This window comes from Janthinobacterium sp. SUN206 (assembly GCF_030587305.1).
Taxonomy (GTDB): domain Bacteria; phylum Pseudomonadota; class Gammaproteobacteria; order Burkholderiales; family Burkholderiaceae_D; genus Janthinobacterium; species Janthinobacterium kumbetense.
This window is the reverse complement of sequence record NZ_JAPWIB010000004.1, coordinates 228730-285597: the sequence shown is the minus strand read 5'-3', so window position 1 is coordinate 285597 and position 56868 is coordinate 228730. Positions and strand designations below refer to the sequence as shown.

General features: G+C 62.3%; 52 protein-coding genes, 1 tRNA gene and 1 pseudogene (2 of these 54 cut by a window edge). 24 read left to right on the top strand and 30 right to left on the bottom strand.

The features are described from left to right. Nucleotides 1–274, top strand: the final stretch of a protein-coding gene (locus O3300_RS21920; RefSeq protein ID WP_305054106.1) for an NnrU family protein. Its footprint begins 305 nt before the window's first position; the window shows 274 of its 579 coding nt (coding positions 306–579); its start codon lies off the left edge, out of view; its stop codon occupies nt 272–274. Nucleotides 275–365: 91 nt separating this feature from the next. Here O3300_RS21920 and O3300_RS21915 read toward each other — a convergent pair whose 3' ends face one another. From O3300_RS21915 to O3300_RS21890, 6 genes are all read right to left on the bottom strand, one after another. Next, nucleotides 366–1421, bottom strand: a complete 1056-nt coding sequence (locus O3300_RS21915) for a hypothetical protein (RefSeq protein WP_305054105.1) — start codon at nt 1419–1421, stop codon at nt 366–368. Next, nucleotides 1408–2838 carry an MBOAT family protein gene (locus O3300_RS21910; RefSeq protein ID WP_305054104.1) on the bottom strand — a complete coding sequence of 477 codons (1431 nt, stop codon included), beginning with the start codon at nt 2836–2838 and terminating at the stop codon, nt 1408–1410. The genes O3300_RS21915 and O3300_RS21910 overlap by 14 nt, the downstream gene beginning before the upstream one ends. 4 nt (nt 2839–2842) lie before the next feature. Beyond that, nucleotides 2843–3904 carry a radical SAM protein gene (locus O3300_RS21905; RefSeq protein ID WP_305054103.1) on the bottom strand — a complete coding sequence of 354 codons (1062 nt, stop codon included), beginning with the start codon at nt 3902–3904 and terminating at the stop codon, nt 2843–2845. A 401-nt stretch (nt 3905–4305) separates the two neighbouring features. Next, nucleotides 4306–4392 (bottom strand) — tRNA-Leu (locus O3300_RS21900). Nucleotides 4393–4546: 154 nt separating this feature from the next. After that, nucleotides 4547–5863 (bottom strand): hypothetical protein, encoded by a 1317-nt coding sequence (locus O3300_RS21895; RefSeq protein WP_077408635.1) that lies wholly within the window; start codon nt 5861–5863, stop codon nt 4547–4549. Between the two features lie 274 nt (nt 5864–6137). Then, nucleotides 6138–8501: a DNA polymerase II gene (locus O3300_RS21890; RefSeq protein ID WP_305054102.1), complete on the bottom strand. Its 2364-nt coding sequence runs from the start codon at nt 8499–8501 to the stop codon at nt 6138–6140. A 132-nt stretch (nt 8502–8633) separates the two neighbouring features. Between O3300_RS21890 and O3300_RS21885 the strand changes: the two genes are divergently transcribed. Continuing rightward, nucleotides 8634–10313: an AMP-binding protein gene (locus O3300_RS21885; RefSeq protein ID WP_305054101.1), complete on the top strand. Its 1680-nt coding sequence runs from the start codon at nt 8634–8636 to the stop codon at nt 10311–10313. A 74-nt stretch (nt 10314–10387) separates the two neighbouring features. Here the strand turns inward: O3300_RS21885 and O3300_RS21880 are convergent, their stop codons facing one another. The 8 genes from O3300_RS21880 to hutC all read right to left on the bottom strand — a co-directional run bounded on the left by O3300_RS21880 (nt 10388) and on the right by hutC (nt 20840). Continuing rightward, entirely contained in the window at nt 10388–11368 is a 981-nt protein-coding gene (locus tag O3300_RS21880; RefSeq protein WP_099666403.1) for a choice-of-anchor A family protein, read from the bottom strand. 197 nt (nt 11369–11565) lie between these two features. Next, nucleotides 11566–13290: a glycosyltransferase family 39 protein gene (locus O3300_RS21875; RefSeq protein ID WP_305054100.1), complete on the bottom strand. Its 1725-nt coding sequence runs from the start codon at nt 13288–13290 to the stop codon at nt 11566–11568. A 152-nt stretch (nt 13291–13442) separates the two neighbouring features. Further along, a complete protein-coding gene (locus O3300_RS21870) occupies nt 13443–13712 on the bottom strand; it encodes a type B 50S ribosomal protein L31 (RefSeq protein ID WP_034746247.1) in 270 nt (89 codons plus the stop codon). Between the two features lie 178 nt (nt 13713–13890). Then, nucleotides 13891–15153, bottom strand: a complete 1263-nt coding sequence (gene rho, locus O3300_RS21865; protein WP_034746249.1) for a transcription termination factor Rho — start codon at nt 15151–15153, stop codon at nt 13891–13893. Nucleotides 15154–15309: 156 nt separating this feature from the next. Next, nucleotides 15310–15636 (bottom strand): thioredoxin TrxA, encoded by a 327-nt coding sequence (trxA, locus tag O3300_RS21860; protein ID WP_077408631.1) that lies wholly within the window; start codon nt 15634–15636, stop codon nt 15310–15312. Nucleotides 15637–15938: 302 nt separating this feature from the next. Continuing rightward, nucleotides 15939–16397 carry a response regulator gene (locus tag O3300_RS21855; RefSeq protein ID WP_251350167.1) on the bottom strand — a complete coding sequence of 153 codons (459 nt, stop codon included), beginning with the start codon at nt 16395–16397 and terminating at the stop codon, nt 15939–15941. 70 nt (nt 16398–16467) lie between these two features. After that, nucleotides 16468–19791 carry a PAS domain-containing hybrid sensor histidine kinase/response regulator gene (locus O3300_RS21850; RefSeq protein ID WP_305054099.1) on the bottom strand — a complete coding sequence of 1108 codons (3324 nt, stop codon included), beginning with the start codon at nt 19789–19791 and terminating at the stop codon, nt 16468–16470. A 329-nt stretch (nt 19792–20120) separates the two neighbouring features. Then, nucleotides 20121–20840, bottom strand: a complete 720-nt coding sequence (hutC, locus tag O3300_RS21845) for a histidine utilization repressor (RefSeq protein ID WP_070254615.1) — start codon at nt 20838–20840, stop codon at nt 20121–20123. Between the two features lie 180 nt (nt 20841–21020). Here hutC and ada point away from each other — a divergent pair, with 180 nt between their 5' ends. The 3 genes from ada (at nt 21021) to O3300_RS21830 (ending at nt 24493) form a co-directional block, all read left to right on the top strand. After that, the gene (ada, locus tag O3300_RS21840; RefSeq protein WP_305054098.1) at nt 21021–22076 is read left to right on the top strand and encodes a bifunctional DNA-binding transcriptional regulator/O6-methylguanine-DNA methyltransferase Ada; all 1056 of its coding nucleotides are present in this window, start codon (nt 21021–21023) and stop codon (nt 22074–22076) included. Continuing rightward, nucleotides 22073–22762, top strand: a complete 690-nt coding sequence (locus O3300_RS21835) for a 2OG-Fe(II) oxygenase (RefSeq protein WP_328573810.1) — start codon at nt 22073–22075, stop codon at nt 22760–22762. The genes ada and O3300_RS21835 overlap by 4 nt, the downstream gene beginning before the upstream one ends. Nucleotides 22763–22837: 75 nt before the next feature. Then, nucleotides 22838–24493, top strand: coding sequence for a mechanosensitive ion channel family protein (locus O3300_RS21830; protein ID WP_305054097.1), 1656 nt, complete (start codon nt 22838–22840; stop codon nt 24491–24493). Between the two features lie 7 nt (nt 24494–24500). On the opposite strand, the gene O3300_RS21825 is transcribed toward O3300_RS21830, so the two are convergent. Together O3300_RS21825 and O3300_RS21820 are read right to left on the bottom strand one after the other, a co-directional pair. After that, entirely contained in the window at nt 24501–24980 is a 480-nt protein-coding gene (locus tag O3300_RS21825; protein ID WP_305054096.1) for a hypothetical protein, read from the bottom strand. After that, the gene (locus O3300_RS21820; protein WP_305054095.1) at nt 24955–25986 is read right to left on the bottom strand and encodes a hypothetical protein; all 1032 of its coding nucleotides are present in this window, start codon (nt 25984–25986) and stop codon (nt 24955–24957) included. The genes O3300_RS21825 and O3300_RS21820 overlap by 26 nt, the downstream gene beginning before the upstream one ends. 159 nt (nt 25987–26145) lie before the next feature. Between O3300_RS21820 and O3300_RS21815 the strand changes: the two genes are divergently transcribed. From O3300_RS21815 to O3300_RS21775, 9 genes are all read left to right on the top strand, one after another. Next, nucleotides 26146–26760 carry a GNAT family N-acetyltransferase gene (locus tag O3300_RS21815; RefSeq protein WP_305054094.1) on the top strand — a complete coding sequence of 205 codons (615 nt, stop codon included), beginning with the start codon at nt 26146–26148 and terminating at the stop codon, nt 26758–26760. A 66-nt stretch (nt 26761–26826) separates the two neighbouring features. Then, nucleotides 26827–28500 carry an amidohydrolase gene (locus O3300_RS21810; RefSeq protein WP_305054093.1) on the top strand — a complete coding sequence of 558 codons (1674 nt, stop codon included), beginning with the start codon at nt 26827–26829 and terminating at the stop codon, nt 28498–28500. Nucleotides 28501–28606: 106 nt separating this feature from the next. After that, on the top strand, nt 28607–30310 hold the full coding sequence (gene hutU / locus O3300_RS21805) for a urocanate hydratase (protein ID WP_305054092.1): 1704 nt from the start codon (nt 28607–28609) through the stop codon (nt 30308–30310). A gap of 19 nt (nt 30311–30329) precedes the next feature. Continuing rightward, nucleotides 30330–31889 carry a histidine ammonia-lyase gene (gene hutH / locus O3300_RS21800; protein WP_289900202.1) on the top strand — a complete coding sequence of 520 codons (1560 nt, stop codon included), beginning with the start codon at nt 30330–30332 and terminating at the stop codon, nt 31887–31889. A gap of 20 nt (nt 31890–31909) precedes the next feature. Next, the gene (hutG, locus tag O3300_RS21795; RefSeq protein ID WP_305054091.1) at nt 31910–32698 is read left to right on the top strand and encodes an N-formylglutamate deformylase; all 789 of its coding nucleotides are present in this window, start codon (nt 31910–31912) and stop codon (nt 32696–32698) included. Continuing rightward, nucleotides 32683–34059, top strand: coding sequence for a formimidoylglutamate deiminase (locus O3300_RS21790; protein ID WP_305054090.1), 1377 nt, complete (start codon nt 32683–32685; stop codon nt 34057–34059). Before hutG ends, O3300_RS21790 begins: the two co-directional genes overlap by 16 nt. Then, nucleotides 34059–34634, top strand: a complete 576-nt coding sequence (locus tag O3300_RS21785) for a HutD family protein (RefSeq protein ID WP_305054089.1) — start codon at nt 34059–34061, stop codon at nt 34632–34634. Before O3300_RS21790 ends, O3300_RS21785 begins: the two co-directional genes overlap by 1 nt. Nucleotides 34635–34646: 12 nt before the next feature. After that, nucleotides 34647–35873 carry an imidazolonepropionase gene (hutI, locus tag O3300_RS21780; protein ID WP_305054088.1) on the top strand — a complete coding sequence of 409 codons (1227 nt, stop codon included), beginning with the start codon at nt 34647–34649 and terminating at the stop codon, nt 35871–35873. Between the two features lie 84 nt (nt 35874–35957). After that, entirely contained in the window at nt 35958–37388 is a 1431-nt protein-coding gene (locus O3300_RS21775; protein WP_305054258.1) for a glycine betaine ABC transporter substrate-binding protein, read from the top strand. 11 nt (nt 37389–37399) lie between these two features. On the opposite strand, the gene O3300_RS21770 is transcribed toward O3300_RS21775, so the two are convergent. Beyond that, nucleotides 37400–37579, bottom strand: coding sequence for a hypothetical protein (locus O3300_RS21770; protein WP_034746290.1), 180 nt, complete (start codon nt 37577–37579; stop codon nt 37400–37402). 14 nt (nt 37580–37593) lie between these two features. Here O3300_RS21770 and O3300_RS21765 point away from each other — a divergent pair, with 14 nt between their 5' ends. Continuing rightward, nucleotides 37594–37935: a hypothetical protein gene (locus O3300_RS21765; RefSeq protein WP_305054087.1), complete on the top strand. Its 342-nt coding sequence runs from the start codon at nt 37594–37596 to the stop codon at nt 37933–37935. Between the two features lie 233 nt (nt 37936–38168). Here the strand turns inward: O3300_RS21765 and O3300_RS21760 are convergent, their stop codons facing one another. Together O3300_RS21760 and O3300_RS21755 are read right to left on the bottom strand one after the other, a co-directional pair. Continuing rightward, nucleotides 38169–38675 carry a GNAT family N-acetyltransferase gene (locus O3300_RS21760; protein WP_289913048.1) on the bottom strand — a complete coding sequence of 169 codons (507 nt, stop codon included), beginning with the start codon at nt 38673–38675 and terminating at the stop codon, nt 38169–38171. Further along, nucleotides 38672–39616: a DMT family transporter gene (locus O3300_RS21755; protein ID WP_305054086.1), complete on the bottom strand. Its 945-nt coding sequence runs from the start codon at nt 39614–39616 to the stop codon at nt 38672–38674. Before O3300_RS21755 ends, O3300_RS21760 begins: the two co-directional genes overlap by 4 nt. Before the next feature lie 182 nt (nt 39617–39798). Here O3300_RS21755 and O3300_RS21750 point away from each other — a divergent pair, with 182 nt between their 5' ends. Next, the gene (locus O3300_RS21750; RefSeq protein ID WP_257218848.1) at nt 39799–39930 is read left to right on the top strand and encodes a hypothetical protein; all 132 of its coding nucleotides are present in this window, start codon (nt 39799–39801) and stop codon (nt 39928–39930) included. A gap of 22 nt (nt 39931–39952) precedes the next feature. On the opposite strand, the gene O3300_RS21745 is transcribed toward O3300_RS21750, so the two are convergent. Further along, nucleotides 39953–40402 carry a glycine zipper 2TM domain-containing protein gene (locus O3300_RS21745; protein ID WP_034780449.1) on the bottom strand — a complete coding sequence of 150 codons (450 nt, stop codon included), beginning with the start codon at nt 40400–40402 and terminating at the stop codon, nt 39953–39955. 143 nt (nt 40403–40545) lie between these two features. Continuing rightward, nucleotides 40546–40974 (bottom strand): DUF962 domain-containing protein, encoded by a 429-nt coding sequence (locus O3300_RS21740; RefSeq protein WP_305054085.1) that lies wholly within the window; start codon nt 40972–40974, stop codon nt 40546–40548. 95 nt (nt 40975–41069) lie between these two features. Here O3300_RS21740 and O3300_RS21735 point away from each other — a divergent pair, with 95 nt between their 5' ends. Continuing rightward, nucleotides 41070–41609, top strand: a complete 540-nt coding sequence (locus tag O3300_RS21735; protein ID WP_305054084.1) for a DNA-deoxyinosine glycosylase — start codon at nt 41070–41072, stop codon at nt 41607–41609. A gap of 167 nt (nt 41610–41776) precedes the next feature. On the opposite strand, the gene O3300_RS21730 is transcribed toward O3300_RS21735, so the two are convergent. Both O3300_RS21730 and O3300_RS21725 read right to left on the bottom strand, forming a co-directional pair. Next, entirely contained in the window at nt 41777–41953 is a 177-nt protein-coding gene (locus O3300_RS21730) for a hypothetical protein (protein ID WP_305054083.1), read from the bottom strand. Between the two features lie 60 nt (nt 41954–42013). After that, nucleotides 42014–43099: a DUF6516 family protein gene (locus tag O3300_RS21725; RefSeq protein ID WP_305054082.1), complete on the bottom strand. Its 1086-nt coding sequence runs from the start codon at nt 43097–43099 to the stop codon at nt 42014–42016. Nucleotides 43100–43394: 295 nt separating this feature from the next. On the opposite strand from O3300_RS21725, the pseudogene O3300_RS21720 reads away from it, so the two are divergent. Next, a pseudogene (locus tag O3300_RS21720) lies at nt 43395–43739 on the top strand (DNA-deoxyinosine glycosylase); the annotation flags it as partial. A gap of 9 nt (nt 43740–43748) precedes the next feature. On the opposite strand, the gene O3300_RS21715 reads toward O3300_RS21720, so the two are convergent. The 3 genes from O3300_RS21715 to O3300_RS21705 all read right to left on the bottom strand — a co-directional run bounded on the left by O3300_RS21715 (nt 43749) and on the right by O3300_RS21705 (nt 46697). Further along, nucleotides 43749–44411, bottom strand: a complete 663-nt coding sequence (locus O3300_RS21715) for a hypothetical protein (RefSeq protein WP_305054081.1) — start codon at nt 44409–44411, stop codon at nt 43749–43751. Between the two features lie 103 nt (nt 44412–44514). Beyond that, nucleotides 44515–45723 carry a hypothetical protein gene (locus O3300_RS21710; RefSeq protein WP_305054080.1) on the bottom strand — a complete coding sequence of 403 codons (1209 nt, stop codon included), beginning with the start codon at nt 45721–45723 and terminating at the stop codon, nt 44515–44517. A 107-nt stretch (nt 45724–45830) separates the two neighbouring features. Beyond that, on the bottom strand, nt 45831–46697 hold the full coding sequence (locus O3300_RS21705; protein ID WP_099666424.1) for an HDOD domain-containing protein: 867 nt from the start codon (nt 46695–46697) through the stop codon (nt 45831–45833). 290 nt (nt 46698–46987) lie between these two features. Here O3300_RS21705 and O3300_RS21700 point away from each other — a divergent pair, with 290 nt between their 5' ends. Next, nucleotides 46988–47551, top strand: a complete 564-nt coding sequence (locus O3300_RS21700; protein WP_305054079.1) for a DNA-3-methyladenine glycosylase — start codon at nt 46988–46990, stop codon at nt 47549–47551. 175 nt (nt 47552–47726) lie between these two features. Here O3300_RS21700 and O3300_RS21695 read toward each other — a convergent pair whose 3' ends face one another. Then, entirely contained in the window at nt 47727–49424 is a 1698-nt protein-coding gene (locus tag O3300_RS21695; RefSeq protein WP_305054078.1) for a methyl-accepting chemotaxis protein, read from the bottom strand. 68 nt (nt 49425–49492) lie between these two features. Then, nucleotides 49493–49951 (bottom strand): cache domain-containing protein, encoded by a 459-nt coding sequence (locus O3300_RS21690; RefSeq protein ID WP_099666427.1) that lies wholly within the window; start codon nt 49949–49951, stop codon nt 49493–49495. A 282-nt stretch (nt 49952–50233) separates the two neighbouring features. Between O3300_RS21690 and O3300_RS21685 the strand changes: the two genes are divergently transcribed. From O3300_RS21685 to O3300_RS21665, 5 genes are all read left to right on the top strand, one after another. Next, a complete protein-coding gene (locus tag O3300_RS21685) occupies nt 50234–51598 on the top strand; it encodes a KamA family radical SAM protein (RefSeq protein ID WP_305054077.1) in 1365 nt (454 codons plus the stop codon). A gap of 2 nt (nt 51599–51600) precedes the next feature. Continuing rightward, the gene (locus O3300_RS21680) at nt 51601–52941 is read left to right on the top strand and encodes an MFS transporter (protein ID WP_305054076.1); all 1341 of its coding nucleotides are present in this window, start codon (nt 51601–51603) and stop codon (nt 52939–52941) included. Beyond that, nucleotides 52886–53734 carry a fumarylacetoacetate hydrolase family protein gene (locus O3300_RS21675; RefSeq protein ID WP_099666429.1) on the top strand — a complete coding sequence of 283 codons (849 nt, stop codon included), beginning with the start codon at nt 52886–52888 and terminating at the stop codon, nt 53732–53734. The genes O3300_RS21680 and O3300_RS21675 overlap by 56 nt, the downstream gene beginning before the upstream one ends. Further along, complete coding sequence (locus O3300_RS21670) at nt 53734–54300, top strand: carboxymuconolactone decarboxylase family protein (protein WP_289900216.1); 567 nt, start codon at nt 53734–53736, stop codon at nt 54298–54300. Before O3300_RS21675 ends, O3300_RS21670 begins: the two co-directional genes overlap by 1 nt. A gap of 95 nt (nt 54301–54395) precedes the next feature. Beyond that, nucleotides 54396–55955 carry a S1C family serine protease gene (locus O3300_RS21665; protein WP_289903398.1) on the top strand — a complete coding sequence of 520 codons (1560 nt, stop codon included), beginning with the start codon at nt 54396–54398 and terminating at the stop codon, nt 55953–55955. A 56-nt stretch (nt 55956–56011) separates the two neighbouring features. Here the strand turns inward: O3300_RS21665 and O3300_RS21660 are convergent, their stop codons facing one another. Together O3300_RS21660 and mog are read right to left on the bottom strand one after the other, a co-directional pair. Beyond that, nucleotides 56012–56680: an alpha/beta hydrolase gene (locus O3300_RS21660; RefSeq protein ID WP_251350193.1), complete on the bottom strand. Its 669-nt coding sequence runs from the start codon at nt 56678–56680 to the stop codon at nt 56012–56014. Then, nucleotides 56677–56868 carry the end of a molybdopterin adenylyltransferase gene (mog, locus tag O3300_RS21655; RefSeq protein WP_099666433.1) on the bottom strand. 441 nt of this gene lie beyond the right edge of the window, so the window shows 192 of its 633 coding nt (coding positions 442–633); its start codon lies beyond the right edge, outside the window; the stop codon is at nt 56677–56679. The genes O3300_RS21660 and mog overlap by 4 nt, the downstream gene beginning before the upstream one ends.

Genomic DNA, 56868 nt, shown 5'->3' with positions numbered 1-56868 from the left:
GCACCACCCCATGCTGCTGGGCACGCAATTCTGGGCCGTGGCGCATCTGCTGGCCAACGGCAACGTGGCCGATGTGCTGCTGTTCGGCGGCTTTCTCGTCTGGTCGTCAATCGATCTGTATTCCGCCGTGCAACGCGACCGCGCGGCCGGCGTGGCGTACGAGGGCGGCACCATGGCAGGCACCCTGATCGCGGTCGGCGCGGGCTGTGCGCTGTGGCTGCTGCTGGCGTTCTGGCTGCACGGCGTGCTGTTTGGCGTACGGCCGTTTGGATAGCCGGACGGGCGCAAACGCAATTTCGGCGTTTCAGCATTATCGATACGGGGTGGGCGGCGGTGAAGGCGGGCCTGGAGGGCAGGCTGCGGTGTCAGGGGATTTTTGGCCGGATGGAAGAGCGGCCGCTGGCGTCCAGCATAGCGCGTAACAGCTGGTCGCCCAGGCGGTTTGAGAAGTGCGTCTCATCCCAAAACATGGGCATGGAAGGAGAGAAATTGTCAGAATGATCACTTTCACCGTTGCGCAGCTCATAGTCAAGCAAAGGCACATGGAATTGCGATGCGAGCAAGGTGACCTCCCTTTTCCACTGCGCGGCTTGAGGCACGAGTCCGGCCTGGCGGATACGTGTTTGCCATTTTTCGCTAACAGGCAAAATCAGCAAAATAACTTCTATCTGCCTGGTTTGCGCGAGATGGAAGATGGCCGTCAAATCCCTGATATCGGCGGCATTGTTTGCATGATTTTGACAAGCGCTTGCAATCGTCTTGAAGAGCTGCTTAAAGCGCGACTCATGTGCTTGCGCTCCCCCTGCACGTGTCGCCCCTTTAGCCTGATCGTCATAGTAACGTCCTTGTTTGTCAAAATAGCTGTCGAAGGAGCGCGGAGGGAACAGATTTATTTTCAGCGTTCTTAGGCTGTATATGACGGCATTTTCGGGCGACAGATAATGAAACGGCAAGTCGAGCTCATTTTTTGTCACCGCATTTTCATTTTTCGTTTCGCAGGCATTGGATGTGAGGTAATTGACTTCCAAATACAGCCTTCGAATGCGTGCCCCTTGGCTCAGGGTGAAAAACAGATCCCTGGCTGTTGATAGCGGCAGGGCATCGATGCCAGCCACTTGAACGTTGCCGCCGTATAAGCTGGAGGCGAGTGTTTCGTTGAAACCACGCCGTACCCGGGAAGAACCAAGAATCAGCACGTCAGGCGGGTTCAGCGTGCTGCGCAATACAGCCGCGCTTGTCTGGCTACTGTTAGGAATCTCCAGTCTGATGGTATTGATCTTATGGCTCGACTGGTGCCGCCAGATGGCATAGGGATCGACGATAAAAACGAGTCCGGCAACAAGGAGCGCGAATCCGAGCGCAATGAAAAAAACGCAGGCGAAAAAGCGCGCGATGGGGATGTCTTGATTAAAACCCTGCATATTTGAACTCTTTGACAGCGGACAAATTGATGAGTGCCAGGCACAGCGCGACGGCGACTGCTACCGCCCACGCCAGGCTGGGTTTCCAGGCCAGCGAGCTGGTCGTGGACTTTTTCAGCTGCACGCTCCAGGCGGGGAGCTCTTTCGCCATCAGGTCGATCAGGGAAGGGGCGAACCAGTTAAATGCCACGGCGGCGAGGATGGCGGTGATGCCGAAAAAACCTCCAGGCCAGGCGCTTGCCTGCCCGGCACCCAGCAAGCCGAGCATGACGTGCCTGGCCTCCTGCCAGTCGGGCGTGGCCCACAGGCTGACGGAAAAGCCGATGGCCGCCAGCGTGAAGGTCCTGCCGGCCCAGTGCTGCAGCTTGCCGCCTTTGCGCGACACCAGATTCCAGCGCCGCAAGGCGTGGTTGCCCGTGACGAGCAGCCCTTGATAAATGCCAAAGATCAGCAGCGGAATGGTGGCGCCATGCCAGATGGCGACAGCCATCATCACCACGAACAGGGCTGCGTAATGCCGCCATACCTGGCGTTTTTTTGTCAGGGGCCGATACAGGTAGTCGCGCATGAAGGCACCCAGGGTCACATGCCAGCGGGTCCAGAATTCGACCGGGCTGGACGACTTGAACGGTGCATGGAAATTGACTGGCAAGTGGATGCCGAACATGCGGCTGATGCCCATGGCCATTTCCGAATAGCCGCAAAAATCATAGTACGTTTCAAACAGGAAACCCAGGCAGGCGATCCAGGTCTCGACGAGGCCGATGGGGTCGCCTTGTCCCGCGCGCAGGAAAACGTCGCCTTGCGCGTACAGGAAAATGGGGGAAATGCAGGATTTCTTGAACAGGCCCATGGCAAACAGGGTGAGGCCGACGGCATAGTCGCGCGGCGCCGGATGCAAGGCCGACGACGTGCCCGGCGCGCCAAGGAATTGCGGCAGCATGTCCTTGTGCGACAGCAGGGGGCCGGCAGGCAAGTGGGGAAACCAGGCCACGAAGAGCGCGTATTCGAGCGGATTGGTGCTGCGGGCCTGTCCCCGCGCCGTATCGACCAGGAAGGCGATTTGCGTAAACGTGAAGTACGAGATGCCCAGCGGTAAGGCTGGGATCGCCATCCCGGGCACGACAAAGAATTTCGCATACTTGTACGCGGCAAGAAAACATAAATTTCCCGCAATGGCCAGCGCCAGGTAGCGGGTTTTCCCGCGGTTCCTGCCTATCAGGCCGGCGAGCAGCCAGTTGGCGCCCATCGACGCACAAAACAGCAGCAGGTTGTGCGCATCGTTGAGGTAATAAAAAGCCAGCGAAATCAGCAGCGGCAGCAGCAGCTTGACATGGCTTGTCGACAGCAAGTGGCGATAGCCATACGCGGACAGGGGCAGGAAGGCGAGGGCAAACCAGTACGAGGTAAAACTCATCGTATTACAGGCGTGCCTTGGCCGAGTTGTTGGCGTTCAAAAACAGCTTGGCCCAGATTTCCCGCACTTCCAGCCATTTGGCGAGTTCTTCCGGTTTTCTGACGGCTTCACGGATACGCGACAGATAGGTCGATTGTCCCATCGCATAAGCGCGGCAGTTGCTGCAATCGATATTCGAACTGCAGCACTTGCCCTTGCCCGGTTGATGATCGACATGCACATGCACTTGCTTGGTGACGCGAAAACCGCAGTTCCTGGCGATCTTGGTGACGGGATCGATGTCATACAGCTTGTCGCCCGTGACCCAGTCGTCATAGTGCAGGGAGTATTGCACCGTTTCCGGATAGGCCAGCATGGCGCGCACAATTTCCGCGCGTGCATGGGCAAAGTCGGCTTGCGTCAGGGCCAGGCTTTGCGTGGCACTGCTGATGCGGAAATACGCCTTGTCGTTATCGGCCTTGTTTTCCAGCTTGTCCAGATAGCGGGTGGTGGGACTGAAATAGCTGAAGGTGAGCGGCAAGCCGTGACTGTTGGCAAGCTCTGCCATGATCATGATCTGATTGATATTCAGGGAGGTAATGGTAAACACGCAAACGGCACGCGGGTCGTCGCGGTAATTGTTCATCGCCTTGGTCAGCACGTCGCCGGCGCGCAATGAACTGCCGATTTCATCGACACCCCAGGAAGAGATATGGATGCGATAAAAGATATCGTCGGGCAAGCGTATCGTGCCATTGGTAAACACAATGCCATGCGGGATGTATTTTTGGGCCGCACGCAGCCGGTCGGGCACCAGGCTCGGTTCCGCGCCCGCCATGTAGGCCAGCGTGACGCCACGCGCCGCATCGGCGGCAAACAGGGCATCCCATTCGGCAAGCGAACGGCTGTCTTCGTGTCCTTCGTTCTCCTCGCCTTCGAAGAACAGGCAGCCCTCGCAACGCAAATTGCATTTTGACGCCACATCATAGTTGGCCGCCTTGAGGGTTCCCAGCCGCGCATTGAGTTCACGAAAATAGGCGAAGTCATTTTGCTTCGTGGCGGACGCAAGTTCAGAGAGGGAGTTCATAGGCACCGGAAGGTAGGATCGAAAAATTTATGGACATTGAGCATCCCGTACGGCGAGGCATGACGGCAGCTTGCATGCCCAGACGTGAGCCGTAAAGTGGGCGAGGGCCTGAGGCTTTAGTATGCCGCTTGCTCCGGCAAAATGAAATATTGGCTATAAATTAATTTACTTTTGAGCCACATCTTTTTATTGCAATGCAAGATTTTCTTGACAGCATGAAATACTCCATTTTTACCGTTTGCAGGGCGCGCGCGGCCGGTGCTGCGGCGCGTGACTAGCAAGTTGGGTGCACAGGGTGCGCATTTGACACGGAGGGGGCGGCGAAAGCGTGGAAAATCAGGCGAAAAAAAACCACCCGATCCTGAGAATGAGTGGTTGTTTTCTGGTACTGCAATGTCTGGTGGTGCCGGGAGCCGGAATCGAACCGGCACGCTGTTTCCAGCGCGGGATTTTGAGTCCCGTGCGTCTACCTATTCCGCCATCCCGGCAACGCGAGACGCATTATCACTGATTTATCGTGATCCGGCAAGTTTTTCGCTTGGCATACGGTTTAGCCCATTAATCGGGCGCTGCCCTTGCATGAAAAACGCCGTCCCGGGCGCGAACCGGGGACGGCGTGGTCAGACTGCGGCGATGCTGGAATCAGTTATGCACGGAGTTCAGCTGGCGCGCGATGATGTCGTGGTTGAGCCAGACGACGGGCGCTTGCGGCTCCGACATGGCGTGGAACATCAGCGGGCCCGTGCCTTCCAGGACCAGCGAGCTCAGGTGGTCGGTGATCAGTTCCTTGCGGTCCTTGTGCAGCTTGGTGATGTCGTCCGAGGTACCGATCATGACGTCGGCCAGCTCTGGCGTGTTGTCCATCGGCCAGGCGGCGAAGTTGCGGAATTGCACGCTGGTGGCGTCGCCGTTGTAGGCGGCGATACGGTCGAGCAAGTCTTGCAGCGAAACGCCGTCTTCCAGCAAGCCCTGGCAGATTTTCCATTGCTCTTCGGCCCAGGCTGCGCCGCCTTCTTTCTTCAGCGCGTCGAGCAGGGGGAACAGCGACAGTTCCACGCCGACGAAAATGTCGGACGAATTCGTGCGGATTTCCGGGCAATTGAAGACGGTCGCCTTGATGCCTTTTTCCCACGCGGCCTTGGCCACGTTTTCCAGGCGCATCTTGGCCAGGCCTTGCGTGTAGTTGCTGTACGTTTGCCACTGGTACTTGCCGTCGATCAAGATCTCCGTGCCGTGGTAGCCGTAGGCGCTGTAGCGCACCTGGCCGCCTGCTTGCTCGATGCGGGCGCGGATGGCGGCGCTGCCGTCGATCAGGTGTTGCAGCGTATTGGCCGTGACTTCGTCGAAGTTCATCAGGATCAGCTTGCCCAGGTCGCTGTCGAGCAGGGCGCGCGAGGACATGAAGCGCTCGCCGCGGCCTTTGTAGATGCGGTTGGCGATGGCCAGGAAGACTTTGACTTTCGGAATGCCGCCGGCCATGGTGTGGGCGAAATACACATTGCTGCCGTCAGGAATCAGGCTGTCCAGCTCGGCCATGGCTTTCGCCACGGAAGCGCTGAAGCGGGCGATGCCGGCTTCGCGGCAGCGCTCGATCTGCGCCCAGTCCAGCTTGTCTTCTTGCCAGCTTTTCAGGGTCATGTCGGCCAGCAGGGCCGTCGGGGTCGGTTCGCCGGCAGGCGCGTCGAGGTCGAAACCGGCCATCAGCGGCACATTGATGATGCGGCCGCCCAGGTTGGCTTCGGCTTCGGCAAGCTCTTCCGCGTTCAGCGGGCGCAGCGCCATGTTTTCATCGCGGCGGCCCACCGTCATGCCGACGATATTCATGCCCGCCTTGCGTGCTTCGTCCAGCAAGCCATTCACATAGCCGCGGCCGAACAGCTCGCCGAACAGCACAAAGGTGTCGCCCTTGCGGAAGATATTTTTTTGCGGGATGTCTCTTAAAGACGTGATCTCGGTCATGGTATCAATTCATTCAAAAATTAGCGGGGCAGACGGCTAAACGCGCTGCCCGCTGGTTCAACATAGTGTGAAATTATGCGCCATTGCAGCGTGGAAAATCCTGTTGCGAACGATTCTCGTCTGGAATGGCATCTTCTTCTTCGTGCAGTTCTTATTCTTTCGCCATGGCGTATTTTACGCTGCCGCGGCGCACAGCGCCTGTTGGGCAGGGGCAGATAAGCCCGGCAGGCGCCGATATTACCTCAGCTTTGTCATGCTGGTCAGTAAAATTGATCTAAAACAAATCCTGCTGCCCGGACACGAGGCGCGAAAAATCGTCGCCCAGGAAGGGCAATATCGCGTCGGCCACCGGCTGCAGCTGGCGCGTCAGGTAATGGTGGTAGTCGATGGGCGAGCGCTGCGTTTCCAGCGGTTCCGGCCCCGCCACCGTGATGACATAGCTGATCCAGCCGCCGTTCTGGTACTGCAGCGGCCGGCCCTGCGCCAGGTTGTAGGCGTCGGCCGTGCGCGCCGCGCGCACGTGGGGCGGCACGTTGCGCTGGTAATCGTCGAGCGGGCGGCGCAGGCGCTTGCGGTAGACCAATAAAGCGTCGAATTCGCCGCGCACCGTGCGCGCCACGTAGTCGCGCACATAGTCCTGGTAGGCGTCGCGCTGGAAGATGCGCAGGTACAAGGCTTGCTGGAATTGCTGCGCCAGCGGCGTCCAGTCGCTGCGCACCGTTTCCAGGCCCTTGTAGACCATCTGCTCGCTGCCGTCGGGCTTGCCCACCAGGCCCGCGTAGCGCTTCTTGCTGCCTTCCTCCGAGCCGCGGATGGTGGGCATCAGGAAACGCCGGTAATGCGTCTCGAATTCCAGTTCCAGCGCATTTTCCAGGCCGAATTCCTCGCGCAGATGCTGGTCCCACCAGGCGTTCACATGCGTCACCAGGGCGCGGCCGATCTTGCCCGCCTCTTCATCCGTATGTGCCGTTTTCAGCCACACGAAGGTGGAATCCGTGTCGCCGTAGATGACTTGATATCCTTGTTCCGTGATCAGTTCGCGCGTGCGGTGCATGATGTCGTGGCCGCGCAGGGTGATCGACGAAGCGAGGCGCGGGTCGAAGAAGCGGCAGCCGCTGGAGCCCAGCACGCCGTAAAACGCGTTCATGATGATTTTCAAGGCTTGCGACAGCGGCGCGTTGCGCTCGCGCTTGGCTATCTCGCGGCCCTGCCACACCTGTTTCACGATAGCCGGCAGGCAATGTTTCACACGCGAAAACTGCGCGCCCCGGTAGCCGGGCACGGTATCGGCTTCATCGCCGCTGGTGCCCACCACCAGGCCGACGGGGTCGATGAGGAAAGTGCGGATGATGGACGGGTACAGGCTTTTGTAGTCGAGCACGAGCACGGAATCGTACAGGCCCGACTGCGAATCCATGACGAAGCCGCCGGGGCTGTTTTCGCCGGACACATCGCCCAGGTTGGGCGCCACGTAACCCTGCCGGTGCATCAGCGGCAAGTACAAATGTTCGAAGGCGGCCACGGAGCCGCCGCTGCGGTCGGCCGCCAGGCCCGTCACGCTGGCCCGTTCCAGCAAGAAGGTCAGCAGCTCGGTCTTGGCGAAGATGCGCGTGACCAGCTCGCAATCCTTGAGGTTGTAGCGGGCTAGCGCCGGCTTGTCTTCGCGGAAACGCCGGTCGATCTCGGCCATGCGCTGGTAGGGATTGTCGATGGACTTGCCTTCGCCCAACAAGGTCTGCGCCACGTTTTCCAGGCTGAACGAGGAAAAGTTCCACGTCGCCGATTTTAACGCTTCGATGCCGTCGATGATCAGCCGCCCCGCGGCGGCCGCAAAATAGTGTTCCTGCTTGCCGCCATGTTCGCGCCATTCCATCACGGCGCCGCCCCGTCCCAGCCTCAACGGGACTTGATAACGCTCAGCATGTTGCTTGAGCACGCGCAAGTCGAACTGCACCAGGTTCCAGCCGATGATGGCGTCCGGATCGTGGCGCTCCATCCACGTGTTCAGGCGTTCGAGGATCTGTGCGCGCGAGTCGCAGTATTCGAGGTCGAAGTCGCGTTCCCCGTCGACGCCGTTTGGCTGGCCCAGCATGTAGACCTGGCGCTGGCCGCAGCCCTCCAGGGCCAGCGAATACAGCTCGCCATGGGCCGTCGTCTCGATATCGAGCGACACCAGTTTTAATGCGGGGCGGTAGCCGGGCGCCGGTTTCAGCTGCACTTCCTGCAGTGTTTCTCCGCTGAATGTCACCGGCGCCGTAATAAAACGCTCCATCAGATAGCGCTCGGGCGGGCGGATGTCCGCTTCATACACATCGATGCCGTGCGCGCGCAGCTGCTTTTCCAGCTTCAGCAAATGTCGGTATTGCTTGCAGTACAGTCCCAGCACGGGGCGATGGTGGAAATCGCACAGCGACAGGGGACGCAGCTCCGCATGGCGTTCGCCGCGCAGCAACTGTTGCGCCTGTTCCTGTTGCTCCATGGGAAGGAAGGCGACGGCCGTCTGCACGGGCAGGCGCACGTGGCGGGGCCCGGCATCCGTTGCCAGCCAGAAATCGACCTCCGTGCCGGCGGGCGTGTCGCGCCAGTGGCGGGTCAGGATGAAGCCCTGTTCGGGCGGGTGCTGCGTGTTGCCTGTCATGGTGCCGTGAATGTCGGGTGTGCTGGCCTGCACATTACAGCAAGCCGGTGCAGGGCGGGGGCGGTTGCGGCTATAATTTTTGTAGTCGATGACCATAAGAAGAGCGCGTCGCGCCATTACCCTGGAGACAGCATGCAAGCAATGAGTTATGTACATGGCGCCCACGAGACGCCGTTGATCGGCGAAACGATAGGCGCTTACCTCGATGGCATCGCCGCCCGCTACGGCCAGCACGACGCCCTGATCGTGGCGCACCAGAACGTGCGCTGGACGTATCTGGAATTCCAGCAGCGCGTGCGCCGCCTGGCCGCCGGCTTGCTGAAGCTGGGCTTGCAGCCGGGCGACCGGGTCGGCATCTGGTCGCAGAACTGCGCCGAATGGGTGCTGACGCAGTTTGCCACGGCGAAAGCCGGCTTGATCATGGTCAACATCAACCCCGCCTACCGGCGTTCGGAACTCGAATACGTGCTCGACAAGGTGCAATGCAGCGCGCTGATCCTGTCACCCAGCTTCAAGTCCAGCGATTACCTGGCCATCGTGCAAGACGTGGTGCCGGAAATCGCCCGTTCGCGCGCCGGCGCCCTGCAGTCGCCGCGCTTGCCGCAATTGCGCCATGTCATCCGCCTGGGCGCGGCCGCCACCCCCGGCATGCACAACTTCGATGCCTTGATGGACGGCATTACCGACGCCGACCTGGCGCACCTGGAAGAAGTGAGCGCGACCTTGCAGTTTGACGACGCCGTCAACATTCAGTTCACGTCCGGCACCACGGGCGCGCCGAAGGGTGCCACCTTGACGCATCACAATATCCTGAACAACGGTTTCTTCATCGGCGAAGCCATGCGCCTGACGCAACAGGACCGCTTGTGCATTCCCGTGCCCCTGTACCATTGCTTCGGCATGGTGCTGGGCAACCTGGCCTGCGTCACGCATGGCGCAGCCATGGTGTTTCCCGGCGAAGGTTTCGACCCGAAAGCCGTGCTGGAAACCGTGCAGGCCGAACGCTGCACGGGCCTGCATGGCGTGCCGACCATGTTCATCGCCATCCTCGACCATCCTGATTTCAAGCAATATGACCTGTCTAACTTGCGCACCGGCATCATGGCCGGCTCGCCGTGCCCGATGGAAGTCATGACGCGGGTCATCGAGCTGATGCACATGGCGGAAATCACGATCGCGTATGGCATGACGGAAACGTCGCCCGTCAGTTTCCAGACTGCGATCGAGGATCCGCGCGAAATGCGCGTGTCGTCCATCGGCAGGGTCCATCCGCACCTGGAAGTGAAAATCGTCGATGCGGAGGGGCGCATCGTGCCGCGCGGCGAAAAGGGCGAATTGCTCACGCGCGGCTATTCCGTGATGCAGGGTTACTGGGGCGATCCAGAAAAAACCAGCGTGGCCATCGATGCGGCGCGCTGGATGCACACGGGCGACCTGGCCGTGATCGACGCCAACGGCTTTTGCAGCATCGTCGGCCGCTCGAAGGACATGGTCATCCGCGGCGGCGAAAACATCTATCCGCGCGAAGTCGAGGAATTCCTGTACCGCCACCCGAGCGTGCTCGACGTGCAATGCGTGGGCGTGCCGGATGCCAAGTATGGTGAAGAGTTGTGTGCCTGCATCATCTTGCGTCCGGGCACGCAGGCCACCAGCGACGACATCCGCGCCTTTTGCGACGGGCAGATCGCCTATTACAAGATTCCCCGCTACGTGCGCTTCGTCGAGGAATTCCCCATGACGGTGACGGGCAAGATCCAGAAATACCTGTTGCGCAAGCAGGTGGCGACGGATCTGGGGCTGAGCGGGGACTAAGTCTTTCGCCAGCGCATAAAAAAACACCGGGACGCTCGCGCGGCCCGGTGTTTTTTATGGATTCAGCGTAAAGCTCAGGCCATCGCGGCTTGCGGTGCGCGCGCTGGCGTGCGGCGGCGCACGAAGGCCAGCAAGCCCAGGCCGGCCAGCAGCATGGCGTAGGTGCCTGGTTCCGGCACGGCCGAGACGTTCACCGTGTTGAAGCCGGCGCCGTTCATCGAGACGTGGCCATAATTGATCGAGCTGACCGAATTGGCGACCAGGGTGCCGTTCATGCTGCCCGAACCGGAAAACGCGGCGTTCGGCGCCAGGATGCTGCCGTTGATGCCAACGTTGTTCAGGCTGGTGGTGGTGGCATTGGCGAAGTTCAGCAGCGTGCGGTCGGCGAAGCTGCCGAAATTGTCGAAGCCGCCGCTCATGGTGATGTTGGTGGCGGTGCCGTTGATGATGATGCTGGCCGTGCTTTTCAGCGACGAGACGTCCAGGCTCAGGTTATGCAGGTCGTTTGCATTGATGGTGAAGACGTTGACGTCGGCGTTGATGTCGCCTACCAGCTTGAAGCCGCCGTATTGCGAAATCACGGTGCCGTTCGATTGCAGCTTGGCCACATCGCCCGACAGGGTCGTCAGTTGCTGCTGGGCAGCTGCAAAGTCCAGGGTGGAAGCATTGCCCTTGCTGAAGGTGCCCGTTGGGTACCACGATGGCGCCGTCACGGTGCCGTTGGCATTGCTCACGCCATATACGCCCGTACCGTTGATGCTGCCGCCGCCGATGTTCAGGTTGTTACCGGCGACCAGCGTGTTGGCGGCGCTGCCCGGCTTCTTGTTCGTGCCGACGCTGTAGCCTTCCAGATAGATATTGCCGCCGGCGGCCAGGCTGCCGCTGACGCTGGTAAAGCCGCTGGCGTTGCTGCTGCCGATGTTGCCGAAGATGAAGGCCGAGTAGCCGTTGGCGACGCCGAGGTCAATCACGGTGGCCTGGGCCGAGGCGCTGAAGGAGAAGGCGAACAGGGCGGCGCTGATGAGCGGCAAGGTACGTGTGGCAAATTTTTTCATGGACAGCCTTATGGTGAATTGGGGGACGAATAGGGCGGGAAAGCAAGACACCGCCATCGCGCAAGCCATCATTATAATATAAAAAGCAATTCTAGTTCAATTTAGGTAATTAACTATATTTAAAAGCAACACTTTTGCTGACGGCAGTGTTTGTCTTGCGGACATAAAAAAACCGGGCCTGGCCCGGTTTTTTCTGCTTACCTGACGCGCTGGTACAGGCGGAAGCGTTCCACGTCATCCGTGGGGCGGCGCCCTTCCCACAGCTTGATCCAGTCCGCGCCATGGTGTTCGGGCAATTGTTCCTTGCTGTCAGGAACCTTGATGCTGTCTTGCAACAGGAACACATCGCATTCCTGCTGCCCCACGCTGGCAAACGGCAAGTGGCCGAAGTAGGCGAACGAGGCGCGCTGGGCAGCGCCGACGTTGCTGTTGATGCACTTGCTGCCCGGCGGCAGGTGGATGGAAATCTGGTGCGCCACGCTGGCGTAGCTCTTGCTGTAGTTCAGCGGCGGCAGGAACAGGGTCATGATCAGCACCCAGATCAGGATCAGGCCGCCGGACGACAGCACCACGGCGCGCCACAGCACGGCCGGCTGGCGCGAGATGCGCCAGTGCACCAGCGCCACCCAGCCCGCGCTGACGCAGGCGGCCACGAAAAAGGCCAGCAAGTCCAGCTCGGGCTTGAAGCCTGGCATGAGTTTCAGGGCGTTATGCGCCAGTTTTGGCGGCCAGCCGGTCAGGATGGCGAACCAGAACAGCCACAGCGCGAGGGCGCAGATGGTCAGCACCATCACGGAGAACCAGTCGATGGCGTTGATGGCGCCCCGCTTCATGGTCAGCAAGCCAAACGCGGCCATGACGGCCAGCGGCGGCAGCAGGGGCAGCAACTGGCTCGGGTCGGGATCGGGATGGCACAGGCCCAATATTGCCAGCATGGCAACAAAAGTCAGCGGCACGACGATGTGCAGCACGTGGTGCTGGCGGCGCCAGGCGTACACGGCCCAGGCGGCGAAAGGCCATGCGGGCCAGAAGAACCAGATGCCGACACGCAGGAAATACTGCACGCTTTTCAGGCTCGGAGCGCTGAACTGGCGGCAATTCCACTCCATCCATGCGTGCAGCGGCGAATGGCCGTACGGCAGCATCCATTCGCCCGGCAGCAGCCAGACGAGGGTCAGCGCGATGCCGATCAGGATGGCCAGCGCCAGGTGGCGTATGCTGCGCAGCAACGGCAGGCGCAGGAAGATAGTGCACAGCAGCAAGGCGATGCTCAGCGCCGCCGGCGTGATCCAGCCGCGCGCCAGGGTCAGGCCGCCCATCGCCAGGCCCAGCAGGGCCGCATTGCGCACGGACGGGCCTTCCATGTAGCGCACGGCGCGGTACAGCAAATAGGCCATCAGGGACACGTACAGCGCTTCGGCCGTGATGTCGTGGCTGTGCTGCAGCAGGCCCAGGCAACCCAGGTAGATGAGCACGGCGGCATCGGCCAGGGTGCGGCCGAAGTCGTCCGGCTCGGGCTGGCCGCCGAAGGCCAGGCGCAGCGGCTGGGCATCGCTGCGGCGTCCCAGGTTGAAGGCGGTGTACCAGACGGACAGGGTGCTGACGACGAAGATGCCGATGGTCGACATGCGCGCGCCAAAGACGTCGCCGTCGATCCAGCCGAACAGCTTGATGAAAATGGCGCCCAGCCAGAAGGCCAGCGGACCTTCATCGGGCAGCGACAGGCCGGCCACGTTGGGCCACAGCCAGTCGTTCAGGCCGCCATGCGCCATGGTCCACATGATGCCGAAACTGGCGGCATCATCGTTCTTCCACGGTTCGCGGCCAATCAGGCCAGGCAGGATGTACAGCAGGCCGAGCGCAAACAAGGCCCATCGTGGCAGCGCGAGTGTGGCGGCGGCGGGAAGGCGGACTGGCTTCATCGATAATCGGTATCAGAATAGTGGCAAGACGCGACGAATGGCGTCGGGTATGCGCGAGTATAAAGTAAAGCGGCCAAAGACAAAAAAGGCAGCCGTAGCTGCCTTTTCTCTGGTAGCCGAAGCTGCCCTTTTTTGCCGCAAAGCGGCAAAAATTAGCCTGCTGCGACTGCGGTTTTCGAACCAACCGAACCGAACTTCTGACGGAACTTCTCGACGCGACCGGCGGTATCGACGATTTTGTGCTTGCCCGTGAAGAATGGGTGCGATTCAGCCGAAACCTCGATTTTCACCAGTGGGTATTCTTTACCGTCGTGGGTGATTTTTTCGCGGGTTTGGATGGTCGAGCGGGTAACGAATTTGAAATCGCACGACAGATCGTGGAAAACAACTTCGCGGTATTCTGGATGGGTATCGACTTTCATGGTCTTCTCTCTAGTTTGGTAGCCAAACAGCACTTCGTCGGTCGTCCTGCTTCTTGACCCGATTGCCGATCACTTGCCAGGGTTTAAAATAATGCAACCGTCGATTATATAGCGCTTTCCGGCGGACGGCAATAAAAAAGCCGCTCAGGGAGCGGCTTTCGCATGAATCTCGGCTGGTTTATCCGCCGCGGCGCATCATGTCAAAAAACTCTGCGTTGTTTTTTGTTGCCTTCATTTTATCCAGAATGAACTCCATCGCCTCGATCTCGTCCATCGAGTACAGCAACTTGCGCAAAATCCAGATTTTTTGCAGTTCGTTCGGCTTGATCAGCAATTCTTCGCGGCGGGTACCCGATTTGTTCAGGTTAATTGCCGGATAGACACGTTTTTCAGCCAAACGGCGTTCCAGATGCACTTCCATGTTGCCGGTACCCTTGAATTCTTCAAAGATCACGTCATCCATGCGCGAACCCGTTTCGATCAGCGCCGTGGCGATGATGGTCAGCGAGCCGCCTTCTTCGATATTGCGCGCGGCGCCGAAGAAGCGTTTTGGACGTTGCAGCGCATTCGCGTCGACACCACCGGTCAGGACCTTGCCCGAGGCAGGGATCACGGTGTTGTAGGCGCGTGCCAGACGGGTGATCGAGTCGAGCAGGATCACGACGTCTTTTTTCATTTCGACCAGGCGCTTGGCTTTTTCCAGCACCATCTCGGCCACTTGCACGTGGCGCGTGGCCGGCTCGTCGAAGGTCGAGGCGACGACTTCGCCGCGTACCGAACGTTGCATTTCGGTAACTTCTTCCGGACGTTCGTCGATCAGCAGCACGATCAGGGTGATGTCCGGGTGATTTGCCGTGATCGCATGGGCGATGTGCTGCAGGATCACGGATTTACCGGATTTCGGCGACGCCACCAGCAAGCCGCGCTGGCCTTTGCCGATCGGGGCGATCAAATCGATGATGCGGCCGGTGATGTTTTCCTGGCCATTCATTTCACGTTCCAGGCGCAGCGGCTCGTTCGGGTGCAGCGGCGTCAGGTTTTCAAACAGGATGCGGTGTTTCGACATCTCCGGCGATTCGCCGTTGACCTTGTCGACTTTGACCAATGCGAAATAGCGTTCGCCATCTTTCGGGGTCCGTACCTCGCCTTCGATCGAATCGCCGGTGTGCAGATTGAAGCGGCGGATTTGCGAAGGGGAGATGTAAATGTCGTCGGTGGACGCCATGTAGCTGGCGTCGGGCGAGCGCAGGAAGCCGAAGCCGTCAGGCAGCACTTCCAGGGCGCCGTCGCCAAAAATCTGTTCGCCGGACTTGGCGCGTTTTTTCAGGATAGCGAACATCAGCTCCTGTTTGCGCAAGCGGGCTGCGTTGTCAATGTCAAGACCGATCGCCATCTCAAGCAGGGCGGATACGTGTAGGGCCTTTAGTTCGGATAAATGCATATGTGTTGAGTGTCCCGAGACGGGATGTAAAGGTAGGGGAGGGGACTGCGTGGCGTTGATTAATTATTGGGGAAGGCTGTGCACGAATGAGGGCAAAGCCGCTTCCCGGTCGTTCCAGTCAGGCGGCGCTGCGGGCGCAGCGCTGCCCATCATACATTAAATGTTGCTGTCGACGAAAGCGGTCAACTGGCCCTTGGCCATGGCGCCCACTTTTTGAGCAGCTGCAACACCATCCTTGAACAGGATCAGGGTCGGGATGCCGCGGATGCCGAACTTGGCAGGCACTGCCTGGTTCGCGTCCACGTCCATCTTGGCGATCTGGATGCGGCCGGCGTATTCCTTGGCTACTTCTTCCAGGATCGGGGCGATGGCCTTGCAGGGACCGCACCATTCTGCCCAGAAGTCGACCAGGACTGGCAAATCGGATTTCAGGACGTCTGCTTCAAAAGATGCATCGCTAATGTGTTTGATATTTTCGCTCATATTTTCCTCAAATGAGGGTGGGATCAATAATGCCTGGAATTAACCATACGCTGGTTCGCCATCCATGCTTCCTGGAATGCAGTTAGAAGATGGGGACAATGGGCACGACTTCAATGTCTTGGAAGGTGCGACCAGAGGTATGCAGGCGGGGATGGCTGAAATAATAACCCATTTTTTCAAAGCGTGGCGATTATTGCAGAAAAACTTGAGGCATATCGTCCCCATGCGTGCCGGCAGGGCGGCAAAGCCGCATGCCTGCTGGCCTGCAGCGCCGTATCCGCCCTCCCTGCCGGCCTGCGCGCTCAGGCTTGCACGCTGGCCAGACGCGCCGAGTGCTGCAGTTGCAAGTTCACCATGAGCTGCAATTCCGCGCTTTCCATCGGCTTGCGGAAAGTGCCCAGGATATGCAGGCCGTTGGCCATGGCCAGGCGCTCGGCCGCCAGGCGCACGGCCGAATGCAGGCCCGACAGCAGGACCACGCCGCCGCGGAAGCCGTTTTCCGCCGCCATGCGCAAAAATTCGATGCCGTCGATGTCGGGCATCGACAGGTCGCAGATCAGCAGGTCGGGCTGGTGCTGCTTCAGGGTCGACAGCGCCTGTTCGCTGTGCGACTCGCAGCGGATATCGAACTGGCCCATTTGCTCGAGCATGTCGCTGAGCACGTCGAGCATGAAGACGTCGTCGTCCAGCAGCAGCACGCGCAATGGCGCCAGGCCTGCTTCGTTGTGTTCCCGGCTTGCTTGGTTTGATACAGTGTTCATCGTCATGTCTTTCTGTTGATATGCATCGCTGTCGATGCCGATACCTTGCCGCAACCCAATTTGGCGGTAGCTAATCGTCATTGGCAAAGCTGGTGTTATTCATGATTTGTTCGGTAATCTGTTCCAGCAGGGGCCACAGGCGCGTGACGATGCGCCGTGCCCGCTCCGCCTCGTCGGCCGGTTCGCCCGGCGCCAGGGTTTCCAGGTTGTGGCACAGCTCGGCCAGCCCCAGGGCGCCCACGGTGCGCGCCGACGACTTGATGCGGTGACCCAGTTCGCGCACCTGGTGCACGTCGCCGCGCGCCAGGGCCGCATCGATGTCGCCGAAGCCATCCTGCGTGGTCTGCAGGAACTTGAAGGCGAACTTGCGCACCTTTTCCGGGTTGTAGCCCAGCAACTTGGCCAGGATGGACAAGTCGATCACTTGCGGGTCGCCCGCCAGGGTGGTCTTGAAGGCGGGCGCGGCGCGGCTGCGCGCCGGCGGCGGCGGTGTTTCGTGCGCCGGCAGCCAGCTGGCGATGGTCTGGTACATCATGGCTGGCTGGATGGGCTTGGAAATGAAATCGTCCATGCCCGCCTCCAGGCAGCGCACGCGGTCTTCGCTGGTGGCCGTGGCCGTCATGGCCAGCACGCGCAGGTGCGCCAGTTGCGGGTCGGCGCGGATGAGGCGCGTCGCCTGCAAGCCATCCATCAGCGGCATCTGCACGTCCATCAGCACGCAGTCGAACTGCGTCTGGCGCAGCAGGTCGAGCGCTTCCTCGCCATTGTTGGCCAGGCAGACGGAGGCGCCCGCTTCCTCCAGCAATTCCAGCGCCACTTGCTGGTTGAACGTATTGTCTTCCACCAGCAGGATGCGCGCATGCTTGAGCGTGCGCATCACCAGGGCTGCGTCGGCGCTGGCGCGCATGGCGGCCGCCGTCTGCACCATGCTGTCGAGCATGGCGGGCGCGGCCTGGTCGGAAATGCCCAGGTTGGCCGTGAACCAGAAGGTGCTGCCGGCGCCGGGACGGCTGTCGACGCCCACGTCGCCGCCCATCAGCTGCGCCAGCTGCTTGCAGATGGCCAGGCCCAGGCCCGTGCCGCCATATTCGCGCGTGGTGGACGTGTCGGCTTGCTGGAAGGACTGGAAGAGCTTGCTCATTTCATCCTGCGACAGGCCGATGCCGTGGTCGCACACTTCAAAGCGCACGAGGCAGTGTTTCGCGTCCGCCACCACCCTGCGCACTTTCACGGTAATACTGCCCTGTTCGCTGAACTTGATGGCGTTATTGGCGTAGTTGATCAGCACTTGCCCCAGGCGCAGCGGGTCGCCCACGAGCACGGCCGGCAATTGCGGGTCGATCTCGAACAGCAATTCCAGGTTCTTGCCGGCGGCGCGCGGCGCCACCACCGTCATCAGGGTTTGCACGACGTGGTCGAAACTGAAGTTGACATGCTCGATTTCCAGCTTGCCTGCCTCGATTTTCGAGATGTCGAGGATATCGTCGATGATGCCCAGCAAGTGTTCGCCGGCAAAGCGGATTTTTTCCAGGTAGTCGCGCTGACGCGGTTCCAGGTCCGTCTTCAAGGCGAGATACGCCATGCCGATCACGCCATTCATCGGCGTGCGGATTTCATGGCTCATGTTGGCCAGGAATTGTCCCTTCGCCAGGCTCGCTTCTTCGGCCACCTGCTTGGCCTGGTCCAGCTGTTCCGTGCGCTGCGCTACGCGCTCTTCCAGATGTTCATTGAGCTCGCGCAAGGCGCTCTCGCTGCGCTTGTGATACGTGATGTCCGTCAGGCTGGCCACCACCATACCCACCTTGCCGTATTCATCGCGGATCGCTTCCGTATTCACGGACAGCCACGACAGGCTGCCGTCGGGCTGCTGTACGCCCATCAGCACGTCGCGCATGGCTTCGCCCGTCGACAGGGTGATGTGCACGGGATGGCTGCGCTGGTCGAAGGCGGACCCGTCTTCGCGGATGGCTTGCCACAGGCTGTTGCCGGCCGGACTGGCCGCCAGCATGCGTTCGGCGGCGGCATTGCTTTCCAATATGTGGCCGTGGCTGTCCTGCACCACCAGGCCATTCGTCACGGCGCCGAACACGGACGCCATGCGCTGGCTCGAGTTCGACAGGGCGATCGATGCCTGGCGCCGCTCGGTGATGTCGGTGATCATCGCCAGGGTGCCGCCCGGCTCGCCGTTGTCCGACTGGATGCTGGTGCTCGACAGCAAGCCCCACAGGCTGGACTGATCCTTGCGGAAGAAGCGGAAATCGACCTGGTCCGGCTGGCTGGCCTGACTGCCGTGGCTGGCCAGGCGGCGCTGCATCAGCAACTGGCTGTCGCGGTCCATGAAGTCGAGCAGGGGACGACCCAGCATTTCCTGCACCGTGTAGCCCAGCATGTGCGCCATCTTCGGGTTGACGAACGTGGTCTTGCCGTTCGCATCCGTCATCCAGATGCCTTCGGCGGCCGTCTGCACGATCAGGCGGTAGCGTTCCGAACTGGCGTGCAGCGCTTCTTCGGCGCGTTGCCGTTGCGTCATGTCGCGCAGCGAGACGATGGAAAACACCTGGCCGGCCATGCGCAGCGGCGACAGGCTGACCTTGGCGGGGAAGTGCGTGCCGTCGCGGCGGCGCGCCATCATCACCCGGCCCGGCAGGCTGTGCCGCCCTTGCGGGTCGCCCGCGGAGTGGCTGGACGTGCTTTCCGGCACCAATTGCTCCAGTGACATACCCGTCAATTCGGCCAGCGGATAGCCGAAGCAGCGCGCGCCGATCTGGTTGGCGTAATGCACCTTGCCCTCGACGTCGGCCACCAGCATGGCTTCGGGCGCCGCTTCCAGCATCGAGCGCATGCGCGATTGCTCATCCTGCTTGCGCTCGCTGATATCGCAGACGATGCCGCTGGCCTGCGTGGCGCCGCCGTTCGAGGCACGCGACAGGACGGCGCCGCGTGCCAGCAGCCAGCGCCAGTGGCCGTCGCTGTGGCGCAAACGGAATTCGCAATTGAAGGTGCCGGGCGCCTGGCCATCCAGGTGCTGGCGGAAGGCAAGGCTCAGGCGCGCGCGGTCATCCCGGTGGACTTCGGCCAGCCAGTCGGCCAGCGCATGCTCGAGTTTGGCATTCTTGTCGCCCAGGACATCCTGGTACTGGGGCGCGAACTGCAGCCGGTCGGACTGGGGCCGCCAGGTCCAGCCGGCCATGGTGGCGCCGCGCAAGGCTTGCACGGCATCCTGTTCGGCCTGGGCTTGCGCCGGTTGGGGCTGGCGGTGCAACTGCTGGCGCAGGCGCCAGGCTTGCCAGCAAGCCAGTCCCGCCAGGGCGGTGGCGCTGGCAGCCGCATACGGCCACAGCAATGCCGGCGCCATGACGGCTGCCGCCGCCTGCGCCGGCAGCGAAAGTGTCATGCCTGCCGCCAGCATCGTACGAGCGAGCCGGCGCAGCGCAGGGCGCCGTGGGCGTGGTGCGCCGAAACTCGTGTGGCTGCAATACGACAAATGCATCCCTTTCTGGGGCGTGATTGGACTAGGCTGGCAGTACATGAGGCGCGCTCAAATAAACGCCTGCGGCGCTTTCTGGCGGCAACTATAGCATCGAATATTTACTCGGAGTATTTAAGTTCAGAAACGGCCAAAACGGGATTTTTTTTGCCCCGAAATGGCCGTTTTTTTGCGATTTGGTGAGAATTCGTGAGAAAGTTGGCGCGAATTCGTGCTACTCAATCGAGGCGATAGCCTCAGCTAAAGCTGCCGGCGAATTGATAGCGGTGTCCGGGATGCCACATGGTGGCGATCGAGGCGATCTTGCCGCCCGAACGCGTCTGGCGGCGCAGCACCAGGCACGGCTGTTTGGTGTCGATGGCCAGCATTTCGGCGATGTCGCGCGGCGCCGACAGCGCTTCGATGCTGTAGGTGGCCCCTTGCAGGGGCGCGGCGGCCATCAGGTATTCGTTTGGCGTGATGCTGGAAAAATCCTGCGTCATGTAGTCGGGCGCGCACTCGGGATTGACCCAGCGGTCTTCGACCTGGATCGGCACGCCATTTTCAAAATGCACGATCAGCGAATGAAACAGCGGGTGTTCCGGCGGCAGGCCGAACTGCTTGGCCAGCAAGTCGGACGCCTTGGTGCGTTCCAGTAATTGCAAGCTGCTGCGGTGGATATGTCCGCGCGCGCGCACTTCATCGGCGATACTCTTGATTTCCAACAAGGTCGCCTGGTATTTTTGCTGTGCCACATAGGTGCCGGAACCCTGGCGGCGCGTCAGCACCTGCTCGCTGGTCAGTTCGCGCACGGCGCGGTTGACCGTCATGCGCGAGACGCCGAATTGTTTGACCAAGGCTTGCTCGGAGGGAATCACGTCGCCTTCCTTCCAGCGTCCGGCGGCGATGCCGGCCAGCAGAAAATCCTTGATGCGCTGGAAAATGGGCGTATTTTCTTGTGTATTGTGGTCGTCCAATGCGGTTTCTCCGGGGCACGGGCAGGGCGCGCCGCCGGCTGGAGGCGCGATGGCCGATTTTAGCACCGAGCAAGGCAGGCGCCGCCAGCCTTTTTTGAATTCAAAAGCAAGCGCCGGAGTGTGGTGCGCCCAGGCGCTGGCTATGCTGGAGACTTGCCAATCACAAGCACGGAGTCCGACATGCCTCACTCATACCTGACCGACGACGAGCGCTGGGACGCCCTGCAGCGCCGCGCCGCCGACGCCGACGGCGTCTTTTATTATTCGGTGCGCACGACGGGCGTGTATTGCCGGCCATCCTGCGCGGCGCGCCCCGCCTTGCGCCGCAACGTGGCTTTCCACGCCAGTTGCGAGCAGGCGGAGGCGGCCGGTTTTCGTCCCTGCCTGCGCTGCAAGCCCAACCTGCCGCCGCTGGCCCAGCGCCAGGCGGCCATCGTGGCCGATATCTGCCGTTTGATCGACGCCAGCGACGAGCTGCCCGACCTGGACAGCCTTGCACAGGCCGCCGGTCTGAGCCGTTTTCACTTTCACCGCGTCTTCAAGGCGCACACGGGCATCACGCCGAAAGCGTATGCGGCGGCGCGGCGCGGCGAGCGCCTGAAGGCCGGCTTGCAGGGGGCGGGCAACGTCACCGAGACCCTGTACGCGGCCGGTTTCAATTCCAGCGGCCGCCTGTATGCCGCCACGCCGGGCTTGCTGGGCATGACGCCAGGCGCGTTTCGCGCCGGCGGCAGCGGCGCCGTGATCCGCTTTGCCGTCGGCGCCTGTTCGCTGGGCGCCATCCTCGTGGCCAGCACGGACAAGGGCATTTGCGCGATTTTGATCGATGACGACCCGGAAGTGCTGCTGCGCGACTTGCAGGACCGCTTTCCGCAAGCCGAGCTGCGCGGCGCGGAAGCCGACTATGAACAAACGGTGGCGCAGGTGGTGGGGCTGGTCGAGGCGCCGGGCCTGGGACTGGACTTGCCGCTCGACGTGCGCGGCACCGTGTTCCAGCAGCGCGTGTGGCAAGCCTTGCGCGAGATTCCCGCCGGCAGCACGGTCAGCTATGCCGAGCTGGCGCGGCGCATCGGCACCCCGCAAGGCGCGCGCGCCGTGGCGGGCGCCTGTGCGGCCAATGCCCTGGCCGTTGCCATTCCCTGCCACCGCGTGGTGCGCAACGATGGCGCGCTGTCCGGCTACCGCTGGGGCGTGGAGCGCAAGCAGGCGCTGCTGGAACGCGAGGGCGAACGGTGAGGGCGCTGGACTGGCGCCAGATCGAGGATGATCTGAATCAATACGGCTGCGCCGTCGTGCCGGGCTTGCTGAATCCCGCGCAGTGCGCTGCGCTGGCGGCGCAGTACGACGATGCGTCGCGTTTTCGCAGCAGGGTGGTGATGCAGCGCCATGGTTTTGGGCAAGGCGAGTACCAGTATTGGGCGCATCCGTTGCCCGATGCTGTGGCTGCCTTGCGCACGGAGTTGTATCCGCCGCTGGCGGCCATCGCCAACCGCTGGCACGCCAGCATGGGCCTCGATAGCCGCTTTCCCGTGGCGCACGCCGATTTCCTCGCGCGCTGCCATGCGGCGGGGCAAACCCGGCCCACGCCCTTGCTGCTGCGCTACCGCGAGGGCGATTACAACTGCCTGCACCAGGACTTGTATGGCGAGCACGTGTTTCCGCTGCAACTGGCCGTATTGTTGTCGCGCCCGCAAGACGATTTCACGGGCGGCGAGTTCGTGCTGACGGAGCAGCGCCCGCGCATGCAGTCGCGCGCCGAAGTGGTGCCGCTGGCGCAGGGCGACGCCGTGCTCTTTCCCGTCGCGCAGCGCCCCGTGAATGGCACGCGCGGCAGTTACCGCGTGAACATGCGCCATGGCGTGTCGCGCCTGCGTTCGGGCTTGCGCCACACCCTGGGCATCATTTTCCACGATGCGAGCTGAACGGTAGCTGCGGCGCTTGAGTTTCCAGGATTACATGGCATGATGGCTGCTTCTTGTCACTCTTTCATTTCTGCCATGTCCGCGCTGCTCCGCCTGTTGTGCCTGTTGACCATTTTCCTGCTGCCCGCAGCCCATGCGGACGATGGCGTGCCCGCGCTCGTTGCGGAGGCCGCGTCCGTCGTGGCGCCGTCGCAGGCCGCGGCGGCCAGGACGGCGCCGCTGATGTTTGCCAACCGCAAGGTGTTCGTATTCCGCGCCGCGCTGGCCGGCTATCCGCCCGATGAGCGGGCCACGGGCGCGCAGCGCCGCCTGGAAGGCGTGCTGGCCAAGAATGGCCCCTTGCAGACGAGCACGCGCATGATTCCCGAAGGCACGCAAGTGCTGCTCGACGGCGTGCAGCTGTTCGTCGTCGTGCCTGGCGACGTCAACCAGCTGGCCGGCGACACGACGGAAAGCGTGGCGAAAACGGCGGCCGGCGAGTTGAGCAAGGCCGTGCTCGATTACCGCGAACAGGGCAGCTGGCGTTACCTGGCCATCGCCGCCGCCGTGTGCGCGGCCGCCACCCTCGTGTTCTGGCTCGTGTGGATGGGGCTGACGCGTCTGTACCACTGGGCCAAGCGCCGCAGCGGCATCCTGCTGGCCTCGCGCCTGCGCGACGTGCGCCTGAAGAACGTGCGCGTGCTCGACGCCGAACATTACATCGCCTTCGCGTATCAACTGCTGAGCGCCGTGCTGTGGGGCTTGCGCCTGATGGCCACGTATCTGTGGGCCGCCTTCGTGCTGGGCCGCTTGCCCTACACGCGCTCCTGGGGCGAAAGCCTGAGCGGCTATCTGTTCGACGTGGCCGCCGACGTCTTCCACGCCATCATCGGCGCCTTGCCGGGGCTGGTGCTGGTGTGCGTCATCTTCGCCATCGCGCGCCTGATCGCCGCCACGGCCGCCTCGCTGTTCAAGCGCGTGGAAAGCGGCGAATTGCAAATCGGCTGGCTGGACAAGGACACGGCCCTGCCGACGCGCCGCATCGCCAGCGTGGTGATCTGGCTGTTCGCGCTGGCCATGGCCTACCCGTATCTGCCCGGTTCGCACACGGCCGCTTTCCAGGGCCTGTCCGTGCTGGTGGGCCTGATGGTGTCGATCGGCGCGTCGAGCATCGTGGGCCAGGGCGCCAGCGGCCTGATCCTGATGTACACGCGCGCCCTGCGCAAAGGCGAATATGTGCGCGTGGGCGACAGCGAAGGCACGGTGGTCGACGTGGGCATGTTCGAGACGCGCCTGCGCACGGGCCTGGGCGAAGAGGTGGCCTTGCCGAACGCCTGGGTGATGTCGCAGACGACAAAGAACTATTCGCGCGCCCAGCCCGGCGGCGGCTTCGTGCTCGACTCCACCGTCACCATCGGCTACGCCACGCCGTGGCGGCAAGTGCACGCCATGCTGGAACTGGCCGCGTCGCGCACGACGGAGCTGTCCACCACGCCGAAGCCGTACGTGATGCAACTGGCCCTGCAAGATTACTACGTGCAATACCGCCTCGTCGCCTACGCCAGCGCCGAAGTCCCCCGCCAGCGCGCCGAAGTGCTGAACCGATTGCACCAGAACATCATCGACGTCTTCAACGAATTCGACGTACAGATCACCTCGCCGCACTACATCGATGACCCGAAAGAGTCGCATGTGGTGCCGCCCGGTGAATGGTTCAGGGCGCCGGCGCAGCGGGGGGAGGATGATAAATAACGTCGAATCATGGGCGTGATGGATGGGGTGGGCAGATTTCAGTGCGCCACTCCTGCATGTCGCTGTCAATAGGAATGACTTTCTGAGGTCCGGCCGCCGTCGCCACTACGCAGAATTTTCCTTGGTAACCATACGTTGGATCGGACGGATCTTTGGGGCTGCCATTCAGGAATACGCTATAGAAATGCCCGGGTATCAGTTTTTCTGCGCGTATGCCCGTCGCACCGGTAGGCACGTTTCCATAGCGGATGCATGTGCTGGCACGGATGGCTAACGCCATGTCTGGCGGCAGGGAGAACCCCCATACTTCCTTTACCGGTTGCACGGACATGTCTGAAACCATGAGTGCGCCAAGAAATGGCAGGCCATTGCGTGCCTCTTCTTTTTTTGTAATGGAGAAGCAGGGCATGCCCTGCGCCGACTGGATAACTGCTTCTGCCATGCGGGAATATGCCCATGTGTCAGGGAATATCGAATATAGGCTCATGGTCAATATCGTTACCAGGCAAGTTTTTCGGGCTCTTGCGGTCGTTAAAAAAATCATTGAGTACCTTTTTAAACAGTTCTCCGGAGTTTTTATAGCGTTGCTGGCGCATGGCACGAGTGGAAGTTAAAAATCTCAGCACAAAGTAGTCCGCCAATAAATCACCTTGCGCTTCCATGTCATGGCTGGATAATTTCTGATTGGGGAGTAAGGTATATTTGTAGTCCAGCCCCAAGCGAATGGCTCCCCGCAGTTTTACTTGATATCCGAGTTGGTACTGCCAAACATGAACCATTTCGTGCATAAACCAGTGTTTCAGACTATCTTTTTCTTTGGAAAAGTCCTCCTTGTAGTCCAATACATGAAAATACATCTCCCCATCCGGCGTCATGGCCACATCCTTCGGCTGCAAGCCAAACCATAGATACGGCTCCCCATGCACCTTGACCTTGCCGTAGTCAATCGCATCCTGGAACAGCATCCACGCCATGTCGATCTCGCCCCTGGTCAGCGGGCGAACCTTGTCCTTCACTTTGACCTGTTTCACGGACGAACCGACATCCTTGCCGGTCGTCTTGATGCCATCCAGCTGGACGATCTTGACGGCAGGCGCTGCGTGTTTTGGCGCGGCGGCGCAGCATGGCGATTTGTCCGGGTGCGGCAGGAATTCGGCCTGGGTGATTTGTTCCTCCCGCTTGCTGGCGATACGCCCCGTGCGCCCCTTCGCATTCGTCGTCCCCGTCCACGTTTCGCCATTGCTCAAGGTGAGCCGGTAGTCGGCGTGCGCCAGCGGTGCGTCGGCTTGCGAGACGAATTCCAGCTGCTCGTCATAGCCGCAGCACCAGCATTCGTCGGGCTGGCCGGCCAGGCGGTGCAGTTCGCAGCCGCTTGTCGCGTTGCGCAGGGCGGCGCCCAGCACGGGCTGGCCGTCGGCGCTGAAGGTGACGATCATGCTGTCGAAGCGCGCGCCCAGGCTGCTCTTCTGGTGCGCCACGAGCTTGAAGAACACGTCGCACGCGGTGGTGCTGATGACATGGTGCCTGGCCATGGGGTATTCCACCTGAAAACCTCAGCGTAGACCCGTGGCGTCTTGCAGGTATTGACTGGGCGCAAGGCCTGCGCGCTTGCGTTAAGATGCCGGGCGTTTCAATAAGAAGAAAGAGTCCCCATGTCCAGCCCATCCAACATCGAATCCTCCCGCACCGCCCGCAGCCTGGCCGCCGCCCTGATCGGCGATCCGTTCTACCACACCGTCACGGTGGCGTGCGGCGGCGACGAGGCGGCGCGGCTGGCCATGCTGGAAGCCTATTTCGCGCTGGCGCTGGTCGAGGGGGGGCAGGCGGGGCGCGTCGACCTGGCTGACGACGCGGGCAATGGCGCCGCCATCTGGACGACGGATACGCCGGCGGCCCTGCGCCAGGCCGCGTATGCGCAGCGCGAAGCCGCCTTGCGCGCGCTGCTGGGGGAGCGGGGCTTTGCGCATTTCACGGCCATCGTCGCGAACATGGAGCACGCGCTGGCGCCGCATGGTCTGCAAGACGCGTGGTACCTGTCGATCGCCGGCATCGCTCCCGCCGCGCAAGGGCAGGGGCTGGGCGCGTCCGTGCTGGCGCCGGGCCTGGCGGCCGTCGATGCGGCCGGCGCCGCGTGCTTCCTGGAGACCTACAACGAGCGCAGCCTGCCGTTCTATGCCCGCCTGGGCTTCGTGGCGGCGGGACGCTACGCGGAAGCCGTCACGGGCTGCGATTACTGGCTGATGGTACGAGCGCCCCGTGCTGCCTGATTGACCATTTTGCCAATTTCTATACACTCGTCTTTTTGCTAACGACTAAAAGACCTGGAGATGGAAATGCCGACCTTGCCACTGCGCCGCACCCTGCTCACGCTCGCCTGCCTGGGGGCCATCGGCCACGCGCATGCCGATACCATCATCGACAATGCCAACGGCTACACCCTCAATGCTGCCGGCAAGGTGGTGCGTTTCACGGCGCTGGCCTTTGACGACGGGGGCAAGCTGCTCGCCGTCGGCAGCGCCGCGCAGGTGAAGCGCAAGGCGGCCAAGGGCGCCATCCATGTCGACGTGCAGGGAAAAACCGTGCTGCCAGGCCTGATCGACGCGCACGGCCACGTCTTCGGCCTGGGGACGATCGCCAGCGGCGTGATGCTGTACGGTTCTGCCTCGCTGCCGGCCGCCGTGCAGGCCGTGGGCGACTTCGCCAAAGCGCATCCCGAGCGCAGCTGGGTCGTCGGCAATGGCTGGAACCAGGAAATCTGGAAGCTGGGACGCTTTCCCACGGCAGCGGAACTCGATGCGGCGGAAAGTGCGCGGCCCGTGTGGCTGCGCCGCGTCGATGGCCACGCGGGCTGGGCCAACAGCCGCGCGCTGGCGCTGGCCGGCATCACGCGCGCCACACAAGACCCGGCGGGCGGCAAGATCGAACGCGATGCAGATGGCAATGCCACCGGCGTGCTGGTCGACAGCGCCATGGACTTGATGGACGCCGTGCTGCCCAAGCCGGGCGACGTGGAAAACCGCGCCGCCCTCGATGGCGCACTGGCGCAGCTGTCGCAAGTGGGCCTGACCAGCGTGCACGATGCGGGCATCGGCCAGATGCAGGACCGGCTGTTCCGCGACTATGCGGACCATGGCAAGCTGACGGTGCGCGTGTACGGCATGATTTTTGACACGACGGAAGACTTCGACGCGCTGTCGAAAAACGGCCCCTTGAATAGCTATGCGCGCGACATGTACGCCTTGCGCGCCGTCAAACTGGTGTCCGACGGCGCTCTGGGCAGCCGCGGTGCGGCCCTGCTGGCACCGTACAGCGACGATCCCTCTACCCGTGGCCTGCTGTTCTACCCGGACGGCGCCATGCGCGCGAAGATGGAAAAGGCCATGCGCGCCGGCTACCAGGTGAATGTGCACGCCATCGGCGACGCGGGCAATCACCAGATCCTCGACGGCTATGCAGCCTTGATCGCGCAATACCGCGGCGCGGGCCTGCGCCACCGCATGGAACATGCGCAGGTGGTGCAATTGAGCGATATCCCCCGCTTCAAGACCCTGGGCATCGTCCCCTCGATGCAGCCGACGCACGCCACGTCCGACCAGAACATGGCGGAGCAGCGCGTGGGCCATGAGCGCATCAAGGGCGCGTATGCGTGGCGCACCTTCCTTGCGCAAGGCTCGCGCATCGCCTGCGGTTCCGACTTCCCCATCGAGTCGCCGAACCCGTTCGAGGGCATCCATGCGGCCGTCACGCGGCAAAACAGCGAGGGCTTCCCGGCCGGCGGCTGGTATCCGCAGCAAGCCATGACGGTGACGCAGGCGCTGCGCTGCTTCACCCTCGACGCGGCTTGGGCGGCGCACCAGGAAAAGGCCATCGGCACCCTGGAAGCGGGCAAATGGGCGGACTTCATCGTCGTCGACCAGGACTTGTTCAGCGTGGAACCAAAGGCCATCGGCAAGACGCAGGTGCTGCAGACGTGGGTGGCGGGCAAGCGCGTGTTCGAGAAAAAATAAGGATTTGACGCCTGCAAAAACCTGTTGACTTGGTTGTATAGACAACCTATGCTGGTAGCACCAGAGCGGGCCAAGTACGCCCGCTCGCACCCTACGAGGAGACAGCATGAACAGCACAATGGACACCGATCCACGCTTTGATGCCAGCCGTACCATCCGCGCCCCGCGCGGCACGGTCATGGCTTGCAAGAGTTGGCAGGCCGAGGCGGCCTACCGCATGTTGCAAAACAATCTGGACCCGGAAGTGGCGGAAAATCCGCAGCACCTGGTCGTCTATGGCGGCATCGGCCGCGCGGCCCGCAACTGGGCTTGTTTCGACCAGATCCTCGCGTCCTTGCGCGAGCTGGAAGACGACCAGACCTTGCTGATCCAGTCCGGCAAGCCGGTGGGCGTGTTCCAGACCCACGCGGATGCGCCGCGCGTACTGATCGCCAACTCCAACCTGGTGCCGAAATGGGCCAACTGGGAACATTTCAACGAACTCGATCGCCAGGGCCTGTTCATGTACGGCCAGATGACGGCCGGCAGCTGGATCTATATCGGCACGCAGGGCATCGTGCAGGGCACGTATGAAACCTTCGCCGAAGCGGGCCGCCAGCATTTCGGCGGCGACTGGGGCGGACGCTGGATTCTGACGGCGGGCCTGGGCGGCATGGGCGGCGCGCAGCCGCTGGCCGCCACCATGGCGGGCGCCGTCTCGCTCAATATCGAATGCCAGCAAAGCAGCATCGACTTCCGTTTGCGCACGCGCTACCTGGACAAGCAGGCGTCCAGCCTGGACGAAGCCCTGGAACTGGTCAAATACCACACGCAGCGCAAGGAAGCCATTTCCATCGGCTTGCTGGGCAACGCGGCCGAAGTGCTGCCGGAGCTGGTGCGCCGCGCCAAGGCGGGCGGCCTGGTGCCGGACCTGGTGACGGACCAGACGTCCGCGCATGACCTGGTCAACGGCTATCTGCCGCGCGGCTGGAGCGTGTCGGACTGGAAGGCGGCGCAACAAGACCCGCAGCGCCATGCGCGCCTGACGGTGGCGGCCGCCGATTCCTGTGCCGCCCACGTGCAAGCCATGCTCGATTTCCACGCCATGGGCGTGAACACCGTCGATTACGGCAACAACATCCGCCAGGTGGCGTTCGACCAGGGCGTGCAGAATGCCTTCGACTTCCCCGGCTTCGTGCCCGCCTACATCCGCCCGCAGTTCTGCGAAGGGCGCGGGCCGTTCCGCTGGGTGGCCTTGTCGGGCGACCCGGAAGACATCTATAAAACGGATGCGAAGATCAAGGAGCTGTTCCCGCACCACGCGCAGGTGCACCACTGGCTGGACATGGCGCGCGAGCGCATCGCCTTCCAGGGGCTGCCGGCGCGCATCTGCTGGCTGGGACTGGGCGAGCGCCACATCGCCGGCCTGGCCTTCAACGAGATGGTGCGCACGGGCGAGCTGAAGGCGCCCATCGTCATCGGCCGCGACCACCTCGATACGGGGTCCGTCGCCAGCCCGAACCGCGAGACGGAAAGCATGAAGGATGGCACGGACGCCGTCTCCGACTGGCCGCTGCTCAACGCCATGCTCAATACGGCCGGCGGCGCCACCTGGGTCTCGCTGCACCATGGCGGCGGCGTGGGAATGGGGTATTCTCAGCATGCGGGCATGGTCATCGTGGCCGATGGCAGCGAAGCGGCGGCGAAACGCCTGGCGCGCGTGCTGGTCAACGACAGCGGCTCGGGCGTGATGCGCCATGCCGATGCCGGCTACGAAACAGCGGCCGCCTGCGCCAAGCGCAACGGCCTGATTCTTCCCATGATTCCTTGAGACCTCGATTCGAATGACTATGACACAGCATGCCAAAAGTTGGACCCTGAAACCAGGCGCGATGACCCTGGCCGACCTGCGCGCCGTCTGGGCCGCGCCGGCAAAATTGACCCTCGCTGCCGAGGCCTATCCCGTCATCGAGGCGTCGGCCGCCGCCGTGCAAGCCATCGTCGCCAAGGGCGACGCGGCGTACGGCATCAACACGGGCTTCGGCCTGCTCGCCAAGACGCGCATCCCCGATGAAAAGCTGGAGCAGTTGCAGCGCAACCTGATCCTGTCGCATTCCGTCGGCACGGGGGAACTGCTGTCGGACGCCGTCGTGCGCCTGATCATGCTGATGAAGATCGGCAGCCTGGCGCGCGGCTTTTCCGGCGTGCGCCCGCTGATCGTCGATACCCTGATCGCCCTGTACAACGCGGGCATCATGCCGGCCATTCCCGCCAAGGGGTCCGTCGGCGCCTCGGGCGACCTGGCGCCGCTGTCGCACATGACCCTGGCCATGCTGGGCGTGGGCGACGTGCGCGTCAACGGCGAATTGATGGCGGCCCCCGAGGCGCTGGCGCAGGCGGGCATCGCGCCCGTGGTGCTGGCGGCGAAAGAGGGCCTGGCGCTGATCAACGGCACGCAAGTGTCGAACGCGCTGGCGCTGCATGGCCTGTTCATGGCCGAGCGCCTGCTGGAAGCGGCCATGGTCACGGGCGCGCTGTCGCTCGACGCGGCCAAGGGCAGCGATTCGCCGTTCGACGCGCGCGTGCACGCCGTGCGCGGACAGCCGGGCCAGATCCTGGCCGCGCAGATGTACCGCCAGTTGGTGGCGCACAGCGCGATTCGCGCTTCGCACCTGGAAGGTGACGAGCGCGTGCAGGATCCGTACAGCCTGCGCTGCCAGCCGCAAGTCATGGGCGCCTGCCTCGATTTGATCGGCAACGTCGGCCGCACCCTGTTGATCGAAGCCAATGCCGTCACGGACAACCCGCTGATCTTCCAGGATGGCCCCAACGGGCAGGCGGAAATCGTCTCGGGCGGCAATTTCCATGCGGAGCCGGTGGCCTTTGCGGCCGACACCTTGGCGCTGGCGATTTCCGAAATCGGCGCGCTGGCCGAGCGCCGCATCGCGCTGCTGATCGACGCCACCTTGTCCGGCCTGCCGCCTTTCCTCGTGCGCGACCCGGGTGTCAATTCCGGCTTCATGATCGCCCACGTGACGGCTGCCGCGTTGGCGTCGGAAAACAAGTCGCTCGCGCATCCGGCCAGCGTCGACAGCCTGCCGACGTCCGCCAACCAGGAAGACCACGTGAGCATGGCCACGTTCGCCGGGCGCCGCCTGGACGACATGGCGCACAACACGGCCGTCATCGTCGGCATCGAGCTGCTGGCCGCCGCGCAGGGCATCGATTTCCACCGTCCGCTGAAAACCTCGCCGCACCTGGAACATGTGCATCACCAGTTGCGCCAGAAAGTGCCGTTCTTCGACGCCGACCGCTTCTTCGCGCCCGACATCGAAGCGGCCAAGCAGATGGTGCTGCAGGGTGAGTTGAGCAGCACGTGCAAGAATTTGTTCGCTCCGCTGTACGCTTGAGCTGGAGCAAGGAGACAAGCATGGATTTCCGCTTTAATGAAGGCAGCATCCCGCTGCTCGTGTCGATGCCCCACGTGGGCACCGACATACCGGACGATATCGCCGCGCGCATGACGCCGCAGGCCCTGGTCAAGGCCGACACGGACTGGCATCTGCGCGAGCTGTATGGCTTTTTGCAGGAGATGGATGCGTCCGTGCTGTCGGCGCGCTGGTCGCGCTACACCATCGACTTGAACCGCCCGCAGGAAGACACGAATTTGTATCCGGGGCAGGATACGACGGGCTTGCTGCCCAACGATACCTTTCACCGCGAGCCGCTGTACCTGGCCGGCCGCGAACCGGATGCGCAGGACGTGCGGCAGCGGCTGCAGCGCTACTGGGCGCCGTATCATGCGCAGCTGCGCGCGGAGCTGGACCGGCTGCTGCGCGTGCATGGCGCCGTGGTGCTGTGGGATGCCCATTCGATCGCCTCGCGCGTGCCGCGCTTCTTTGACGGCAAGCTGCCCGACCTGAACTTTGGTACGGCCGATGGCGCCAGCTGCGATAGCGGCCTGACGTCCGCCGTGGTCGATATCGCGCGCGCGCAGGAGGCATTTACCGTGGCCTTGAATGGCCGCTTCAAGGGCGGCCATATCACGCGCCGCTACGGCCAGCCGGCGCAGCGCGTGCATGCGATCCAGCTGGAGATGTGCCAGTGCCTGTACATGGACGAAACGGAACCGTTTGGCTACCGGCCCGACCTGGCGGCGCAAGTGCAGCCGCTGCTGCGCCAGATGATGGAAGCGGCCGTGGCATGGGTGGCGCGTTGAGTGCGTCCCTGTTTGCGCGCCATGCGCTGCTGCCGCAAGGCTGGCGCCGTGACGTGCTGCTGGAATGGGACAAGAATGGGGATTTGACGGCGGTGGCGGAAAACGCCGCGCCGCCCGCCGGCGCCGAAGTGGCCGAATATGTCTTGCCCGGCATGGTCAACCTGCATTCGCACGCGTTCCAGCGGGCGCTGGGCGGCATGACGGAGGTTGCGGGTGACGGGCCGGACAGCTTCTGGACCTGGCGCGAGCTGATGTACCGCTTCGCACGCCACATCACGCCGGAACAGATGGAAAGCATCGCCGCGCAGCTGTTTGCGGAATGCCTGCGCCATGGCTACACGGCCGTGTGCGAATTTCACTACCTGCAGCGCGATATGGCCGGCGCGCTGTATGCGCGTCCCGCGGAAACGGCGGAACGGGTGCTGGCGGCGGCGCGCCTCAGCGGCATCGGCCTGACCATGCTGCCCGTGCTGTACAGCCATGCGGGTTTTGGCGAGCAGGCGTTGAAAGCGGAGCAGGCGCGCTTTCGCACCGATGCGCAAGATGTGCTGCGCATCGTCGAGGCGCTGGCGCCGCAGCGCGGCGGGCAGGTGGAGGTGGGCTTTGCGCCCCATTCGCTGCGCGCGGCCGGCGTAGCGCAGATCAAACAGGTGGCGCAGGCACTGCCCGCGGGCCGTCCCATCCACATCCACATCGCCGAACAGCAGGGCGAGGTGCACCAGTGCCTGGACTACAGCGGCCGGCGCCCGGTGCAGTATTTGTACGAGCAGGTCGACGTCGATGCGCGCTGGTGCCTCGTGCATGCCACGCATGTGCAGCCCGATGAAGTGGCGCTGATGGCCGCCAGCGGCGCCGTGGCGGGCCTGTGCCCGACGACGGAAGCGAACCTGGGCGACGGCCTGTTCCCGCTGGCCGAATTCATCGCTGCCGGCGGGCGCTTTGGCGTCGGCAGCGACAGCCATGTATCGCAGTCGCCCGTCGAGGAATTGCGCTGGCTCGAGTATGCCCAGCGTCTGCAGCGGCAGCAGCGCAATGTCGCCGCCACGTCGGAGGAGCGCCATGTGGGCGACTACCTGTGGCAGGCGGCCCTGCAGGGCGGCGCGCAGGCGGCCGGGCGCAAGCTCGGCGCGCTGGCGCCCGGCTGCCGCGCCGACTTGCTGGTGCTCGACGAGGCGCATGTGAACCTGTGCGGCGTGGCCATCGACAATGTGCTGGGCAGCGTACTTTTCTGCGGCAACGATAACCTGGTGCGCGACGTGCTGTGCGGCGGCCAATGGCAGGTGCGCGACGGGCGCCACGTGGCGCAGGACGCCATCGCCGCCGCCTACAAGCGCACGCTGGCGCAACTGAGGGCGCTCTGATGGCGACCTTCATCCCGCAGGAATGCCTGCGCGCCGCGCCGTGGAAAAACGGCGGCGGCAGCACGATGGAAATCGCCATTGCTCCGCCCGGCGCCAGCCTGATGGAATTCGACTGGCGTATCAGCCTGGCGACGATCACGGCCAGCGGGCCGTTTTCCAGTTTTCCCGGCATCGACCGCAGCCTGATGCTGGTCGATGGCGACAGCGTGCAGCTGACGCTGGACGGCACGCGCAAGGTGACCTTGAGCGCGGCGCAACCGATGCTGTGGTTTCCCGGCGAGGCGGCCGTGGAGGCGCAAGTCAAGGGGACGACGACGGATTTCAATGTGATGACGCGGCGCGACCGCTGCCGCCACCAGCTGGAAAAAATCACGGCCCCGTGCCGGCTGGTGCGGCGCAGCGCGGCGACCTTGCTGTTTGTCGCCGGCGAAGGCCACGTGCTGGCGCGCGGTGGCGAGCAGCAGTTCGCGCTGGCCCGCCATGACGCGCTGCTGCTGGACGCCGACGATGCGCAGGAATGGCGGCTCGACGCCTTGCAGCGTTCGCCCGTCTTGTGCGTCGACCTGTTCACCTAGGGAGAGAAAGCGATGCAAGACTGGGACCTGGTCATCCACAACGTCCACCTGGCCACGATGGAGCACGGTTATGGCGAGCTGCTGGACGCGGCCATCGCCGTCAAGGATGGCCGCATCGCCTGGTTCGGCCCCGGCGACGAGCTGCCGGCCAGCGGCGCGGTGCTGCACGATGGCCAGGGTTGCTGGCTTACGCCCGGCCTGATCGACTGCCACACGCACATCGTCCACGCGGGCAACCGCAGCGACGAATTCGAGGCGCGCCTGAATGGCGCCAGCTATGAAGACATCAGCCGTGCCGGCGGCGGCATCATGTCCACCGTGCGCGCCACGCGCGCGGCCAGCGACGACGAATTGCTGCGGCAAAGTCTGCCCCGCGTGCTGGCGCTGCTGGCCGAGGGCGTGACGACGCTGGAAATCAAGTCCGGCTACGGTCTCGACGCGGCCAGCGAAGCGAAGATGCTGCGCGTGGCGCGCAGGATAGGGCAAACACTGCCCGTATCCGTGCGCACCACCTTCCTCGGCGCGCACGCGCTGCCGCCCGAGTATGCAGGCCAGGCCGATGCGTATATCGGGCTGCTGTGCGGGCAGATGCTGCCCCAGCTGGCCGGCGATGGCCTGGTGGACGCCGTCGACGCCTTTTGCGAGCGCATCGGCTTTACGCCAGCGCAAACGGAAGTCGTGTTCGAAGCGGCGAAAGCGCTGGGGCTACCTGTGAAACTCCATGCCGAGCAGCTGTCGGACCTGGGCGGCGCGGCGCTGGCGGCGCGCTATGGCGGCCTGTCGGCCGACCACCTGGAATTTCTGTCGGCAGAGGGCGTCGCCGCCATGGCGCAGCATGGCACGGTGGCCGTTCTGCTGCCGGGCGCGTATTACTTTTTGCGCGAGACGCAGCCGCCGCCAGTGGCGGCCTTGCGCGCGGCCGGCGTGCCCATGGCCGTGTCCACCGATTGCAACCCGGGCACGTCGCCCATGACGTCCCTGTTGCTGGCGATGAACATGGCGTGCACCCTGTGGCGTTTGACGCCGCAGGAAGCGCTGGCCGGCTGCACGATCCATGCGGCGCGCGCGCTGGGGCTGCAGCAGGAAACGGGCAGCCTGGCGGTGGGCAAGCGCGCTGATTTCGCCCTGTGGCGCATCGCGCGCCCGGCCGACCTGGCGTATGCGCTGGGCCTGAACCCGTGCGCGGGCGTGGTGCATGGCGGTGTCTGGCGCGCGCCGGTGGTAAGCTTGCCGGATTGATCATCCGTCCTGGAGCGCCGCGTGCGTCTTGCTTATTTGCTGTTGTTACTTGTCTTCGCCGCCGCGCCCATATCCTCCCTTGCCATGGACGGCGGCACCTTGAAGGTGGGTTCGAAGCGCTTTACGGAATCATATATTCTCGGCGAAATCGTCAAACAGAGCGCCGCGCCGCACGTTAAGGCGCTGCATCGCCAGGGCCTGGGCAACACGGCCATCGTGCTGGCCGCGCTGCAGGCGGGCAGCATCGACGTGTATGCCGAATACATGGGCACCATCGCCGGCGAAATCCTCAAGCACGACAAGGCCATTGATCTGGCGCAGATGCGGCGCGAGCTGGCGGCGCTGGGCCTGGGCGTGGCCGTGCCGCTGGGCTTTAACAATACCTATGCGCTGGCCATGCGCGGCGATGAAACGGGCATCGCCAGCCTGGCGCAGCTGGCGCAGCATCCCGCCTTGAAGTTCGGCCTGTCGCATGAATTCATCGGCCGGGTCGACGGCTGGCCGGGCCTGGCCGCGCGCTATGGCTTGCCGCAGCGCCCGCGCGGGCTCGATCACGGCATCGCCTACGAGGCGCTGGCGCAGCGCCAGGTGGATGTGATCGACATCTATTCGACGGACGCGAAGATACGCCAGTACGGCTTGCGCGTGCTGGCCGATACGCAGCAGTATTTTCCCCGCTACGACGCCATGCTCCTGTACCGGCTCGATGTGCCGCAGCGTTTTCCCGCCGCCTGGCTCGCGCTGCAAGGCTTGCAGGGGCGCATCAGCGAGAGCGACATGATCGCCATGAATGCGGCCGTGGAAATCGATGGGAAGACTTTTTCCGGCGTGGCGCACCAGTGGCTGGCCTCCGGCACGTCGGCGAAAAAACCGGCCGCCGCGCGCAGCAAGCTGCTCGATAAACTCATCGGCGACGATCTGTGGACCCTGACGCGCCAGCACCTGACCCTGGTGCTGCTGTCGGTGGCGCTGGCGTGCCTGATCGGCATTCCGCTGGGCGTGCTGGCGGCACTATCGGCGCCGCTGCGGCAAACGGTGCTGGCCTTCGTCGGCGTGCTGCAGACGGTGCCGTCGCTGGCCCTGCTGGCGATATTGATCCCGCTGCTGGGCATGATAGGCACGGTGCCGGCGCTGGTGGCCCTATTCGTGTACGCCTTGTTGCCCATCGTGCGCAACACGTGCACGGGCATCTTGCAGGTGCCGCAAGGCTTGCGCATGGCGGCGCTGGCGCTGGGCTTGAGCAAGCGCGACCGCTTGCTGCACGTGGACTTGCCGCTGGCCTTGCCGGTGATGCTGGCGGGCATCAAAACGGCGGCCGTGATGAGCGTGGGCACGGCCACCATCGCCGCCTTTATCGGCGCGGGCGGTTACGGCGAACGCATCACCATCGGCCTGGCGCTGAATGACAACGACATGCTGCTGGCCGGCGCGATCCCCGCAGCCGTGCTGGCCCTGCTGACGCAAGGCTTGTTCGAGCTGGTGGAGCGCTGGGCCGTTGCCGGCCGGCAGCACTGACGGCATCACGGTTACAGCGAGTGCAGTTTGGAGCGCACCGAGACGACGGCCTGGTGCAGGATGCGTTCAGCCTGGAAGTCGTTCTCGCGCTGTTCGGCGATGGCTTGCAAGTCGCGCGTGTAGCGCTCCAGGCGGGAGCGCAGGTAGGCGCGGTAGATTTTCATGACGAGCGGTTTGGCAGAGACATTCATGATGTGGCTCCCAGGTGCGTAACGATGCGTTCATTTTGTGTGAGCGGAATGCCGCCACTTTGCGCCATATCAAATGCCATGACCCCGTCAAATTGGCGCGTTTGAGATTGCGCAATGCCCCCCTGACCGAAGATGCCACACTGAATCTTCCCTGCTCGCCTGCTCATCATCAGGCGCCGCGGGTCCTGATTCCCTCAAGCATACTCAAGGAGCGTCGCATGGTCATTTTCGCCGTGGTTGCTGGCTGCATCGCCTGCCTGACAGTGTACCAAATCTATACAAATACGCAGGGCGGCAGTGGGGTTGCGCAACAACATATCGGTTTGCACGGCACATTGATTGAACCACGGAAATAATCAGTGTCATCCGAGCGACACTTGGTGACACTTGGTTAGCGGATTTAAGTCAAATGTAAGGCCCGGTAAGCAAATGTAAAGGTCTGCGCGGTGGCAAGCGGCAGCGTTTATATTGATAACCGTTGATTGCATTCTCCCCCTCCCACTTGACAATGGGTTCACCCCGCGGTGCCGCTAGCCCGCGGGGATTTTTTTTGGAACTTGCATTTGCAGTTCCCGCGATGCAGTGCCAATCACAGTGGTTGCGGCGTACCCGCCGACAATTGCGTCAAGGCATCGCCAGCGACCCGGCAGATGCGCCAGTCCGGCATCACGTCCGCGCCCATGCCCTTGTAGAAATTGATCGCGTTTTCATTCCAGTCCAGCACCGACCATTCGAAGCGGCCGCAATCGCGTGCGACGGCCAGTTGCGCCAGCGCCACGAGCATTTGCTTGCCATAACCCTTGCCGCGCACCGATTGCTTCACATACAGGTCTTCCAGATACAAGCCCTTGCGGCACAGGAAGGTGGAAAAGTTGTGGAAGAACAGGGCGAACGTCACCACCTCGCCATCTTCCTCGCCCACCAGCGCTTCGCACGCGGGATGGGCGCCGAACAGGCTGTCGTGCAGCATGGATTCCCTGGCGATCATCATGTGTTCGAGTTTTTCAAACACGGCCAGTTCATGGATCATGCCAAAGATGGCGGCCACGTCGGATGCGGTCGCGGGACGGATGGCGAGGGAGGAAGAGGTGCTCATGTTGCCTTTGTTGATGGAGTGGTGGAAATAGAGGAAACGGCAGCCGTCTTGCGCGCGCCCGAGGTCAGGGCCCAGGCCACGCTGGACAGGCACAGCACCATGCCCGCCCATTCGATGGCGGCGGGCCGGTAGTGTTCGAACTGCACCGACAGCAGCACGGAAATGACGGGGGTGACGACGCCGATATACACGGTCTTTTGCGTGCCGATGCGGGCGATTAAGGTGAAATACGCGCTGAAGGCGATCACCGAACCGAAGATGGCCAGGTACAGCAAGCCCATCCAGTAACTGGGGCGCGCGGGCAATTGCCAGGACTGGCCCGTGGCGACGGCCCAGGCGGCCACCATCAAGGTGCCCCACAGCATGGTCCAGGCCATGGTCAGCATCACGTTGCCGGAATGCTCGCGCACTTTCATGACGAGGGCGTTGCCCACCGTGCTGGACACGGTGGCCACCAGGGCCAGCATGAAGCCGAGCAGGAAATGACCATTGCCGCCGCCCAGGATATCTTGCAGTGCCGCACCGATGGACTGGTAAAACAGCAGCACGATGCCGCAGATGGCGACGAAGGCCGCGCAGCAGGTGCTCCAGGTGATGGGCGTGCCGAAGGCGATGCGGTTGAGCAATGGCGTCCAGAACACCATCAGCGCAAACAGCACGCTGACGAGGGCGGAGACGAGGTACTGTTCGGAACTATACGTGCACACATAGCTGAGGGCAAACGAGGCCAGGCCCTGCAGCAGCATCCATTTCTGCGCGCGCCAGGGCAGGCGCAAGCGGTCGCCGCGCAAGGCGCACCAGGCAAACAGGGTGGCGGACGCGAGGCCGAAGCGGTAGACCACGGAAACGGCGGGGGCGACATCGCCCAGCTGCAAGGTGATGGCCCAGAAGGTGGAGCCCCAGATCAGGCAGGCAATGATGAACAGGAGAGGAGAGGACATCGCGCAAGTATACGGGCATCGCGCGGGGATGGCGAGTATTGGCCGGGCTTGCTCAAAGAGTGGTCAGGAGACAACGAGGCATTGAGCCAGCGCAGTGCTTCTGGTAAATGTTGAATTTATGAAAATATTTACTTTATTATCAAGTAAACATTTTCTGAATTGCATCTTTGAAGGGGACCGCCATGCCAGCCTCACTGCAGATCAAAGTATGGAGCGTGCTTGTGTATGTCGTGGTGGCAACCTTGGTTGCCATCTGGCTGCATGAGGGCATGTCGCCCTCGGCCTTGCTGATGGCCGCCGGCGCATTCGGCTAAAGCGCATGCGCCGGCAAGCAGATCAGTGGGTGACGCGGGTCTTGCGGCCATCGGACAGCAGGCGCACGCGTTCGCCCGGACGGAACAGTTCGTCCGCGTCTTGCACGATGGCGCGCATGTCGCCATTGTCCAGGCGTACGGTGATTTCCAGGCCGGGTTTGTTGGAAGCGTTCGCTTCGATGCTTTTGCCCGCCATGCCGCCGGCGACGGCGCCCAGGATGCTGGCCGCGATGGCGCCCTTGCCGCCACCGACTGTCGAGCCGGCCACGCCGCCCAGCGCCGCGCCAGCCAGCACGCCCGTGCCCGTTTCACCCTTGTCGATGGTGACCTGGCGCACGGATTCAACCGTGCCCATGCGAACCGATTGTTCATTCTGCGCCTGGCGCGCGTTGTACACATTCGCCGAGTTCGGTTGTACGGCGCAGCCGGCCAGGGTGGCGAGCAATGCCACTGCAATAATTGGTGCTTTCATGTGGGACTCCCTTGGACAAAAGTTAGTTGCCGATTACATTGACCGACAGATGATGACTTATCATAAGGACACTTGCCTCATATAACTAGTTGCGAATAGTAAAAATCTGTTACGGCCCCGCGTGATCGCGTGATCGCTGCCGCTCAATACGCCAGCCGCAGGCGCCGGTATAAAAATCCCAGCACGAACAGCGGTCCCACCAGCAAGAAGCGCAAGTCGTCCAGGAACGACGGTTTCTTGCCTTCGATCTGGTGGCCGATGAACTGGCCTATCCAGGCCAGCACGAACAGCGCCAGCGACACGGGCAGGACGGTCAGCGCCGGCATCAGCAGCAGCAGGCCCAGCATGGCGGCCAGCATGGCCAGCATGCCCACCGCAAACGGACGTGACAGCTTGTAGTAATAGTATAAAGCGAGAATACTGCCGAGCAGCGCCACGCTGGGATGCACGCTCCAAAGCAGCCCCAGCAGGCTGAAAACGATCAGCGGCACGCACACGATGTGCACCCATTCATTGACGTGGTTGCGGTGGCTTTCGCCATACTGGGCCAGCAGGGTGTCGATGGTGCGCATGGGCGGTCTCTTGTGTAGGGATGGTTGTCCGGGAATTCTACACCGTCGCGTGGCCGGGTAAAATGGCCCTTCATTTCCCCCTCCGGACCGCTCATTTGAATAGCCCAGCCTACTTGCCAGACACTGCCGCCGACCCGCGCAAGCGCTGTTTCGATCCCGTCGTCGACGCCGATACGCGCTTGCTGATACTGGGCAGCTTGCCCGGCGAAAAATCGCTGGCGCACAGCCAATATTATGCGCATCCGCAAAACAAGTTCTGGCGGTTGCTGGGAGAGGTGCTGGGCGTGGACTTGACAAGCCAGCCCTATGAAGCGCGCTTGAGCACCTTGCTGGCGCACGGCGTGGGCCTGTGGGATGTGGTGGCGCAGGCGCAGCGTACGGGCAGCCTGGACAGCAATATCCGCGCCCGCGACGACAACGATTTACTCGCATTAATTTCCAATTTACCTGAGTTGACGACCATTGCTTTTAACGGCGGGACGGCGTCCAAGTTGGGTCTGAAGGTTCTGGGTCAGCATGCGACGCGCTATCGCATCGTCCAACTTCCATCGAGTAGCCCCGCCTATACTTTGTCCTACGTCGAAAAATTGCGATTATGGCAGGTTCTACGCGGTGCTATCTCGGTCACCAACTGACATCGAGCAGCCTGCCTGAAAATCAACGCCGAATCCGGTGGAGTGAGCGTATCATTTCGGTCAGAAAGAACGGGATCAGTATCGACCGAGGACGTATTGCGGCAATTTCTGCCGAAGAGAACGGAACGTGATTTTGGTGTCATCCGAAGGAGCACTGGCACTTCCAGTCAAGTGAATGTTTTCTCCTGCGGCAGGATGCCAATAAAATCGGCCTCATCACTTCCTACCTCCTGCAGTATGCAGCCCATGTCCGCAAAGAAATCGTTGATGAGTTGCTGTGCATCTTTGAACTCATACGGCACTCTTTGATCTGATGGATGCCGGTATTTGTGGTCGAAAGCCAAGATGCGTCCCACATATTTGGGGCGGCTTTACCAAGTAGGCGTTTAAGCTTCGGTCGTGTTTTATGTAACCTTGCCTGAGACTTGTGCCAATGTCCATTTTTCTTCGGCAGTCTCAACAAGCTGCCGAATTGCCTTGAGGTCGGCTACTGCAAATCCATATGTGAAACTCGGTTCAACTTGATTTTTCTTGGACTTGCTCAAGTCGCGATGAACATGGTCCGGGCCATATTCGACTTTGTGATGATCAGCCGAATCTATCCGCGCAATCGGCTTCCCTGTAGGATCTTGAATATTGTATGCGTAATCATTTAACGCATCTTGACGAATGATCAGGCGAAACCCTGACTTGCGCATAGCAGTTATGGTCTGACCATCAATTTTTTCAATCACGCATTTTAGTTCGTCGCGCACCGCATCACAGGTCATGTCGATGGTTTGCTGCCCGTGCCGCACGACCTTTGCACCTACGAGGAAAGGGGCAGGCACGCCCATCTTTTCTGAAATGTAGTTGAGCAGTGTTGAGTGATCCATGGCTTCCGCTTCATGCTGACCGCAAAGCTGCAAACCAATCATTATGCCCTTCGCACCGATAACTGTAGTCGTAGACATCAGATCAGTCTTGTCTCCACACATCATGCAACCGCCATCGGAAGACAACCAAATACCTTGTTCGACCGCTGTGTTCCTGACCCTCCCGTCCAGCAGGCCCTTGAATGCCTTGCTGTTCGCCTCCCACCGCGTATGCCATTGTTCGTAACGTTTGGCATAGCGCTTGTCCTCAATCAGTGGCGAGAACCGTTCGTCGTTCATAGGCGGAAGCGTTACACCATGCTGCTGCATATATGCGCCAATCGTACCGACAGCCATCAGGTCAGCCGTCTTCATGTAGTAAATTCGTGGCGCAGGGAAGTTATCGGTTGCTGCATAGAAAGCATTGAAATGGAAGACACCGGCACCGATGTAGATGTGGGTATTGTCGGCTGTCTTCATCATTTGCAGAAGATCACTTCGGCTCTTCATTTCAATCGCGACCACGGGCATGTTCGGCTTCAGCACGTTTACCGCCATGCTCTTTACACACGTGTCCGTATTGCGTCCGTCAAGGCCATGACTGAAACAAATCTGGATCATTTGGTGGATGCTCAAGTTATTCCTTCACTTTCAACTGGTGAGTATCGAACCGATATGCGTCCGCATTATGCAAAATCAAGCAGATATCCAAAGCTTCCGCATACTTCGAGATTCAATCGGTGAAGACTTCCCGGGACTTTCATGAACGCTCCAGTTGCATTCACGGTAGCGCCTGAAAGCTACGCTATTCGTCGCACAACTATATCCAGAAAACCTGAGGGACTTGTAGAATGAAAGCGAGAACCTTGCGCAAGTCGCAGAGAATCGCATGGATGCGCGCTTTCAGGTGCCAAAGGGCAGCAGAAAAACCGAAGTGCTGGGCGTGGAATTGACTAGCTTGCTTTATGAAGAGCGTCTGGCAACCTTGCTGGCGCACGGCGTGGGCCTGTGGGACGTGGTGGCGCAGGCGCAGCGCACGGGCAGCCTGGACAGCAATATCCGCGCCCGCGACCACAACGACCTGGTGGCCCTGGCCGCCAGCCTGCCGCAATTGCAGACGATCGCCTTCAACGGCGGCACGGCCGCCAAGCTGGGCATCAAGGTGCTGGGCGAGCACGCGCAGCGCTACCGCATCGTCAGCTTGCCGTCGAGTAGCCCCGCCTACACCTTGGCGTATGCGCACAAATTGCAGGCGTGGCTGGCTTTGCGCCGGTGAGATGGCATGTCAGGCGGCAAGCCTGTGCATGAGGCGCTGCGCCTGTTCCTGCCGGTACTGGCGCCGCCAGAACCAGGCGATGCAGATCAAACCCAGCAGGGATGGCGCCAGCTGCGTCCAGGGCTGGCCCATGCGCAGCAGGTTGCCCGCGGCGGCCGAAAGCATGGCGAACAGCGAGGCGAGCAGCTTGTAGATATGTTCATAGCGCCACAACATGCCATGCCAGCGGCGGGGAAAGAGCCAGCGCGCGCTGTCGTAGACGAGGATGGTGGCCAGGCCGCCCAGCGAGGACAGCACGACGATGGTTTGCTGTCCGGAAGCATCGTGCTGCAGGCGCAACAGGATCATCCCGCCCGCCGCCAGCGCGGCTGCCGTCATCGCGCCATCGACGGCTTGCGGACCGGCATCGCGCGTGTACACGGCGCGCCAGCCGCTCAGCAGCTGGTACAGCACCAGCACCGTCAGCACGGCAAAGACGGGGCGATAGTCAAACAGCAGATTGCCGATGGCGGCCGTGGCGCAGACCAGCAAGGTCAGCCACGCGAACAGCCTGCCGCGGCGACGGTGCTGCGGCGTGCCCTTGGCCGTGGTCAGCAGGAGCAGGCCCAGGCCGATGGCGGCGCTGCCGGCCAGCACATGGGTGACAATATTGATCAGTTGCGGCTGGGGCATGCGCATCTCCGGAAGGTGCGCCAGGCTGGCGCACGCTCGCGGAGATAGTATCTTGATAATTGCCGCCTGCCAAGATGGCAGGCGACGGAGGAGGCGACGGGACTTACGCCGGCGCGTACGGCTGCGCTTCCAGCGGCTGTCCCTTGGCGTCGAATTTCAGCGCCACTGACAAGCGGGTGACGCCGATGGTGGCCAGCGCGTCGCAGATGTCGTCGACTTCGTCCTGCAAGTCGGCGGCCAGGTCCAGCGGCTTGTCGGCGCTGTGCAGCAACTGGCCGTCTGCCGTGCTGACGTTGACGCGCAGCAGCATTTCGCCGTGCTCATCGGCCGGGCCGACGACCACCGAGACGTCGCCCGCGTCCACGTTGTTTTCCGCCAACGCATGGTTGATGCCGGACATCATCTGCAGCATCGCATACTCGCTCATGCCTTGTTCCTTGCCACCGTGGAACAGATCCTGGTAGAGGAAGCTTACTTCCAGGGTGTTGCCGGCCGGCGCCAGGCAGCGTTTCACCAGATCACCCACTTCCGTCGTCCATTGCTGGTAGCGGGCCATGCGCGCGTCGAACCAGGCGTCGAGCGCCGCTTCATCCTTCGGTTCCGCGTAGAACGGGTCGTCCACGCGCTTGAGGGCAAAGCCCAGCAGGAAGCGCAGTTCGACGGCCGTGTCCTGTGGGCCGAAGGCCGTCTCGCTCCAGCCGACGATGCTGCTTTCCAGGCCCGGCGTGGCGACGATCTTCTTGTCCGTCATCGATGCGTACGCATCGCGCACCATTTCGTGCAGGTGGCTATAGGTGATGCGGTCGATTTCATCGAGGTCGTAGGCGTGGCTCATCAGGACCACCTTGGCCTTGGCGCTTTCCAGCTCTGCCTGCTGGAAACTTTTCACCAGCGCTTCGAACGCGTCCTGGTCCTGGAAGCTGTCCGCTTCCTTCAGGCCGCCCGTGCTTTGCACCAGCAGGGGCACGACGAAGGCGTTGATTTCCATTGCCGGGGCATTCTCGCGGCGGATCACGGAAATGGACGCCGCTTCCTCGATATGGCTGCGCAGGTACTGGTAGGCGCCCACGTCCTCGTATTTCGCCCGCTCGATGGCGTCGTACAGGATTTCATCCTTCTTTTGATTCAAGGCCTTGCGGATCAGGCGGCCGAACTCGACGGCTTGCTCGGCCAGCACCGTGCCCTGCGATTCGCTGTCTTCCTGCTCCGCCAGGTTCAGGGCCATCGTGCACAGCATGCGCGTGACGGATTCATCCTTGTCTTCAGGCGTGTTGGCGGATTTACGGGGGACAGGGCGCTTATTTTTGGGCATGGCGATCAACAGGTTAAGAAAGAAGGGTCAGGCAAACGGAAACAGGCGCCAGGGCTTGTGCCAGGCGCCGGGACGGATCATACAGGCGGACGCGGCCGCCTGATACCTCAATGGTCGGTATCGAACATCTCGTGCAATTCGTCGAGCAGGTCGGCGGCTTCTTCCTGCGACAGGCCGAGATGCTGGCAAGCAAGTTCGCCGCCCTTGTCCCACTCCAGCGAGGTACTGTTGCCATGGTAGCGCTGAATGCCCTTTTCGGCCAGCAGCGACAGGGCGACGAGCGAGCGGATGGCGTCGTCCGTGGACGGGTCGGCCAGCACCGTGTAGTCGTGGTGGTGCAAAATCGCCCACGAGACGTCGGACGACAAGCCCCAGTTGCGCGCCAGCAAGCAGCCGATGGCCGCGTGGTTGGTCTGGTGGCGCGCGTCTTCCAGTGCTGTAAAACAATTGTGCGCATCGTTGGCGGCCGCCGCGTACGTGTTGACGTAGTCGGGAAAGCGGTTCATCAGCAGGGGCACGCCGATGTCGCAGAACAGGCCGAAGGTGTGGGCGATGTCGGGCGGGGCGATGCGCAACTTGCGTGAGGTAAATACCAGGGCGCGCGCGCGCTTGGCCGACACATCCCAGAAATTGGTCAGTTCCACGCCTTCCGCTTCCAGCGCCTGGCGCGCCAGCAAGCCCGTCATCATGGCGCTGCACTGGTTGATGCCGAGGAAATTGATGCCTTGCTCGACGGACTTGGCCTTGCGCGCGGCGCCATAGAACGGCGAATTGGCCAATTTCAGCAGGGCGCCCGACATGCCGACGTCGTCGGCGATGATGCGCGCGATGCGGCGCGGCGACGGGTCCTGTTCCGCCAGTTCGCGCTGCAAGTCGACCAGCAGGCTGGGACGCGGCGGGATACGGATGGAACGCATCAAGGCGTCAACCGGATCTTCCTGCTCTATCTGCTTTTGCGCTGCCGCTCTCATCATCACGCTTTCATCATCATTTTTGTGCCCGGTGCTTATTCTGTCGCGCGCTGCCGCTGCCCGCCTCAGGGGCGTCTGGCGCAGTGCCCGACGATTATCGCTGTTTATGCATAGCAATAGTTCATATCTGCAATATATTCTGGAAAAAATCCCCGTTTTGGCCTGGTCCGGCCGTGATTTTCGTCATTTCACGACCTTGCCCATCCCGGTATCCATGATGAAAAAACCAAGTTTTATTTGTTTTCAAGGCGGGGCCAGGCGTGCGGCGGGATGCGCGACGGTACAATTGCCGGATGAAAAAAATCCTTGCGGGTATCGATTTCGCGGACGATTCCAGCAGCGTGGCGCGCCAGCTGATCGGCGTGACCGTGCTGGTCGACGGCGTGGGCGGGCGCATCGTGGAAACGGAAGCGTATGACCGGCTGGACCCTGCCTCGCACACGTATGGGGGCATGACGCCGCGCAATGCGTCCATGTTCGGCCCGCCCGGACATGCCTATGTCTACCGCTCGTACGGCATCCATTGGTGCCTGAACTTTGTGTGCCGCGAAGCGGGGCATGGCGCGGGCGTGCTGATCCGCGCGATCGAACCCGTGGAGGGACTCGATGCGATGCGCGAACGGCGCGGCGTCGAGGGGGAGCGGCTGCTGTGCTCGGGACCGGGCAAGGTGTGCCAGGCGCTGGGCGTGAGCCACCTGCACAACCGGCTGGCACTGGACGCGCCGCCGTTCCTGTTGCTGGCCCGCGAGAGTGATGTCACGGTGCAAACGGGGCCGCGCATCGGCATTTCCAGGGCGATGGACACGCCGTGGCGCTTCGTGCTGGCCGGCTCGCCCTATCTGAGTAAACCGATCTAGAAACACCTAACCAAACCTACTGCGCGTTGCGCTTTGCGGCCTGTGATGCTCGCTGCCTCGGCGGCCCCGTGCTTCAGCACAGCTGCGCTTCTCAGCCACAAATCACTGCCGCTCGCTACGGTTTTGTTAGGCGTTCTTGAGTGTGCCTGTACGTGCCTGCGGCTGGATGCCGGCATTAAACACCGCGTTGGCGGCGGGACGCGTTACCTGGTGCATTGTTGTGTGGCATGCCGCGTAGCGGGCTGTGCAGCGCGCGCCGGTCCTGTTGCGCACCAACTGGATGCTGGAATGCTTCCTCGTCAGGCGCGGCCGGCTGCGCGGGCGCCAGCGGGTCGAGGGTAAATACGGCCACGGCCGCCGACAATTTGACGGCCTGGTCCTGCAAACTGGCCGCTGCCGCGGCTGCCTGTTCCACCAGGGCTGCATTTTGCTGGGTGACGTCATCCATTTGCGTGACGGCCTGGTTCACTTCCGTGATGCCAGACGCCTGTTCCACGCTGGCCTGTTTCACGCGCTGGATGATCTCATTGACTTGCTGCACCGAGGCCACGATGGCGCCCATGCTGTCGCCCGCTTGCTGCACGGCCACGCTGCCGCCATCGATGGTGGTGACGGACGTGGCGATCAGGGTCTTGATTTCCTTGGCGGCCTGCGCCGAGCGCTGCGCCAGGGTGCGCACTTCCGACGCCACCACGGCAAAGCCGCGGCCCTGTTCTCCCGCGCGCGCCGCTTCCACCGCCGCATTCAGCGCGAGGATATTGGTCTGGAAGGAAATGCCGTCGATCACGCCGATAATATCCACGATCTGGCGCGAATTGGCGCGTATCGTCGCCATCGTCGTCACGGCTTGCTGCATCGATACGCCCCCTTGCACGGCCAGGGTGGATGCCTGCCCCGCCAGCTCGCAGGCCAGCTGGGCGTTGTCGGCGTTGTCATTGACGGCTTGCGTCAGCGCTTCCATGGCGCTCGATGTTTCTTCCAGCGAACTGGCTTGCATTTCCGTGCGCGCCGACAGATCCAGGTTGCCGGTGGCAATTTCATGCGAGGCCGTGTCGATCGATTGCACGGCGCCCATGATGGTGCGCAAGGTCTGGTTCAGGTGGGCGATGGTCTGGTCCAGCACGCGCGAGGTGGCGGCGATTTCATCATTGCCCTGCTTGGGCGCGCCGGCCATCAGCTTGCCCGCCGCCAAGTCTTGCACGGCGTCGGCAATGCCGCGGATTTCCACCAGCATGGCGCGCCGCACCAGCATGGTCACCACGATGGAGACGAGGATGGAGAGCAGGACGGTCAGCAGCAAGCTCCAGCACAGGGTGCGAAACTCGGCGCTGGCCGTCGCATGGGCCTGGCTGCTGAGCGTTGTTTCCAGCGCGGACAGTTGCGCCAGCTGCGTATTGAACTGGCCGAACTGCGTTTCCGCCTTGAGCATGGAATTGGTGGCGATCGACTGGTCCATCTGCGCCATTTCCATGGTTTCCAGCACGGCCTTGCGATAGCCGGCCAGTGCCGTGATGGCCGCATCGACCAGGGTGAGTTCGGCGCCCGTGGCCGTGGCGCGCAGCGAGGCCAGCTGGGTGCCGATGGCCGCGTGGCGCGCCTTGATCTGTTGCTCCAGTGCATCGAGACGGGACTTGGCGAAGCTGCCATTCGTCCACGACAGCAACTGGTACATATTGCCGTGTACATGCTTGGCCTCTCCTAGTACGTCGGCGGCTGCCTTCAGGTGCGTGATGCGCACCCGCACCATGTTTTCCAGCGAGGCATTTTGCCGCACCATGCCATACCAGGCGCCGGTCGAGCTGAGTATCAGCAGCAGCAGGACCAGGGTGGGTGCCAGCAATAATTTTGGCCCTATGCGTAATTGATTGAGCATGCTCGACTCCTGGCGATGGCCGTTCAAACCGCAGGCGGCGCGCGGTGTGTGTGAGCGCCGCCCTTGCCCTATTTTTTGTAGATCCCCGCTTCCAGCACCACATCGTTGACGCGCAGGATGTAGGTGGTCTTCGGTTCGATCTTGCCGGTGGTGGGATTCTTGTACTGATAGTCGACCCAGCCCTTGCCCTGTTTTTGCGCCAGCTCAATGATTTCACGGCGATATTTCTTGCCATTCGCATCGGGCACGTCCGTCAAATCCTTGCCGACGATGGAAGGATTGATGGGGTGGGCCAGCACGATGCCCGTCTTGATGTCGCGCATGTCCACATACAGCGAGCCCTGCACGAAGTCCGGGTCTTTCGCCGTGATTTTCTTCATCATTTCTTCCTTGCCATGCGCCTTCATGAAGGCGGCGCCCCGTTCGGCCATGGCGATGGCGTCTTTTTCCGTTGGTTCGACCGCGGCGCTGACGTTGCCACCGGCAAATGCCAGGCACAGCAGGCTACCCGTGAATAAGCGTTTCATGAAAGCTCCTTGTGATATCGAGGGATATGTTGCCAAGTCGTAATTTACGTCGCCGGCGCTTCCCGCAAATTGCGATGGCACAAACTAAGGTGTTGCTTGTCGGTAGCTTGCAACGTATCGACGGCTTGTTGATATGTAACAATTTGGTTCCGAGCGGCAAGAACTATGATGACTTTCACAGCATGCCAAGCGGGCAAGGCATGGCAGAGGAAGAGGCTGGAATTGGCCGGGATAGGGCTGGTTTCAAGGAAGTTATCGCTGTTTACTGGCAAGGAGCCGATCGTGTCCGCACCCATTACCGAGCCGTTTTCACCCAAGTTCAAGCCGTATACGCGGCACACCATACAACAGGCGCGGCAGTGGGAATGGCTGCCGGAAGAGCAGCGTGAAGCCGTGCAAGTGGTGTCGCATGTCTTGCCGTTTCGCACCAATGCCTATGTGCTCGACCAGTTGATCGACTGGAACAACATCCCCGACGACCCCATCTATCGCCTCGTCTTTCCCCACCGCGACATGCTGGCGCCCGAGCAGTACGCGCACCTGCGCGAGCTGGTGCTGGTGCAGAGGGACAAGGCCGCTATCGATGCCTATGTGCATGGCTTGCGCCTGGGCATGAATCCCCATCCGGCCGGCCAGATGACGCACAACGTGCCCCGCGTCAACGATGCGCCCGTGCGCGGCTTGCAGCATAAATATGCGCAAACGGTGCTGTTTTTCCCCAGCGCAGGACAGACGTGCCACGCGTATTGCACCTTCTGTTTCCGCTGGCCCCAGTTCGTCGGCATGGACGACATGAAGTTCGATGCGCACGAGTCGCATGAGCTGGTCGCTTACCTGAAACTGCATCCGGAAGTGACGGACGTGCTGATCACGGGCGGCGACCCGATGATCATGAATACGCGGCAACTGGCTGCCTACCTGGAACCGTTGCTGGCGCCGGGCCTGGAACATATCCAGAACATCCGCATCGGCACCAAGGCGGTGGCGTATTGGCCGCAGCGCTTTGTTTCGGACCGCGATGCGGACGACTTGATGCGCCTGTTCGAGCGCATCGTCAAGGCGGGCAAGAACATGGCCGTGATGGGCCATTACAGCCATGCCGTCGAGTTGCGCCAGGACATCGCCCAGCAAGCGGTGAAGCGCATCATTTCCACGGGCGCCACCTTGCGCATGCAGGGGCCGCTGATCCGCCACATCAACGAAGACCCCGCTAGCTGGGCCGAGCTGTGGCAGACGGGTACGCGCCTGGGGGCGATTCCGTATTACATGTTTGTCGAACGGGACACGGGCCCGCGCAGCTATTTCGAGTTGCCCCTGGCGAAGGCGCACGAGATTTTCCAGGCCGCCTACCAGATGGTGTCCGGCTTGTCGCGCACGGTGCGCGGGCCTTCCATGAGCGCGTTTCCCGGCAAGATCGTCATCGATGGCATCGTCACCATCCATGGCGAAAAACTATTTGCCCTGCAATTTTTGCAGGCGCGCAACCCGGACTGGGTGCGCCGGCCGTTTTATGCCAAGTTCGATGCGGAAGCGACGTGGATGGACGATTTGAAGCCGGCCTTTGGCCAGGACAAGTTTTTCTTTGAAACGGATGACCCGGTGCCGCAGGTGCCGCATAAAATCATCCGCCTGGCACAGGCCGCCTGAGCATGCACGGCCACGGCGCGCCTGCCCGTTCCGGCGCGGCCGTGTTTTGCCTGGTGTTCCTGCCGTTCGCGCTCGGTCATTACCTGTCCTGTCTGCTGCGCGGCGTGAATGCCGTGCTGACGGCCGAATTGCTGGGCGCCATCGCCCTGACGCCGACCCAGCTGGGTCTGCTGACCAGCGCCTTTTTTCTCGCTTTTGCGCTGGTGCAATTGCCGGTCGGCATGGCGCTCGACCGCTACGGCCCCCGCACGGTGCAACTGTGGCTGCTGGCGCTGGCGGCCCTGGGCGTGTGGCTGTTCAGCCGGGGCCATAGCTTTGCCGAACTGATGTGGGCGCGCGCCTTGATGGGGGCGGGCCTGGGCGGCTGTTTCATGGCCGCCGTGAAAGCGATCTCGTGCGCCATCGCGCCAGCTCGCCTGCCGTCCGTGCATGGCTATCTGATCGCCGTGGGCGGCCTGGGGGCGGCCACGGCCACCATGCCCGTCAAGCTGGCCCTGCACTACACGGATTGGCGCGGCGTGTTCCTGGGCTTGGCGCTGGCGGCGCTGGCTATCGGCTTGCTGATCCGCCTGCTGTCGCCGGCCCTGCCTGCGCCCGCCGCGGCGAGGAACAAGGTCAGCGTCTGGAGCGTGTATCGCGACAGGGCCTTTCGCCGCACCATCGCGCTGATCCTGCTGCCGCACACGGTGTTCTTTGGCGTGCAGGGCTTGTGGGTGGGGCGCTGGCTGGCCGATGTGGGCGGCTTGTCCGACGACAATGTCGCGTATTTGCTGTACCTGGGCATGGCGGCCGTCATCTTCGGCGCCATCGGCATGGGCATGCTGACGGAGTGGGCGGGGCGGCGCGGTATTGCACCCATGCAAGTGGCGGGCGTGGGCATCGTCCTGTTTGTCGCCGTGCAAGTGGCGATGGCGTGCAATGTGGTGCCCAGCCTGCCTTTGTTGTCCGTGCTGTTTACCCTGCTGGGCACGGTAACGGGCCTCGAGTATGCGATCGTTGCGCAAAGCATGCCGGCCAGCTTGACGGGCAGGGCGGCCACCTGTTTGAACTTGCTCATCTTCACGGGTGCCTTCCTGGTGCAGGCGGGCTTTGGCCTGATCCTCGGCTGCTGGCCCCTGAACAGCCAGCAGCAGTATCCGCCGCAGGCGTACCAGGCGGCGTTTGGCGTGCTGGCGGCCTTGCAATTGCCGGGACTTGCGATGTTTTTCATTCACCGCTGCAGGCGTGCCGGGCCATCCGGTAAAATGGCAGCCTGCACAGCGGCAATGATCAACTCCAAGGAAGACTATGAAACTCGTTCGTTATGGACGTCCAGGCAAGGAAAAACCGGGCCTGATCGATGAAGAAGGCAAACTGCGCGACCTGTCCGGCGTGATTGCCGATATTGATGGCGCGCAACTGTCCGACAAGGCCCTGCGCAAGCTGGCCAAGCTGGACGAAAAGACCTTGCCTTTGGTGCGCGGCAATCCACGCTTCGGCGTGCCGCTGGCGAAAGTCGGCAAGTTCATCGGCATCGGCCTCAATTACGCGGATCACGCGGCCGAGGCCGGCATGCCGATTCCGGCCGAACCCATCGTCTTCATGAAGGCCATTACTTGCCTGAATGGCCCGGACGACAATGTCGTGCTGCCGAAAGGCTCGAAAAAGACGGACTGGGAAGTGGAGCTGGGCGTGATCATCGGCACGCGCGCGCAATACGTGAGCGAAGAGGACGCCCTGAAATACGTGGCCGGCTATTGCGTCGTCAACGATATCTCCGAGCGCTCGTTCCAGCTGGAACGGGGCGGCCAGTGGGACAAAGGCAAGGGTTGCGACACCTTCGGCCCCGTCGGCCCATGGCTGGTGACGCGCGATGAAGTCATCGATGAGCAGGATCTGGACCTGTACCTGGAAGTCAACGGCAAGCGCATGCAGACCGGCAATACGCAAACCATGATTTTTACTGTCGCGCAGATCGTCAGCTACCTGTCGCAATTCATGACCCTGGAACCGGGCGACGTCATCGCCACGGGCACGCCGCCGGGCGTGGGCCAGGGCCGCAAGCCGCAGCGTTTCCTCAAAAAAGGCGACAGCATGCGCCTGGGTATCGCCGGCCTCGGTGAACAGCAGCAGGATGTGGTTGCCTGGACAGCCTGATGGCCGGTAGCGATATCGACCGTTTGCCGCCGTTGCCGCTGGACCAGCTCGATGTCCAGCAGCGCGCGGCCGCGCAAGCCATCATCGACGGTCCGCGCGGGGCGCTGTACGGCCCCTTCGTGCCGCTGATCCGCAGCCCCGAGCTGATGGAAACGGCGCAGCGCATGGGAGAATATTTGCGCTACCGCAGCGCCATCGGCACGCGGCTGTCGGAACTGGCGATCCTGGTGACGGCGCGCCAGTGGGACCAGCAAGTCGAGTGGGCCATCCACGCGCCGCTGGCCGTGCAGAACGGCATCGCGCAAGCGGCCGTGGACGCCATTGCGGCGCGGCGCGCACCGCTGGCCCTGAAAGAAGACGAGCAAGCCGTGCACGACTTTTGCATCGAGTTGCAGCAGAACAAGCGCGTCAGCGATGCCACGTATGCGCGGGCGCTGGCGCTGTTCGGCGAGCACGGCGTGGTCGACTTGATGGGTATCAATGGCTACTACACCTTCCTGGCCATGGTGATGAATGGCGCGCAGACGGCGGTGCCGGCCTTGGGTGTGCCGCCCATGCCCGCCTGATGACAGGTGTTTTTCGGGCAAAGATGGACAAAGTGTAATGAAGTTGAAATTATTCAATATATAATTTTACTTCCCTTCCATTGCCAACAAGCTCAATGAAAACTCGTCCGTGCTTCACCCTGATGGGCCGCGCCTTCCTGGCGCTGGCCCTTTCTTTTTGCCCCTTGATGACGGTGCGCGCGCTTGCCGCCGAGACCGCTGCCACTGCCAGCCCCGGCGCTTCCGCCCTGGAAAACTCCGTCGTCAAGGTGTTTTCCACCCTGCGCGGGCCGGATCCCTATAAACCGTGGAGCAAGGCTGCGCCGCAAGAGGTGACGGGTTCCGGCGTCGTCATCGAAGGCCGCCGCATCCTCACCAATGCGCATGTGGTCGGCTATGCCAGCCAGGTGCAGATCCAGGCGAATGGCGCCGGCGACAAGATACCGGCGACCGTGCTGGCCATCTCGCGCGGCATGGACCTGGCCTTGCTGAAAATCGACGACGACAGTTTTTTTGCCAGCCATAAAGCGGTGCCGCGAGCCAATGTCTTGCCGGACGTGCGCGATGCCGTGCTGGCGTATGGCTATCCGACGGGCGGCACCTCGCTGTCGATCACCAAGGGCATCGTTTCGCGCATCGAATTCGTGCGCTACAACTTCCCTGTGTCCGGCCTGCGCATCCAGATCGATGCGGCCATCAATCCGGGCAATAGCGGCGGCCCCGTGATTGCCGGCGACAAGATGATCGGCCTGGCCTTTGCCGGCATGCTCAATGCGCAAAACATCGGCTACATCATCCCCAACGAGGAAATCGAACTGTTTCTGCGCGACCAGGACAGTGGCGCGCCCAAGGGCAAGCCGGCCATGCGCGACGTGACGCAAACGCTGGAAAATCCCGCGCTGCGCACGTATCTGAAGCTGGCCAAGGGTGTCGAAGGCGCCGTCGTGATGACGCCGGCCAGCAAGGATGCCGCCTATCCGCTCAAGGAGTGGGATGTCATCACGCATATCGGCGATTTTCCCATCGATAACCAGGGCATGGTCAAGCTGAATGCCAACAGCCGCGTGCGCTTCCAGTACCGTGTACAGCAGCTGGCGAAAGACGGCCAGTTGCCGTTGACGGTGGTGCGCCAGGGCGCGCCCCTGAAAATCAAGGTGCCCGTCTCGGCGGCGCACCCGATGCTCATCAGCGGCCTGCAGGGCAATTACCCATCCTATTTCATCTTCGGTCCCATGGTGTTTTCGCGCGCCAGCACGGAATTCATGGCGGCGCCGAATGGCAACCCGGCGATGTTGGGCGGCATGGCGTTTGCCGGCAATCCGCTTGCCACGCGGCGTGGCGATGCGCCCGACAGCGAGCGCGAGGAACTGGTGGTGATCGCCGCGCCGTTCTTCCCGCACAAGCTGATGAATGGCTACAGTACCCGTTTCTTCTCGGTCGTCGATTCCGTCAATGGCGTGCGCGTGCGCAGCCTGGCGCACCTGGTGGCCTTGCTGCGCGACCAGACGGATGAATTGCTGACGTTCCGCTTCCAGCAACGCGATGCTGAAATGGTCGTCGTGCCCCGCAAGGACATGCTGGCAGCGACGGAATCGGTGCTGACGGACAACGGCATCCGCTCGGAAGCGTCGCCCGACATGTTGAAAATCTGGAATGAAAAAACGCCGGTAAACTGATCGTTCCCGGCGTTCCGCAAGACAACAGGCGCGGCGCAGACCGCGCCTGTTTTACTTTAAGCCAATACTTTCTTCAGCCACGCGCCGATGGCGTCGATTTCTTCCTGGCACAGCGAGTGCTGCATCATGTACTCGTGCCATTCCACCTTGTAACCCATGCCGGTGAGCAAGTCGCGCGACTGCTGCGCGCGGCCGATCTGCACCACGGGGTCGGCCGTGCCGTGCGCCATGAAGATCGGCGTCTGCAGGCTGGCCGGCGTACGCTCCAGAGCCGTCTTGTCGGCCAGCGGCAGATAGCCGGACAGGCACATCAGGCCGGCCAGCGGTTCCGCGTGGCGCAAGCCCGTTTGCAAGGTCATGGCGCAGCCTTGCGAGAAGCCGGCCAGGATGATGCGGCTGGCGGGAATGCCGCGCGCCTTTTCGCGCGCGATCAGCGCTTCGATCTGCAGCTGCGAGGCGCGCAAGCCGCCCTCATCTTCGCGACGCACGAGGTCGCTCACGAGGATGTCGTACCAGGCGCGCATCACATAGCCGTTGTTGATGGTGACGGGCATGGTGCCGGCGCTGGGGAAGATGAAGCGGATGGCGGGGCAGCCGCGCAAATCGAGTTCTTTCACCAGGGGAACGAAGTCGTTGCCGTCGGCGCCCAGGCCATGCATCCAGATGATGGATACGGTGGGGTTCGGTGCGCTGTCGAGTTCGATGGTTTCCAGCAAAGTGCTCATGTATTTTCCTCTGGTAGTGGTTGCGCCGGACGCAGCGCCGATTTGGGACGGAAGGCCTTGCAGATGGCCGGGTCGGTTTCCATGTAAGGGCCTCCGATGAGGTCGATGCAATAGGGCACGGCGGCAAAGATGCCGTTCACCAATTGATTTCCATCAACATCCTTCAAGCCTTCCAGGGTTTCCTTGAT

Excerpts from the sequence above, each read along its gene's own strand:
- O3300_RS21915 (WP_305054105.1), bottom strand. The coding sequence starts at position 1,421 with ATGCAGGGTTTTAATCAAGACATCCCCATCGCGCGCTTTTTCGCCTGC.
- O3300_RS21910 (WP_305054104.1), bottom strand. The coding sequence starts at position 2,838 with ATGAGTTTTACCTCGTACTGGTTTGCCCTCGCCTTCCTGCCCCTGTCC.
- O3300_RS21905 (WP_305054103.1), bottom strand. The coding sequence starts at position 3,904 with ATGAACTCCCTCTCTGAACTTGCGTCCGCCACGAAGCAAAATGACTTC.
- O3300_RS21895 (WP_077408635.1), bottom strand. The coding sequence starts at position 5,863 with ATGACCGAGATCACGTCTTTAAGAGACATCCCGCAAAAAAATATCTTC.
- O3300_RS21890 (WP_305054102.1), bottom strand. The coding sequence starts at position 8,501 with ATGACAGGCAACACGCAGCACCCGCCCGAACAGGGCTTCATCCTGACC.
- O3300_RS21885 (WP_305054101.1), top strand. The coding sequence starts at position 8,634 with ATGCAAGCAATGAGTTATGTACATGGCGCCCACGAGACGCCGTTGATC.
- O3300_RS21880 (WP_099666403.1), bottom strand. The coding sequence starts at position 11,368 with ATGAAAAAATTTGCCACACGTACCTTGCCGCTCATCAGCGCCGCCCTG.
- O3300_RS21875 (WP_305054100.1), bottom strand. The coding sequence starts at position 13,290 with ATGAAGCCAGTCCGCCTTCCCGCCGCCGCCACACTCGCGCTGCCACGA.
- O3300_RS21870 (WP_034746247.1), bottom strand. The coding sequence starts at position 13,712 with ATGAAAGTCGATACCCATCCAGAATACCGCGAAGTTGTTTTCCACGAT.
- rho (WP_034746249.1), bottom strand. The coding sequence starts at position 15,153 with ATGCATTTATCCGAACTAAAGGCCCTACACGTATCCGCCCTGCTTGAG.
- trxA (WP_077408631.1), bottom strand. The coding sequence starts at position 15,636 with ATGAGCGAAAATATCAAACACATTAGCGATGCATCTTTTGAAGCAGAC.
- O3300_RS21855 (WP_251350167.1), bottom strand. The coding sequence starts at position 16,397 with ATGAACACTGTATCAAACCAAGCAAGCCGGGAACACAACGAAGCAGGC.
- O3300_RS21850 (WP_305054099.1), bottom strand. The coding sequence starts at position 19,791 with ATGACACTTTCGCTGCCGGCGCAGGCGGCGGCAGCCGTCATGGCGCCG.
- ada (WP_305054098.1), top strand. The coding sequence starts at position 21,021 with ATGCCTCACTCATACCTGACCGACGACGAGCGCTGGGACGCCCTGCAG.
- O3300_RS21830 (WP_305054097.1), top strand. The coding sequence starts at position 22,838 with ATGTCCGCGCTGCTCCGCCTGTTGTGCCTGTTGACCATTTTCCTGCTG.
- O3300_RS21825 (WP_305054096.1), bottom strand. The coding sequence starts at position 24,980 with ATGAGCCTATATTCGATATTCCCTGACACATGGGCATATTCCCGCATG.
- O3300_RS21815 (WP_305054094.1), top strand. The coding sequence starts at position 26,146 with ATGTCCAGCCCATCCAACATCGAATCCTCCCGCACCGCCCGCAGCCTG.
- O3300_RS21810 (WP_305054093.1), top strand. The coding sequence starts at position 26,827 with ATGCCGACCTTGCCACTGCGCCGCACCCTGCTCACGCTCGCCTGCCTG.
- hutU (WP_305054092.1), top strand. The coding sequence starts at position 28,607 with ATGAACAGCACAATGGACACCGATCCACGCTTTGATGCCAGCCGTACC.
- hutH (WP_289900202.1), top strand. The coding sequence starts at position 30,330 with ATGACACAGCATGCCAAAAGTTGGACCCTGAAACCAGGCGCGATGACC.
- hutG (WP_305054091.1), top strand. The coding sequence starts at position 31,910 with ATGGATTTCCGCTTTAATGAAGGCAGCATCCCGCTGCTCGTGTCGATG.
- O3300_RS21790 (WP_305054090.1), top strand. The coding sequence starts at position 32,683 with ATGGGTGGCGCGTTGAGTGCGTCCCTGTTTGCGCGCCATGCGCTGCTG.
- O3300_RS21785 (WP_305054089.1), top strand. The coding sequence starts at position 34,059 with ATGGCGACCTTCATCCCGCAGGAATGCCTGCGCGCCGCGCCGTGGAAA.
- hutI (WP_305054088.1), top strand. The coding sequence starts at position 34,647 with ATGCAAGACTGGGACCTGGTCATCCACAACGTCCACCTGGCCACGATG.
- O3300_RS21775 (WP_305054258.1), top strand. The coding sequence starts at position 35,958 with ATGGACGGCGGCACCTTGAAGGTGGGTTCGAAGCGCTTTACGGAATCA.
- O3300_RS21770 (WP_034746290.1), bottom strand. The coding sequence starts at position 37,579 with ATGAATGTCTCTGCCAAACCGCTCGTCATGAAAATCTACCGCGCCTAC.
- O3300_RS21760 (WP_289913048.1), bottom strand. The coding sequence starts at position 38,675 with ATGAGCACCTCTTCCTCCCTCGCCATCCGTCCCGCGACCGCATCCGAC.
- O3300_RS21755 (WP_305054086.1), bottom strand. The coding sequence starts at position 39,616 with ATGTCCTCTCCTCTCCTGTTCATCATTGCCTGCCTGATCTGGGGCTCC.
- O3300_RS21750 (WP_257218848.1), top strand. The coding sequence starts at position 39,799 with ATGCCAGCCTCACTGCAGATCAAAGTATGGAGCGTGCTTGTGTATGTC.
- O3300_RS21745 (WP_034780449.1), bottom strand. The coding sequence starts at position 40,402 with ATGAAAGCACCAATTATTGCAGTGGCATTGCTCGCCACCCTGGCCGGC.
- O3300_RS21740 (WP_305054085.1), bottom strand. The coding sequence starts at position 40,974 with ATGCGCACCATCGACACCCTGCTGGCCCAGTATGGCGAAAGCCACCGC.
- O3300_RS21715 (WP_305054081.1), bottom strand. The coding sequence starts at position 44,411 with ATGCCCCAGCCGCAACTGATCAATATTGTCACCCATGTGCTGGCCGGC.
- O3300_RS21710 (WP_305054080.1), bottom strand. The coding sequence starts at position 45,723 with ATGCCCAAAAATAAGCGCCCTGTCCCCCGTAAATCCGCCAACACGCCT.
- O3300_RS21705 (WP_099666424.1), bottom strand. The coding sequence starts at position 46,697 with ATGATGAGAGCGGCAGCGCAAAAGCAGATAGAGCAGGAAGATCCGGTT.
- O3300_RS21700 (WP_305054079.1), top strand. The coding sequence starts at position 46,988 with ATGAAAAAAATCCTTGCGGGTATCGATTTCGCGGACGATTCCAGCAGC.
- O3300_RS21695 (WP_305054078.1), bottom strand. The coding sequence starts at position 49,424 with ATGCTCAATCAATTACGCATAGGGCCAAAATTATTGCTGGCACCCACC.
- O3300_RS21690 (WP_099666427.1), bottom strand. The coding sequence starts at position 49,951 with ATGAAACGCTTATTCACGGGTAGCCTGCTGTGCCTGGCATTTGCCGGT.
- O3300_RS21680 (WP_305054076.1), top strand. The coding sequence starts at position 51,601 with ATGCACGGCCACGGCGCGCCTGCCCGTTCCGGCGCGGCCGTGTTTTGC.
- O3300_RS21675 (WP_099666429.1), top strand. The coding sequence starts at position 52,886 with ATGAAACTCGTTCGTTATGGACGTCCAGGCAAGGAAAAACCGGGCCTG.
- O3300_RS21670 (WP_289900216.1), top strand. The coding sequence starts at position 53,734 with ATGGCCGGTAGCGATATCGACCGTTTGCCGCCGTTGCCGCTGGACCAG.
- O3300_RS21665 (WP_289903398.1), top strand. The coding sequence starts at position 54,396 with ATGAAAACTCGTCCGTGCTTCACCCTGATGGGCCGCGCCTTCCTGGCG.
- O3300_RS21660 (WP_251350193.1), bottom strand. The coding sequence starts at position 56,680 with ATGAGCACTTTGCTGGAAACCATCGAACTCGACAGCGCACCGAACCCC.